The organism is Citrobacter sp. Cf118 (assembly GCF_030334095.1).
GTDB lineage: Bacteria > Pseudomonadota > Gammaproteobacteria > Enterobacterales > Enterobacteriaceae > Citrobacter > Citrobacter freundii.
This window is the reverse complement of the sequence record NZ_JAOWES010000086.1, coordinates 86,583-144,253: the sequence shown is the minus strand read 5'-3', so window position 1 is coordinate 144,253 and position 57,671 is coordinate 86,583. Positions and strand designations below refer to the sequence as shown.

The following is a 57,671-nucleotide window of genomic DNA, read 5'->3' as shown; positions in this document are numbered from 1 at the left end:
TAATGGCTTCAGGTTCGGGAAGTTGCTGTTATGCCATTCTCCCCATGATCCCACCATGCCAATATCAACAAACGCGAGATTCTCATTACCATCGTAGCGCTTACCAAATGCGTTCAACAGACGCTGGCTGTATTGAATAAACAGAGGATCGTCTAAATCCGGGGCAAATGTCTTTTTATCCGGCGTCCAGGTACCTTTCACGCCTTTTTTAATCAGCCAGTCAGGAATTTGAGAGCCGCTTTCCGGCTCTGCCAGTACCATAAATCGTAGCCCGACATTCATCGCTGGACGATGTGCCGCCGCGTATTTGAAGGCATCATCCACCAACGCAAAATTGTACTGGCCTTCGACTGGCTCCAGGTCCCGCCAGTAAAAACGCTCGTATTCAAATCCGGTATTGGGATAGTCCGCCAGCCCCAGCGTTTCACCGTATCCCTGATGAAAACTTGCCACGCCAATCCCCGGATTGGTTAGCGGGCCCGTCAATGCTTTGGGGGTAACGGTCGTCAATGCGGCCATGACCGTCAGCGGGAAAAACATGCTCAACAACGCACAAACCCATTTACGTTTCATCGCAATGACATCCTCCACCAATTTGTAAACGCTAGCGGTCTTTAAGGCTTAACCACCAGTCCCAGATACCTACGTGAAAATTTTGGAACACATCAATACCTAACGCGGATTTGATCATATACAGCGTCAGCAATATGCAGCAGGTGACGAATAGCACGGCAATCAACAGCAAAAATGTGAGCAGCATTCTCGACAGGGTTGATTCCTGGCGATGCTGACGGCGTAAATCTCTGCCAAACAAAAAAACCAGATAATAACGCTTACTGAAAAAGGGAAAGCTTCTGCGAATATCGATCTGATGCCGCGAAGCCAGCGTCGAGGCCAGGATCGCATTTTCCACCCCTTCTTTTTGTTCAGGGGTCAACCCCTGCGCAATCGTCTCATCAAGATGAGTATAAAATCGTTCGATTACGGGGGGACGATTTTGAGGACTGGTCAAAATTAACCTATATCTTTATCAATTGAGTGATAGACGTTAACCGTCTTTTTGGCGATTTCATGCCAATTGTAGTTTTGCAAATATACACGATAGTCCACGCTATTTGCTGTTACCCCTTGGCCTAATTTTTCGGCCAGACCGGTTACATCTCCCACCTTAAAATAGGTCTCGGCAGGCAGTTGAACTTCAAGGTTAGCAGGAATATCACTGACGACGGCCGGAAGAGAAAATGACATTGCCTCCAGCAGCGCAATGGGCAATCCTTCATGGTATGAAGGCATCACAAATAGCCTGGCCTGCGAAAACACCGCCTGCAGCTCATCACCACGTAAGAAACCGGTCATCACTACGCCTGGCGTGTCGGCGGCAAGCTTTTTGAGGCGAATGCTGTATTCGGTTGGATGATCCGCATCACCAATTAACACTAACGGCATGGTCAAACCGCTGTGTTGATAGGCGGCAATGGCATCATGCATCCCTTTTTCTTCCACAAACCGTCCAACCACAACGAGATAATTTTTCGGCTGCAGCCCAAAGCGGGAGAGCGTATTGTCGATGGTGAGCTCTGATAACAACCGCGGCTCGTTTACGCCATTGTGAATTAAATGCGCATCATAGCGACCATGTTTTTTCTGGATCAGTTGATTAATAACTTCAGAAATCACAATCACCTCGTTGGCATATCTCACCGCCCAACGTTCGCCCAGCAGCAATATTTTTTTTGCAACGAAACCCCATTTCTGACGATCGTAATCAGGTCCGTGGTGGGTGAAAACCACCTTCTTACCCATCACGCGTAAGAGTGGGATCACAAGGCCAGGGCCGATAGCATGGACATGCACAATATCCGAATGGTCGATACGTGTCCTAAACGCCGCTAAAACGGAATGGACAATAGCTTCCAGCGAGCGCTTTTTGGGTGCCCACAGCGCGTAGGTTTCGACTTTTTTATAGACCGAACGTTTGTAATTTACATATGGCGAGCGAGCAATCACGCAAATATCCACATCGAACTGCTGCTTAATAGCAGGATAAAGATTCTGACAGTGTGTCTCCACACCGCCCAATACATCGGGAATACCACGCGTTCCAAAAACCGTTATTTTTTTACTCATTCTATGGCCTGCTCAGCAGTTCTTTATACAGCGCCTGTAAGGTATCCATATGTTTACTCAGCGCATATTTTTCACTCAACCGCGCACGGCCATGTAAGCCCATATTCCGCGCCTTCTCTTGCGAGTCAGCCAGGACGTCCATCGCATTTGCCAATTCCTGCGCATTGCCTGGTTCGAATAAAATCCCTTCGATACCGTCACGAATTTGTTCCGGGATGCCGCCAATGCGCGACCCAATAACCGGCTTGCCTAAGGACATCGCTTCCAATATCGCCATAGAACAGTTTTCATAGCATTCAGAAGGAAGGATCACCGCTCGCGCATGCTTAATAAGCTTGTCGAGGGCTTCTCCTTGTTGCACATAACCTAAAAATTCAACATCAGGGTATTTGGCGGCTAATTCATCATGCAACGGACCGTGCCCCACAACTTTCAGCGGCGCGCTGTTCTGCATTTTTTTATGCGCTGCCAACAACGTTGCCACGCCCTTTTCACGGCTCAGACGGCCAAAGTACAGCATATAGCCCTCATCGCTTACTTCGGCCAGGGGACGACTGTCATCAACGCCATTGACGATGACATCAATGCGCGAATTTGGCAGCGTACGCAGCAGGATACCTCGTAAAAAAACACTCGGTGAAATAATCACATCCAGCGCCTGATAGTTTTGTGCAATGTACTGCCAGGTTGCCTCCAGGGAGAGCAGTAAGCTTTTTGAGGCTGAACCGTCCTGGCAACGATACCTGAAGGCATTGAAAACCGTCCCGGTAATACAGGAATCGCACACTTTGCCGTCGCGCAGCATGGAATACGAGGGGCACACAATCTTATAGTCATGCGCAGTCAGCACCGTTTTGCAGCCAAAATTACGCGCAACTTTAATCAACGCCGGTGTTAACTGATGGTAGATGTTGTGAAAGTGGACAATATCCGGGCGCTCTTTTTCTAATAGCGCCAGCATTTTTTTGCAGGCCTGCGAATTATGAATAAAGTTAACCGCCGTTTTGATACCGCCCAGCAGATTGCTCTCTTTGTGGTAGTCCACATTGCTGACGAAATAATCCGCATAGTCCGAGGGGAAATTATTATCATGATGCATAGAGAAATCAATAACCTGCACTCCGGCCTGTTTCAGCATATCGCGCTCTTGAAAATAAACCGTTTCCGCGCCGCCTTTAATGAAAAAAAACTTGTTAACTAATAATACTTTCATGGCGCCTGCCCCGGTTATTCATGAATGATTTTACTGTTAGGTGGAGTCAACGGATCGCGTACGGGATAAAAAATACCTTTGATCAGCCCCGCTGAGCGTACGATTAAGTTAATAACGCTTTGCAGTCCATCTGTTAACGAGCGGTTTTGCACAATCTTCAACAAGGTAAATGCCAGTAATGGTAGAAGCGCAACGGCAAACACGTTGATATTAAAGGTGAGCAGCGCCACAAATAAGAGAATAAGGTAGAGCGCAAATACCGCCTCATTCTTCACGATGTTGAATGTCTGGGAAAACCAGGGTTTCCCCCAACTACAACGCAAAAGCTCACCCGGAGCCTGGTAATAACCGCTGGTCCAGCGCCGCGCCAGCATCTGAAACGTCGGCAGCGTATGTGACGTATGGCTGAAGTAAGGAATATCCAGACGCCGCAGTTTATAGCCCGCTTCGATTAAACGCAGACCCAGCTCAGCCTCTTCATACGCGTGCAAATTACGGTTAGTCAGATAACCAATTTTCTCAATCGCAGAGCGACGATATAATCCACCACCGCCTAAATGGTCACTATCCCCGAGCGGATATATTTTATTAATGCGTTGCTTACGAGACTTAAATTCATAGTTAACGGCATCATCCATTTCAACGGTTCCCGCAACGCCTGCATATTCTGGTTCAGCCTGCAAAAAGGCGACGGCCTGATCCACAAATCCTTCTTCCAGCTCCATGTCGCCGTCCATCAACAACAGATATTCCCCTTCGCTATACAGATAACCTAACTGGTGCCCGACGCCACAGCAGCGATCGCCAGGGTCAGTTAAGGACACTACGGTCACCCCTTTATCGATCGCAAGCTGTTGGGTGTTATCCGTTGAGAGACTATCTGCCACAATAATTTTATGTGGATAGTCAATAAGCTGCTTACGGATGCTGTCAATCGTCTTCTCAATACATTTAGATTCATTGAGTGTTTTAATGCTCACTGAAATAAACGGTTTTTGGTCCATACAATTACCCTACGCAGCGAAGGACGGTTCGACGAATCACTAAACTTGCCCCTAGTGATAAATAGAACAGGAATTGTAACATCGGTGTAATCATCAGTATCTGGCTGTAAGGTAAGCTAATTAAGCAACTGATAGCAAAAGCGTTAAACGCCGGTGCAAAACTCAGCAACTGGAGATCCTGCTGGTCCAGTTGTTCAAGTCTCAGTAATGGCTTTGGTTGACAAACTTTCAGGATATAAATGAATAAGCTAACAAAGAGTAGTGTACCAATCGCCCCCACTTCCCACAGCAGCATACTCAGGGAGGTCGAGTCGAGAATTAAGTTGTAGATAATATTCAAAAATCCCGGCGACACCGTACTACCACTGTTAGTGGCGTTGAGTCCGTAGCCAAATAACGTTCCTGAAAGCCCCCACAGATCGTTATTTTTCAACCAGAACAGGAACGTCGTAAAGCGCCCTAATTCACCGGTAGACATAATGTAGTTCGGATCAAAGATATAGCTTAAGGAGTCGATAAAAATACTTAACGAGCTTTTCGATGGATCACCACCGAACGCCGTAGAATAATAGTACGCGAGGATCACAATCGACAGGCTAATGAGCAACAGCATTCCCGCCACAATAACCAATAACGTTTTCAGATTAACCTTACTAACGTCTTTGACGTAGCTCGGTGAGAGCCACACCCACGCCAGGAATATTGGCGATAGCAGGATGACAAACTTCACTTCACCAATTATGCATAAACCGATACCGAGAACAATATGCAGCGCCATGGATTTGAACGTGGTGAGCCCATGCTTATATTCGGAGACTTTTAACAACATAATTAACAGGCAAAACAGCCCCATTGCGGCAGTATTCCCGCCCCCCATGGGGTCACCGCCAAACGTGCCAACCACGGAGTCCCATTTCTCATCTTCGCCGCGCAACGCAACGCGCTGGGGAACGACTAGTAAAACCTGATAAATCATTACCGGGATCTGCGCGTAAAAAACCCAGTACAGATAGCGTGTTACACGATAAATCTGCGACTCCCGGCAAAACCCTAGCAGCAAACAGATCATCACCAGCGACAATGCAATTTCGTTTTTAAATGCCACAATCGCGACGGTGATCCCGCCCTGAATCAACGTCGATGTCCCAGCCAGTACCAGGAACGAGAAATACAACGCCAGAACAATCGTCTCCTGCGCATCCAGTTGCAGCGAGCCATCACGCGTCTGCATCACCAATAATCCCACCATCAATAAGGTGAGGAAAAAAGGTATCCACAGCACTGACTGCATACCGGTAAAGTATTGCACCAAGCCACACAGGATCAGCGTGACAAAAGTATAAACCTGTAAATAGTATCCGGTATTCAGTGTCATATTATCACCGGCTTGTCTTTCAGGAGATTGGCTCGCTTATTCATTTTCAGATAAATGAAGGCGTAGCGAATAAATGTCAGTGAAGAAAACAAGATGACCGACGTTGCATAATCTTTATAAAAATAGGGCGTCACGACAAAAGCGAATAGTACAATCGCCAGCTGTTCCAGTTGGATACGCAGAAAATAGCGATGGGAACCAAAAATAAGTTCTATCACCGTCAGAGGGCTTATCGCCAGCGCAGGGAATAAATAGGGCAACATGTAGCGCGACGTCTCAATGGAGTTAATCCAGTCTTCGCTAAAACCGAGGCGCATCACAATCGGATAGAAAATAAAAACCCCAAGGGTACAGATAACCCCTAGTACCAGCAATAGCATACGTACCTTGGTATATTCCTGATAGTTAAAGGTATTATTTCTGAAGTCGATAGACCACTTGGAAAAAATAGTATTGCGTACCGCGTTGCCGATGATCACCACCGGTGCCAGGCAAAAGCGGCTAACCACGGAAAAATAACCCGCCGTCAGCGCCGAGAACCAAAAGTTAATCAGCATAATCGGCAAATTGCTGCTGGCCATCGCCAGCACTTCCGCACTGCCCACTTTGGTAATGTGATGAATATTCTGTTTGAAAAAATGCCAATTACTGGCGGGTCGCAGATGTCTGGCTGCCACTGAACGAATATCAAACGAATGCAAAATACAGCTTATGGTCAGCGCCATCGTCGCGCAGGCCCACGACCAATAAAACAGCTGTACATAATGCGTAACCAGAACCGAAAGTAATACCACCACTGAAACAGAAATACGCTGGAAAATCAGAAAACGAAAGTTGGCCGTGCGTAGCGACAGGTTTTCCGAGATCAAAACCCACGCCGTTGCCAGCGTCAGCAAATAGAGAAACAGGATGTTCTGGTGAAACAGCCACGCGGTGAGCACGGCGTAAGGTAAGGCAATGATCGTGCTTTGGATCAGGCAAAACACAACATTCTGTACCAGTTCGTCATCCTGCTGTTTAGGAATTAACAGCTGTGATGCAAAGGTACATACCTGAGCGCCCACCACGGCGATACTGTAGTTGAGCGCATAAAGCCCCACCTCAGCCATATCGTACTTGTGTGAAATCAACCAAATAGACAGTGCACCAATCAGCTGCGAGATGACTGATGAACCGGCTATCGTGGAAGCGCTCTTCAGTAGACTCATACGCGGCCTGGCGTGGTCATCAGTTGATCGGTACTGAAGTTCAGTGAACGCAGACCTTCTTGCGTCTCAAGATCTTTTTCTTCAACCGCATTAAGTACCGCGCCAATTACCACGCCGTTATTTTCTTCCAGCTTATCCAGCGCGTTGGCGATTTGCCCGGCGGACCCCGTCCCGGCTTTCACAATGAAAATCACCCCATCAACGGCGCGTTTAATCAGTTGAACATCCTGACTCTGATTCACAGCAGCGACATCAATAATAATGCGCTGATAGTGCGATTTCAGTTCACGCATTAAGGGCTCAACGTGCCCCGACGACAGCATCAGTAAAGAAGAGATGGTTGTCTTGCCGTGCGGAATAAAATCGAGATGATCACTGAGCGTAATCCGCGCCTTTTCAAGCTGAACCTCCCCGCGCAACAGTTCCGCCAAACCTGCGGATGTTGCCGACGCCAGTTCAGAAGAGAGCCCGTCAGTGTTAAAGAAATCCGCATCAATAAGCAGTGTTTTCTGGTCGAAACTAAAAGAGTTAGCTAACAGATTCGCCAACAAAGAACGCCCATCACCGTGCTCTGTCGACGCCACGGCAAGCGTCTGTAAAGGTCGATTATCCAGCATAATCCGGGTACGGATACCGTGCACAATATCGGCATTCAGCGGGTTCTTCATGATCATGTCCCGCACCTGCGCGCGCCCTGAGGTTCCGCTAAAACGACGGATTTCACCCAGCGGAGCAACATTGAGCCGTTTTTTCATGCGACTGAGAGTACCGATTGAGTTATCCATTGCCGCTTTAACAATGAAATACATGATGCTGAACACCACCACCAGCATGACCACCATCAGCAACAGCAAAGATTTATTCGGTTTCGCCGGTTTTAACGCGGGTGCCGCAGGGTCGTATAACACCGCATCAGCATTCACACCGGACAGCGACAGCTCTTGAGTACGTTGATAAAGCGATTTATACAGGTCTTCCATTTTATCTAACGACAGCTTTTGACTGTTCCAGGCATCCCGTTTTGACGCCATTTTCTGGAAGATCTCTTTCTGCTCAGTCACCTGCTGTTGATAGTTTTTTTCGTCCGCCAGCGCCGCCAGATATTGCTGGCGTAAACCGACTTTCAGCTCACCCAATACTCGTCCAGTCTGGTTTTGGATCGACTGAACATCGGCCTCTGCTTTTAAAATGGCGGGATTTTTTGGCCCGTAGACTTTACGCTGTTCGGACAACGTTCGTTGCGCCTGAATCAACGCAATGCGCAAATCCTGGATCTGAGCATGATTAGAGACCGAAGGCAGCGAGATAACGCTCTCAATGGACTTACCTCCCCCGTTCACCTCGTTATAGACGGATTCAGCGGCAACCCGACGCTGAGTTGCATCGGCCAGGCGATTGGTTACGATACTTAGCTGCTCGGTTTCAAAACCATCGATTCCACGGAAGGTCAGCAGCCCGGCATTTTTCAGATAGTTGTCCATCTCGTCTTTTTGCTTAGCTATCGACGTCTGAATCTCTTCCATTTTTTCAAAATTCAGTTCACGAGCTTGCTCCACTTTCAGACGCTTCTGCTCCACCGTGTAGTTGATGAAAGCCTGCGCGACGCCATTCGCAATGTCAGCCGCAACCTGTGGGGACGTTGATTCATAGGTAATAGACGCCAGGTTCGTCGTACGAATACCAATGACATTCAGATTTTTCGCCAGCGTTTTCAGCGCTTGTTCCATTCTCAGTTGCCGACTTTCATTGCTATCAGCCCCCCGAGCACCGGCTTTTTCCCCGGTAAACTCCGGGTTTTCATCCAGCTTCATATCACGTATGGCTTTCTCCAGCACAATACGTGAATGCATCAACGCATATTGTGTTTCGTAGTAACCACTACGCGTTGAATCGAAACCATCAACCTGTGGAAACGGAGAAACGTTATCAGCTTGCGCCTTAATCAGCACCGTCGCCGTTGAAACATACTTTGAGGACATCATGCTGATTAATGGATACGCGACGACCCCAGCAACGATACCGGCCAGCGCGATTTTCCAGGCGTTCTTTTTCAGCTCTTTGGCAAAGCGGGAGAATTCGACACTGCTTTCTCGTTTTTTGCCGTTTTCCACTATAGATAGTTTCATCGTTAGAAGAACCCCATGCCAATAATCACGACATCCCCTGGATGAACAGAGTGCGTTAAATCGACATTCTCAAGCAGCTGATTGCTACCCGACAGACGAATGTTGATATCTTGACGGTCCGCACGGTCTGTAAACCCACCCGCCTGCGCAATAGACTTCTCGACGGTAAGCCCTGGCTCATAGGCGAAGCCATTTGGACTTTTCACCTCGCCTGAAACATAGTATTTGCGGAACTCGGCAATGCTCACCGTCACCATCGGAGTGGTAAAATAATCTCCGGTCAGGCGTTGAGTTAATTCTTTTGTCACTTGATCAACGGTTTTATCTTGTAATTTAAGAGCACCAACAAATGGGAAATTAATTTCCCCACTCTTATCCAAAATAAACCGCATCGTCATATCGGGTTGACCATGAACAGCGATATTGACCGTATCCCCCGCTCCAAGTCGGTAATCCTGCTGAACAGTAGCAGGATCGTCCATTAATCGCGGGCTGGACGTTGTGCATCCGACCAACAGGATACTGAAAAGCAAAACCGCGCACAGTTCTATTATTTTCATTTTAGATCTGAACCTTAGCTTTAAGCATAATCATAGAATTATCATAACCCAACGTTCTAATGACTTCCTGATTGTCGTTGGGACCGATATAAAACGAGTCAGTATCCCTATTCGAATTTAATGTATCTATCTGATATTTAATCTCAAAATTAACCGACGGCGTATAGTCATAGCTCATGGTTACGCTAAACACACCATCTTTATCAAGTCGATCCTTGTTCTGTTTTTTATAGTCTTCCGAAGTGAATGAGTAGTCCAATAAAGTAGAAAAACGAGTGCCTAACCAGAAATGCTGGTAAGAAAGGCCATACTGGGTCACTAAAATATATCCCCCAACTTCCGATGGGTCTTTAATGCTTTGCGCAGAGTGGGCCGTGAAAACAGATTGTTGTAATGGCTTCCACTCCGCTTTTATGTCCCAGTTTAGACCATTAAAATCATGCGAGTTTGCGTTGTTTTCAAATGTTTTATACAGCCATGAAATATTCATGTCGACATTGGTTTTCCCCGTCAACTGCGACTTCAGGCCATACAGCAAATAGTACTCATTAGTGTCTTTTTCTGAGTTGTTATCATAGCGACGCTGGTTAGTAATAAAACTATAGCGAAAGCGCGTTCTGGATGAGTATTGGTCAAAAACTTCCGCTATCAGGCTATTTTCATGCCATTCCTGTTCCTGAATATAATTGTAGAAGTCTTCACTGCTGTCCCGAACATCAGAAGTGTTACCGAAAGTCAGTTTTTTGTATAACAACGCCAGTTCCGCTTTGCCGCGACCATCAGGCGCACCATAGCTGTAGCGCAATTCACTATTGATAAAATTTGTCGTCAGCGGGGATTTAATCCCATATTGCTCAAATTGACTCGGTAGAAAACCCTCGGTGATGTCACGACCACGGGATTCATGCCCAAGCGAATCCTCCAGATTAAGGGTTAAACCATGCTTGAGCCCATAACGCCAGGCACCGTTAAAACGGAAAAAATGATCGTTGTAGTTATCAGCAGAATCGCTTGAGTAGTTACGGTAATCCCCGGAGTACATCAGCAAATACTTATCCTGACCACGCTCTCCACTCATACTCAGCACTGGCGCTGCACTCTGAAATGAGGAACCGATAGCATCATTGCTATGTGGCTGATAAGAGACGTTATCATTATAACCGTAGTCCACAGCAACCTTGCCCTGGAAGTCTATCCCCGCAAAGCCAATGTGTGATTTCGGTGTTAAATCAGCCCATGCGGACTGCGATATCACGATTCCGGTAATAACGAGTAATTTAGTATGCATTCTTACCGACAAATCCTTTGAAAATAGTTTTAATAATAATTTTTAAATCCAGCCATAACGACCAGTTTTGAATGTACTCAATATCGTACTGAACCCGTTTTTCCATCTTATAAAGCGCATCAATTTCCCCACGGAACCCGTTGATCTGCGCAAGCCCAGTGATCCCAGGCTTAACTTTATGGCGGATCATGTAATTTTCAACCTGTTTGCGGTACTGCTCATTATGCGTAACCGCATGAGGTCTGGGACCGACAATCGACATACTTCCCTGCAAAACGTTAATAAATTGCGGAAGTTCATCCAGCGAAGTGCGGCGTAAAAAGCTCCCGAATTTGGTTACCCGCGGATCGTTTTTCGTGGCCTGAATAACCGTATCGGAATTCTCCATGACGCGCATAGAACGAAACTTCCAGACCTTAATTTTTTGCCCGCTAAGACCATAGCGGTCCTGTTTGAAAAACACCGGCCCGCGGGACGTGAGTTTGATACCAATGGCAATAGCCAGCATCAGGGAGGAAATCATCACCATAATGATGCTGCCAAGAACCAGATCTTCCGCCCGCTTAATAAACGACCCCGCCCCTTCAAACGGTGAACTGAAGATACCGATAGTTTGCAGGTTGTGGATGGAGCGTAACTTGGACATGTTGTTACTATAAGTATAAAAGTCAGGGACAATATAGGTATCTACGGTGGTGTCAGACATCATCGCTAAAAAATGACGAATTCGGTGTAAAGCAACCATCGGTAAAGCGATGTAGATTTCGTCTATATTTCCCTGCCTGGCTTCCTCAACCAGATTGATCACCGGACCACGAAAGGGACTTTTAACTTTATCAACGATATCGCCACAGCGAGATAAGGCGCGCTCATCATAAAAAGCCAAATCTAATGTGATATTGGCGTATTCATTCATTAGCGCAGTTTCTGCAGCCAGACCATTGTCGGTCAGACCAATAATCGCCACGCGTATACTCTTTTTCGTTGAATACTTAAAAATAAAAAAGCGAATGTAGTAAAGAAAAGGTAATGGAATGAAGTACCAGTAAATAATGGCTGAATAAAACGGTGAAGGCAGTCTGTCTAAGTAGCCGAGTGATTCAGGCTCAGCCACCGTCATACTGACCAGTTCGTTAAAAAAAATCGCCAGCAGCGTACAAAAAACCAAGCGTTTTTGATTACGCAAACCGATCGTCTTAATCTTTTGCTGGTACATTTTAATGTATTCAGCAAACAGTAAGAAAAAGATCGAGAAGAGAAGACTCAAAATCGCAATGGTGTTAAAGGGCAGCAAACCCAACAGATGGGCGCTAAAAATTAACACCACATTGATAACAATGAAATCGACCAGTTTTAAAAAGACTGGATATCCTTGGCTGCTAATCTTTAGCGATTTTTTAAGCATATCTCAGCCCATTATTTATTGATCTTTAATTGTTTTTTTCTCATTTCATGTTGCTAATTATATCACAAGTCTAAAAAACGCAATGGTACATTGTCAGTAAATGTAAAAAATAATACTCATTACTGTGACAAACATCTCCAGAAAAATCGCATCTATATGATTTTAATACAAATAAAATCAATAACAGTTTTATCCACCTCAGCAAAAAAGATAATATTTAACAACATCATTGCTATTGACAGGTAACAATTCATGGTCTATGAAAAAGTGTTTTATGTATGATGAATTGCAAAAAATATTGTTTCATTGACGCTGAATCACCTTAGAGGTGCTGTTTAATACGGTAATTAAAATAAAAACAACTTCCTTAAGACAATATTTCAAATGACATTAATAATAAAGTTAATTACTTTTTATTATAATAAAATAACAAATATCATAATCACGAATATATCATACCGTAGCTCTTAAAAAGCGTACCCGAACCATCAGCCCACCCAATGTCTCACTACGTATTAACTGAGGATGCGTGCGATGTAGACGAGCAATATCATTAACCAGCGCCAGGCCGATCCCGGCGCCTGGGATATTGCCTACGTTATCAAGACGATGAAACGGTAGCAGAGCCTGATGAACCATCTGCTCGTCTATGCCCGGCCCACTATCTTCGACTACCAGCACCACGGCCTCTCCTTCTCGTTGCAGCCGGGCGGTCACTATCCCCTGCGTCGGCGTGTATTTCAGTGCGTTATCCAGCAGATTCCCACACAGTTCACCGAGCAGCACTTCATCTCCCTCGACCCACACCGCGTCCTGATCCCCTTCATAGCCCAGATCGATCCCTTTACTACGCGCCTGCGCCAGTCGGGTAAAACAGCTGGTTTGCACCACCTCATACAGATTAACCGGCGAGAAATGCCTTTCCCCTTGCTCTTTGCGCTTCACCGCAGACAACTGCAACAGCCTCTCTGTCAGTTGAATGGTGTTATCCAGCGTGCTACTCATAGCTTGTAAGCTCTCATACCATTGCCACGGCTCGGCGCTGGCGAGGGCCACCGATGCCTGAGTTTTCAGTACCGCCAGCGGCGTTTTAAGCTGATGGGAAGCATCCGCGCTGAAGCGCTCCTGGCGAGAGATCAGACCGCGAAGTCGGTCCAGATAACGGTTGAATGCAACAATCAGCAGACGGGTTTCCGACCACGGCAGCAACTCCGGCAGCGGCGTCAGCAGACCTGGCTCACGACGCACCATCAGCGATGACAGCTGGCGCATCGGGCGCAGCACCCGGCGCAGCAGCCAACCAACCAGCACCAGAGTCAGTAGTACCAACAGCCCTTGCGAAACCCACGAGGAAAACAACAGCTGTCGCGCCAGATAACGCCGCGATTGCAGCGTTTCGGCAACATAAATCTCCGCCATGCCAACAATGCCACCTTCGTTGACAGGCTGCAGTAGACGTGCCACACGGATTGCCTCACCGCGATATTCAGTGTGATAAAACCATGCCAGCGCCGGATAAAGCCGCGTGCGCGAGGTAGCAGGCGGCATCGCCGGTAAATCGTCATAACCAGAGATAACCTTCCCCGCCGGATCAACCACTTTGTAATACAGTCGGTCGTTCATATTCAATTCAAAGCTGTCCAGCACCACCCATGGCACATTCACTTCTAACTGTTTATTGCGCACCACCAGCCGCTCGGAGACGGTCCTGGCGGATGAAAGCAGCGTGCGGTCATACGCCTGGGTCGCCGCCTGTAGCGCACTGACATAGCTGTTAAATGCTGACAGGCCCCACAGCAACATTAGCGGCAGGCCCAAAAACATCAGCAGTTGCAGGTATAACGATTGGGGTTTAACCCACTTCATCACTACGCTCCAGCACATAGCCCAGACCCCGCAACGTGGCGATGCGCACATCACTTCCCTGTAGCTTTTTGCGCAAACGATGAATATACAGCTCAATGCTTTCAGGACTGACCTCATCACTCAGGCTGAAAACCTGCTCAAACAACTGCTGGCGTGAAACCGGTCGCAACCGACGGTACATCAGCACCGTCAACAGCGCCTGTTCGCGCGGCGTGAGCGCCAACGGCTGCCCCTGCAACAGAAAATATCCTTCATCGTGAAACGCCAGCTCCCCCAGTTGCTGGATGCCTTGCACCTGTCCCGCACTGCGACGCAGCAAGGCTCGCAACCGAGCATCCAACTCCTCGATCTCAAACGGTTTTGCCAGATAGTCATCGGCTCCGACGTTCAACCCTTTCACCCTATCGGCCACCGCGCTACGCGCCGTCAGCAGCAGGACAGGAAGCGTCTGCCCGCGTTTGCGCAGCCGCTTAACGACTTCCAGGCCATCCAGCCCCGGCATATTGATATCCAGCACCGCCAACGCGTATGTTTCACTATGTAAAAGGTGATCGGCCGCCAGTCCATCAAAAGCGCAGTCAACGGCAAAACCGTTTTGCACCAGCGCTTTCTCCAGCCAGTGAGCTAACTCACGGTTATCTTCCGCTAATAAGAGACGCATATCACATCCTGTAAAGTTTCTGCCGCATTGAAAGGGAATTGAAAGGTTAATGTTTTAACAATCACGCAACCGAACTGCTACACATCGGCTCACATAATCACAAAAATCTTCTTCCGTACCCGAAAATCCGGTTTTCCGGCGTGAGGATAAACAATGAAAAAACAGTTACTTCGTACCCTTACTGCAAGCATTTTACTGATGAGCACCTCTGTACTGGCCGAACAAGCGCCATCGCGCACTGAATGTATCGCCCCTGCTAAGCCCGGCGGCGGTTTCGATCTCACCTGTAAGTTGATTCAGGTGAGCATGATGGAAACCGGTGCTATCGAAAAACCGATGCGCGTGACCTATATGCCTGGCGGCGTTGGTGCCGTGGCCTATAACGCGATCGTCGCTCAACGCCCGGCTGAAGCGGGAACCGTGGTGGCCTTCTCCGGCGGCTCCCTGCTGAACCTGTCACAGGGTAAGTTTGGTCGCTACGGTGTGGATGATGTCCGCTGGCTGGCAAGTGTCGGCACCGACTACGGCATGATTGCCGTACGTCAGGATGCGCCATGGAAGACGCTGAAAGATCTGCTTACGGCAATGGAGAAAGACCCTAACAGCGTGGTCATTGGCGCAGGTGCTTCTATCGGTAGCCAGGACTGGATGAAGTCGGCGCTGCTGGCGCAAAAAGCCAATGTCGATCCGCATAAGATGCGCTATGTGGCTTTTGAAGGCGGTGGCGAACCGGTTACCGCATTGATGGGAAATCACGTACAGGTGGTTTCCGGCGATCTCAGTGAGATGGTGCCCTACCTCAGCGGCGACAAAATCCGCGTGCTCGCGGTATTCTCTGATGAACGCCTACCGGGCCAGTTAGCTAACGTGCCAACCGCCAAAGAGCAGGGTTATGACCTCGTGTGGCCTATCATTCGTGGCTTCTACGTTGGGCCAAAAGTCAGCGACGCTGAGTATCAGTGGTGGGTTGATGCCTTTAACAAACTCCAGCAGACCGATGAGTTTAAAAAACAACGCGATCTGCGCGGTCTGTTTGAGTTCAACATGAGCGGCAAACAGCTCGACGACTACGTGAAAAAACAGGTTACGGATTATCGTGAGCAGGCGAAAGCCTTCGGTCTGGCGAAGTAAACGCAGAGGCAAAGATGATGAGCGATCGTATTTTTGCAGGTATCTGGCTGTTGCTCTGCATAGCCGGGCTGTTCGTGGCCTGGCAAATCAGCAGCGAATACAGCTATGAACCCGTAGGGCCGCGTCCCTTCCCGCTGGGCATTATCAGTCTGATGTTGGTATGCGCCGTGGCGCTGCTGTTGCGCCATCCGGACACCATCAGTTGGCCCCGTCGCCACGTGCTGCAAAAGCTGCTGACGATGGTAATTGTTCTGTTGATGTACGCCTGGGGTTTTGAGTGGCTCGGTTTTCCCATCGCTACCGCCATTCTCACCGTGGTGATTGGCATGCTGTTCGGCGCAACCATCCCGGCTGCGGGTATTTCCGGCGCGGTGCTCGGCATTCTGCTGTGGTATGCCTTTGACCGACTGCTTGACGTCACCTTACCACTCGGCGCCTGGCTGGGTTAACGGAGAAACGATGGATACCTGGATTTATCTTTCTCAGGGTTTCGCGGTGGCAATGACGCCGGAAAACCTGGTCATCGCCTTGATAGGCTGTTTTGTAGGCACCATTGTGGGTTTGCTGCCTGGCCTTGGGCCAATCAACGGCGTGGCGATCTTGCTGCCGCTGGCCTTTGCTTTGCATCTGCCAGCAGAATCCGCGCTGATCCTGCTGGCTACGGTCTACATTGGCTGTGAATATGGCGGGCGCATCTCCTCCATCCTGCTGAATGTTCCCGGCGATGCGGCGGCGATTATGACCGCGCTGGATGGTTACCCGATGGCGCAGCAAGGACGCGGCGGCGTGGCGCTCTCTATCTCGGCGGTCAGCTCTTTCTTTGGTTCGCTTATCGCCATCGGCGGCATCATTCTGTTTGCCCCGGCGTTAGCCCAATGGTCGCTGGCCTTCGGTCCGGCAGAATACTTTGCCTTAATGGTTTTCGCCATTGCCTGTCTCGGCAGCATGATGGCGCAAAATCCGCTGAAATCATTTCTGGCAGCGCTTATCGGTCTCGGACTTGCGACCGTCGGCGTAGATGCCAACACCGGGGTTTATCGCTTTACTTTTGACAGTGTCCATCTCTCCGACGGTGTGCAGTTTATCGTAGTGGTGATTGGGCTGTTCTCTGTCTCTGAAATACTGTTAATGCTGGAACATACCAGCAGTGGCCAGACGCTGGTGCGTAAAACGGGCCGCATGTTGTTCAACGCCAAAGAAGGCGCACAGTGCGTAGGAGCCACCCTGCGTTCATCAGTGATTGGCTTTTTCGTCGGCGTTCTGCCTGGCGCTGGCGCCACCATTGCCAGTGCCATCACCTACATGACCGAGAAAAAGCTCAGCGGCAACAGCGACAGCTTTGGCAAGGGGGATATTCGTGGCGTAGCGGCACCAGAAGCCGCCAACAACGCCTCGGCCTGCGGCTCTTTCATCCCAATGCTGACGCTCGGCGTGCCGGGCTCCGGTACCACGGCGGTGATGATGGGCGCGCTGACGCTGTACAACATCACCCCGGGGCCGGCGATGTTCACTGAACAGCCGGATATCGTCTGGGGGCTGATTGCGGCGCTGCTGATCGCTAACGTAATGCTGCTGGTGATGAACATTCCACTGATCGGTCTGTTTACCCGCATGTTGACCATTCCGCTGTGGTTTTTGGTACCCGCTATTGCGGCAGTCTCCGCGGTAGGTGTGTACGCTGTCCACAGCACTACCTTCGATTTGGTGTTGATGGTCGCCCTCGGCGTGCTGGGCTACATTTTGCGTAAAATGCACTTCCCAATGTCGCCATTGATTCTGGGCTTCGTTCTCGGGGAAATGCTGGAGCAGAACCTGCGCCGGGCGTTGTCTATCAGTAACGGGAGTATGGATATTCTGTGGGCCAGCGGCGTGGCGAAAGTGCTGCTGGTGATGGCGGTACTGGTTATCGTGGTCCCGCCAGTGCTGCGCATGATCCGTAAACGCAACAGCAAACCGCAGGTGGATATCGGTTAGTAACGCGCCTTGTCCGGCCTACGATTAATCGCCACTGTAGGCCGGATAAGCGCAGCGCCATCCGGCATTTTCATCTTAATTCCTGAACTGCACTAAGAACGTGCTCAACAAACCGTGTCAGCTTGGGCAACGGACGCAAATCCTGTCGCCACAGCAAATGAATCGGCCGCGGCTGTGGCGTAAATCCTTCCAGAATACGAACCAACTTGCCAGTAGCCAGCTCTTCTGCCAACAGCACCTCCGGTTGCAATAACAGCCCAGCCCCCGCTACCGCCGCCATACGCAGTCCATGACCATCGTTACAGCGCAGAATCGCATCGCGTTTCCATCTGACTTCCCCCGTCACGCCAGGCAGTATCCACTCGTTGCGGGCCGTCCACACGGTATGGGACAGACACAGATGATCCACCAGATCCGCGGGCGTTCGGGGGGTGCCATGGCGGGCAAGATATTCTGGCGAAGCACAAATTGCCATACGGTAGGGACACAGGTATTTCGCCACCACGTCAGTCTGATGGATATCGCCAATGCGGATCGCCAGATCAACACCTTCATTAACCAGATCAACCATCCGGTTGGTTAGATCCAGTTCAATGCGCACCTCTGGCCAGATCTGTAAAAACGCAGCGGCCAGTGGCGAGATCACGCAAGCGCCAAAAGACGTGGGCGCGCTTATGCGCAGCGTCCCTGCTGGTGCCAACCGCAGACGCTCTACCGAACGTTCGGCTATCGATACCTGCTCCAGCACGCGACGGGCTTCTTCAAAATAGACGCGTCCGGCATCGGTCAGACTCTGGCGACGCGTATTGCGCTCCAGCAAACGCGTGCCGAGCTGCGCTTCCAGTTGGGCGATATATTTTCCCACCATCACCGCAGACATCTCGAGCCTCGTCGCCGCAGAAGTAAAGCTCCCGCTCTCCACCACGGCGACAAACGTTTCCATGCCGCGTAACTTATCCATATTGCAAACCCCTGGTTAGTAATCATCTAACTTTTAGCCAGTTTATCCGATTTCATTTTCATTAAAGAATAGCGGCTCACACTATTGCGGAGGTGGTTATGAAAATCGTCATTATTGGTGCCAGTGGTACAGTGGGTCGCGCAGTCACAGAAACGTTAAGCCGTAAACATGAGGTGATCCGCGTAGGTCGCACGCAGGGGGATTACCAGGTCGATATCACCTCGCAGGTGAGTGTCGAGGCATTGTTCGAAAAAGTCGGTCGGGTAGATGCGATCGTTTCCGCCACCGGCAATCTGTTCTTTGGACCGCTGTCGACAATGACCGACCAGGACTTTAATCAGGGGCTTCAGGATAAACTGTTAGGCCAGATACGTCTGGCCTTAACCGGGCAGCATTTCCTCAATGATGGCGGTTCGATAACGTTAATTAGCGGCATTATCGCCCACGAGCCCATCGCACAAGGCGCAAATGCGGCAACGATCAATGCCGGTCTGGAAGGATTTGTGCGCGCCGCTGCCTGTGAGCTAGAGCGTGGTCAGCGTATTAACCTGATAAGCCCGACCGTGCTGAGTGAATCCGCCGCAGCCTATGACGGGTTCTTCCCCGGCTTTGAAAGCGTCCCCGCCGTCACGGTCGCCAACGCCTATCGCCGCAGCGTCGAAGGCATCCAGAGCGGGCGCATTTATAAAGTGGGTTATTGTTAACCGCTTTTTCTCGCCTCTTACGTCATCAGTAAGAGGCGAGGAGTCGCATATTTCAGGCACCCGTTTCGTTTCTGATCCGCGCATTGATGTATTCCACGGCCTGCGTGACGTCCATAATGCCGTTAATCGCATTCGTCACGCCTTGCCCGATAATAATCTCTGCCTGTCGCAGGTTAAAAGGCTCACCTTTACTTCCCTGAGACTCCCGTATTCCCGTCATGCCTTTTTCATTCAGTAAATTAAACCACGGGTAGAGATTGAGAACATTTTGATCGTGACATATTCCAGACCAGGCGCTGTTGCCCCCCAATAGAACCAGATGGCGCGAAATTTCATCGGAATAAAGCCAATGAAAAAACTGCTCAACCTGTTTTTTCTTCTTACTGTAGCGAGACATTCCAATAGAACCACCGCCCAATTGTGGAAGCTGCCCCGGAACGGGAGCATAGCCAATCGTGGGGGCGATGGTCGTATGCGCAACATCGTTAAACAAATTGAGATACATAATCAGCATGGCGAGATTTCCACGCTCAAACTGTTTAACCGCATCACTCCACCACTCACCAGGGAGATTCACGGCGATAGAAAGCTGGTGCAGATATTCTTCGAGTGCAGCGGCAGCAAGCGAAGCATCAAGTTGTACCGGCTCGCCCTCACGCACCAATCGTCCACCTAACGCGTAGTAACGTAGCAAGTACTCAGTGGCGATAAGTCCTGAGCTGCCCAACGTCACCGCCGTTCCCATTGGGCGCTGTCTGTTTTCTGGCTGATGCAATTGACTAAAGAAAGCGGCAATCTCATCAAATTGTGCGAAATTCTCTGGTAGCGTTAACTCTTTGCCTGTTGATTCATAAAACATCCGTTTAATCGTCGCATCTTCAAACAGATCTCGTCGATAAAACAGAAGCTGCATACTGGCATCAAAGGGAATTGCCCATGCAGTCCCATTCACCTGGCTGAAGTGCTGCTGAATTTGCTCAGAGAAGTTATCCAGCAATAACGGGAGTTCGGGGGAGACCGACTCCAGCGGCAATAATGCTTTTTCTGCAAACCAGGGAAAACATGCCATATCGATTCGCAGTAAATCGTAATAAGGGTGCAGGTGAAGATGAGAGAGAATTTCAAAAACCTCATCATACGGATAAACCGCAAGATTAACCTTAATACCGGTCTGGCGATAAAAGTGAGGTAACAGTTTCTTCAGCGCATCGGTCGAAGGGCTGGGCAAAATTAACATATTCAGCGTCGCCTCCGTCTCATGAGGCGGAGCGTATTGCCCATTCCAGGAAAAACCGCAATTCGTCAGAATACGGTGCTTCTCTTTACTTTTGGGTTGGCGAATACATGAAGCAATAGTTGTCCCCAGGCGGGCATAATCCATCTGATAGCTGGTGATTCCATCAAAAGATGCAGGAAGATTATCACTCAGTTGTACTATCGGCGGGCAGGACTGAGAACTCCCAAACCAGGACGCTTGCGTCAACGCACGCGTCTTCTCACTGTCCTGAACAATAAACAGATCGGGTATCGCCCCCCGGAAAAAGTCAAACGCGACGGTGTTAACTTCACTGGCATGCGCAGGTATAACCATAAGCTTTGTGTGCGGACTTAACTCCCGGCATACCTTCTGTATCGCTTGAGTAAAGCGTGCGCTGTGGGCAAATTCCAGCGGCTCGCAGAAAACACCAATATGACCCGGCAGCTGCGCCAGTGCCCTTCTTGCGGTTTCTTCCCCTGCGGTCACATAGTCAAGGCTAAAATAACAAACTGCACCGGCTGGCTGGCGATACGCAAAAAGCACATTCTCCGGGGAGAGCCTGAGCATATCGTAATAGGGCTGGCTGTTGTCCAGGCAACTCACGGTGACAACAGCCTGGTAAGACTTTGCCGCCAGTGTTTGCAAAATATCCAGTTCCAGATTGGGCAAATCATTAGTCAGGTAAAGATCAACCGGTTCGCTGAGTGAAGGTTGCCAGGCCTGGTGTAATCCCCGATAAAGTTGATAGTAACGTTCCGCATTGATGTCCGGCAGAATCAAGGCCACTCCCTGACTTTTGCTGGCTCTCAATGATTGCGCCTGCGCATTCAACTGATAGCCAACTTCTCGGGCCGCACGTTGAACCGCTTCAATCTTCTCAACGCTTACATTTCCTCTGCCATTGAGCACATTCGAGACAGTCCCATGCGACACACCGGCAATTCTTGCTATGTCTTTGATAGTTGGCATTTTTACACCCTTCCCCTGATGTTTTGATGCTAGCACGGCGCTCATCAGGAAACTATCTCCAGCAAGATAATTTGAACGTTACAATATTAAAAAGTGCATTTTATCAACACATTCTTATAACCACCTTTCAACCCCACATAGCACGAAGAAATGAACTAAAAATTTCAAAGCTATGAAATATAAAAATAAATTATTAAATTCTTGAAGAGGATCACTTATGCAACAAAAGATCGTTGTTGCCTTGAAGCTGCAGGATAATAATTGACACGTTCCAATTACGTTTCATTACATTTTCGTTCAAAAAACAACACTCTGTTTTGATCAAGAGGGAAACATGAATATTCATTTTCTGGGAACCGCAGCATCCGAAGGGATACCCAATCCTTTTTGCCGTTGTGAGCACTGTCAGCAAGCCCGTATTCGCAAAGGCAAAGATATACGCACGCACTCCTCAGCGATCATCGACGATGAACTGTTGATTGATGTCGCGCCTGAATTCAGCCAGCAACTGCTGCGAGATGGCCTGGACGCAACAGAGATCAAATCGCTGCTGTTCACGCATACACATCCCGATCATTTCAACGTCGGCGATCTTTTTAGCCGAATGGAAGGGTACGGATTTGAGATTACTCATCCGTTGCACATTTTTGGTAATGACCGTGCGATTAACGGCGCGGCACAAGTATTACCAGGCTACAGCGCAGAAAGATTTGCTTTTCATTGCCTGGTTCCCTTCGTAACCGTTGAAACCCGCGGATACCGAATCACTCCACTGCTGGCGAACCATGCCAAATGGGAGCTTTGTTATACCTGGTTTATCGAAAAAGATGGTCAGTCAATTTTCTATGGACATGATTCGGGCTGGTTCCCTGAACTCACCTGGCAATGGTTGAAAGGGAAAAAGATCGATTTAACGGTGCTGGAATGTACCTACGGTTTTAATGGTGATAACCGTACAAATAACCACATGAGTCTGGAAACCGTTTTCGCCGCCAGAGACAGGCTTGCAGAACTGGGCTGCCTTGAGAAAAATAGCCAACTCATCGTCTCGCATGTCTCACACAGCGGCGGTCTACTGCACGACGATCTCGTGGCGGCGTGCGACAAAGAGAACATTCTTGTCGCCTGGGATGGGCTTAACCTGAGCATCAACCAATAAGGATATGCAATATGGACCTTAATAAAACACCACGCCTGCTGGTTATGATGTTCATACAATATTTCATGCAGGGCGCCTGGAATATGACCATGGGACTGGTATTAAGTACCTATGGTATGGCGACCATTATTGGCTCATCTTATGCTTTGCTTGGTCTGGCGACCATTCTTTCGCCACTCTTTATTGGCATGGTAGCCGACCGTTTCTTTTCGTCACAAAAAGTCATGGCGATCCTGCATTTAATTAATGCTGGCGTACTGTTGTTTGTTCCACAATTTATTGAGGCACAAAACACGGGCATGACGTTGACCATGATCTTCCTGGTCGGTCTGCTGTTTTATCCAACAACTGCGCTGGCGAACAGCATCAGTTTCAGCCACATTAACGGGGTGAAATACTTCCCCTTTATTCGTGTGTTCGGCACATTTGGCTTTATGGTCATCGGTTTTATTATTGGTGAAATGGGCTATTCTGGAAATACCATCACCTGGTATATTGCGTCAGCCTCCGGTGTCGTGCTCGGCCTTTACTGCTTTACGTTGCCAAACACCCCACCGAAAGCAAAAGGAAGCGTATTTACACTCCGCGATCTGTTATGTCTGGACGCTCTGGCACTCTTCAAGGACCGCAGTTTCTCGGTTTTGATGCTCAGTATTTTTGTCCTGATGATCCCCAAAACAGCTTATTCCGCCTATATCCCGGTCTTTTTAAAAGCGCTTGGATTCGATAACGCCGCGTCAATGATGCAGGTCGGCATCGCCTGTGAAGTCATTTTTATGTTCCTGCTCTCGTTTTTCTTACTGAAAGCCGGCTTCAAAATTACTCTCATGTTGGGCGCCGTTTGCTGGATCATCCGCACACTGTTGTTTGCTCATGCATCACTGGATGCCAACATGATGTTTGTGCTGATCGGCCTGATGTTGCAGGGATTCTGCTGGGACTTTTTCTTTACCGTGGGCGACATTTATGTTGACCGTAAAGCCGCGCCAGAGATCAAAGCACAAGCCCAAAGCTTGCGATTTATCGTCTCCAACGGCGTCGGTTTGCTGTTTGCCTCTACCGTATGCGGTCAAATCTTCAACAGCACCGTGACGGAACAAGGCCCACAGGCGTTACCGCAATGGGAAACATTCTGGCTAGTTTCAGCAGGCGTTGCCGCAGTGGTCAGCGTATTCTTCCTGATATTCTTCCGGGACGATATTTCAAAACGCAAAGCAGACCTCCCATTGAAAAAAGCAAACTCTTGATCGTTAAAGACTCTTTCATTAAGGTAATTGCATGAATAATCTGGCCGCCATCATCAATGAGCAAGGATTGTTGCCTTTAACTACGATCATCAAAATCAGCATTGCATTTATTCTGGGTGGCATTATAGGCCTGGAAAGAGAATCGAAAGGGAAGCCGGTTGGCTTCAAAACTTGCGTTATTTTATCCGTAGCCAGCTGTGTGTTAACTGTCGTATCAATACAATCTGCAGAATACTATGCTGAAATTTCGATGAACATCCGTAGCGATCCTATGCGTCTGGCGGCTCAGATTATTAGTGGCGTTGGTTTTCTCGGTGCGGGAGTCATTCTGCACCGACACGACGATGCTATTTCTGGTCTCACTACTGCGGCAATTGTCTGGGCATCTGCTGGAGTGGGAATCACCTGTGGGGCCGGTTTTTATTTTCATGCTTTTTTTGCCACGGCTTTATTTTTATTGGCAATTAAATTAAGCCCGTTCATTATTTTCTTACAGACTAAAAACCAGTTCCCCGGAAAAGTAAAAGTCAGGGTTATTCTTGATGAACGCGATGCGCTCGAAAATCTGATAACCCGCATCCATCAACAGAAAAACATTATTGAAAACATAACGATCAGGGATATTAAGAAGGGTAAAATCGAGGTTAATCTCAAAATCGTAATTCGTAAGAAGATGACCTTGCCTGACTTGTACCACGATCTCACTCATATTGAACACGTCTGCGCTATTGCTCTTGAACATTAAGATGCTTTATTTCCCTCTTTAAAATCAGGTGGTTACCACCTGATATAACCGCTCTATCCTTGTCTTCGCTTTAAATCCCTATTGTTTGCAATGTTAAATATTTGTTGCTTTTGATCACAAATAATAAACAAACAAGCTCATTATGTGCGCGTTTTTCAAAAATGTAGATATTTTTAATTTATGGCTACGAAACGAGCTGCGCCATATCTCCCTGACAATCTACTGAGAGGAACGATTTGATGAACGCACTGACTGCCGTAAAACCAAACGCTGAAGATCCAGCCCAGCACTACAGCGGTTTCACGCTGAAACCGTCAGCCCAATCCCCACGCCTGCTGGAGCTGACTTTTTCTGCTGAGACCACTGAGCAATTTCTGCAGGCCGTCGCGCAGTGGCCGGTGCAGGCGCTGGAATACAAATCCTTCTTGCGCTTCAAAGTGGGCAAGATCCTCGACGACCTGTGCGGCAATCAGTTGCAGCCTCTGCTGCTGAAAACGTTGCTCGATCGTGCCGAAGGCGCACTGCTGATCAATGCCGTTGGCGTGGATGATGTGGCGCAGGCAGAAGAGATGGTCAAGCTGGCGACGGCGGTAGCACATCTAATCGGACGCTCGAATTTTGATGCGATGAGCGGTCAATATTACGCACGTTTTGTGGTGAAAAACGTCGATAACTCAGACAGCTATCTGCGCCAGCCTCACCGAGTGATGGAATTGCACAACGACGGAACCTATCTCGAAGAAATCACCGATTACGTGCTGATGATGAAGATTGACGAGCAGAACATGACCGGCGGTAACTCGCTGCTGCTGCACCTCGACGACTGGGAACATCTGGATCAGTACTTTACCCATCCGCTGGCGCGTCGCCCTATGCGCTTTGCCGCGCCGCCAAGCAAAAACGTGAGCCAGGAAGTGTTCCATCCGGTATTTGACGTTGACCAGCAGGGTCGTCCGGTGATGCGCTACATCGACCAGTTCGTCCAGCCAAAAGACTATGAAGAAGGCGTCTGGCTGAGTGACCTGTCCGACGCGCTGGAAACCAGCAAAAGTATTATTTCCGTACCGGTTTCAGTGGGTAAATTCCTGCTGATCAACAACCTGTTCTGGCTACACGGTCGCGATCGTTTCACCTCGCATCCTGACCTGCGCCGCGAACTGATGCGCCAACGTGGTTATTTCGCTTACGCGACAAACCACTACCAGACTCATCAGTAAGCGCGAAGGAAAAAAGCGGATGTATGATTTTGTGATTATTGGCGGCGGCATTATCGGCATGTCGACCGCCATGCAGCTGATTGATGTCTATCCGGACGCCAGAATTGCGCTGTTGGAAAAAGAGTCCGGCCCGGCCTGTCACCAGACGGGCCACAACAGCGGCGTCATTCATGCCGGGGTCTATTACACTCCCGGCAGCCTGAAGGCGCAGTTTTGCCTGGCCGGAAATCGCGCCACAAAAGCCTTTTGCGACCAAAACGGCATCCGCTACGACGTCTGCGGAAAAATGCTGGTTGCCACCTCCCCTCTGGAAATGGAGCGCATGCGCGCGCTATGGGATCGCACCGCCGCTAACGGTTTGGAGCGCGAATGGCTGAATGCGCAGGAGCTTCGCGAGCGTGAACCGAATATCACCGGTCTGGGCGGCATTTTTGTTCCGTCGAGCGGGATCGTCAGCTACCGTGAAGTCACCGCCGCGATGGCGAATATTTTCCAGGCCAAAGGCGGTGAGATTATTTACAACGCCGAGGTCAGCGCGCTGAAAGAGCACGCTACGGGCGTGATTGTCCATACCCGTCAGGGTCAGGAATATGAAGGCGCGACGCTGATTAGTTGTTCTGGCCTGATGGCGGACCGACTGGTGAAAATGCTCGGCGTTGAACCTGGCTTTATCATCTGCCCGTTCCGTGGCGAATATTTCCGCCTGGCGCCAGAACATAATCAGATAGTTAACCATCTGATCTACCCCATCCCCGACCCGGCAATGCCGTTTCTCGGTGTTCATCTGACCCGGATGATTGACGGCAGCGTCACGGTCGGCCCCAACGCGGTGCTGGCATTTAAACGTGAAGGCTACCGTAAGCGTGACTTCTCGCTCAGCGATACGCTGGAGATCCTCGGCTCTTCTGGTATTCGCCGCGTGCTGCAAAACAACCTGCGCTCAGGGCTTGGCGAAATGAAGAATTCGCTGTGCAAAAGCGGTTATCTGCGGCTGGTACAAAAGTACTGTCCGAGCCTGATGCTTAAGGATCTGCAACCGTGGCCTGCGGGCGTGCGGGCACAGGCGGTATCACCTGATGGCAAGCTTATCGACGATTTTCTGTTTGTCACCACGCCACGTTCAATTCACACCTGTAACGCGCCTTCTCCGGCGGCAACATCGGCAATCCCTATCGGTGCACATATTGTCAGCAAAGTTCATGCGCTGCTGGAGAACCAGAGTAATCCCGGACGCACGCTGCGTGCGGCACGTAGCGTGGAGACATTACACGCCGCATTTACCCGTTAAACCGATTAAGACAGGAAGCAATCATGCAACTTAACGATCCAACCTTATTTCGCCAGCAGGCACTGATCGACGGCAACTGGCGTGACGCTAACAGCGGCGAGACCATCGCGGTGACCAATCCCGCCAACGGTCAGCAATTGGGTAGCGTACCTAAAATGGGGGCAGATGAAACCCGCGAAGCGATTAACGCCGCAAACCGCGCTCTGCCGGCCTGGCGTGCGCTGACTGCCAAAGAGCGGGCCAACATTCTGCGCCGCTGGTTCAACCTGATGATTGAGCATCAAGACGATCTCGCCCGTCTGATGACCCTGGAACAGGGAAAACCACTGGCGGAAGCCAAAGGCGAAATTACCTACGCCGCCTCCTTTATTGAGTGGTTTGCCGAAGAGGGCAAACGCATTTATGGCGATACGATCCCTGGCCATCAGGCTGACAAACGCCTGATCGTCATCAAGCAGCCGATCGGCGTTACCGCCGCGATTACGCCGTGGAACTTTCCCTCAGCGATGATCACCCGTAAAGCCGGTCCGGCGCTGGCAGCAGGCTGTACGATGGTGCTTAAACCCGCCAGCCAAACCCCCTACTCCGCACTGGCGCTGGCAGAGCTTGCTAATCGCGCCGGGATCCCGGCAGGCGTTTTCAGCGTGGTGACAGGTTCTGCGAGCGCGGTCGGTAACGAGCTGACCGGCAACCCGCTAGTGCGCAAACTGTCATTTACCGGCTCAACCGAAATTGGCCGTCAGTTAATGCAGCAGTGCGCCAAAGACATCAAAAAAGTATCGCTGGAACTGGGCGGCAATGCACCGTTTATCGTCTTTGACGATGCCGATCTCGACAAAGCCGTGGAAGGCGCGCTGGCCTCGAAATTCCGTAACGCCGGGCAGACCTGCGTCTGCGCCAACCGTCTGTACGTGCAGGACGGTGTGTATGAGCGTTTTGCCGAAAAACTTCAGCAGGCTGTGAGCAAACTGCACCTCGGCGATGGTCTGCAACCTGACGTCACCACCGGACCGTTGATCGACGAAAAAGCGGTCGCCAAGGTGCAGGAGCACATCGCCGATGCTCTGGATAAAGGCGCGCGCATTATCGCGGGCGGTAAACCTCATGCGCTCGGCGGTAACTTCTTCCAGCCCACCATTCTGGTGGATGTGCCTGACAACGCGAAGGTCGCCAAAGAAGAGACGTTCGGACCGCTGGCTCCGCTGTTTCGTTTTAAAGACGAAGCCGACGTCATCGCTCAGGCCAACGACACCGAATTTGGTCTGGCCGCCTATTTCTACGCCCGTGATTTAAGTCGCGTCTTCCGCGTTGGCGAAGCGCTGGAGTACGGCATCGTCGGGATTAACACCGGCATTATCTCCAACGAAGTCGCCCCGTTTGGGGGAATCAAAGCCTCCGGTCTTGGCCGTGAAGGATCAAAATACGGCATCGAAGACTACTTAGAAATCAAATATATGTGCATCGGCCTTTAATAAAATAAATACTGGAGAACACCTGATGAGCACCAACAAAGAACTTATGCAACGTCGCAGCAACGCCGTTCCCCGTGGCGTAGGCCAGATCCACCCTATTTTTGCCGAGCGTGCAGAAAACTGTCGGGTCTGGGACGTTGAAGGCCGTGAATTCCTTGACTTTGCTGGCGGTATTGCAGTGTTGAACACCGGTCACCTGCACCCGCAGATCGTCTCTGCGGTAGAAGCGCAGTTGAAAAAGCTGTCCCATACCTGTTTCCAGGTACTGGCCTATGAGCCATACCTGGAGCTGTGCGAAATCATGAATAAGAAAGTGCCGGGTGATTTCGCCAAGAAAACCCTGCTGGTGACCACCGGTTCTGAAGCGGTAGAAAATGCGGTGAAAATCGCCCGCGCCGCCACCAAACGCACCGGCACAATCGCCTTCAGCGGTGCTTACCACGGCCGTACCCACTACACCTTGTCACTGACCGGGAAAGTGAACCCATACTCTGCCGGAATGGGGCTGATGCCGGGCCACGTGTATCGCGCGCTTTATCCTTGCCCACTGCACGGCATCAGTGACGACGATGCTATCGCCAGTATTCACCGCATTTTCAAAAACGATGCCGCGCCAGAAGACGTCGCCGCCATCGTAATTGAACCCGTCCAGGGCGAAGGTGGTTTTTACGCCGCTTCTCCTGCTTTTATGCAACGTCTGCGCGCTATTTGTGACGAACACGGGATCATGCTGATTGCTGATGAAGTACAGAGCGGTGCGGGCCGCACCGGTACGCTGTTTGCCATGGAGCAGATGGGCGTTGCGCCCGATCTCACCACCTTCGCTAAATCCATCGCCGGAGGCTTCCCGCTGGCAGGCGTGACCGGACGCGCCGACGTCATGGACGCTATTCCACCGGGCGGTCTGGGCGGTACCTATGCCGGTAACCCAATTGCCTGTGCCGCTGCGCTGGCGGTACTAAACATTTTCGAGCAGGAAAATCTGCTGCAAAAAGCCAACGAGCTGGGGCAAACCCTGCGTGAAGGCCTGTTGGCTATCGCGGAAACCCACCGCGAGATTGGCGACGTACGCGGGCTGGGCGCGATGATTGCTATCGAACTGTTCGAAAACGGCGACCACACGAAACCAGACGCCAAACTGACAGCTGAAATTGTCGCTCGTGCCCGCGATAAAGGGCTAATCCTGCTCTCCTGCGGACCTTACTACAACGTGCTGCGCATTCTTGTCCCGCTGACTATTGAAGACGCGCAAATCCGCCAGGGGCTGGACATTATCGCCCAGTGTTTTGCCGAGGCAAAGCAGGGTTAAACCCGTATCAAAACGGGGAGTTTTAAGCCGGATAAGGCGGAGCCGCCATCCGGCAAACAGGGTCAATAACAATAATACGCGTGCCCCGGCGCGGGAATGCCGGGGTGCTCTCCCAAGTGAAATACTTTCGAGAGGTTTAAAGATGGGGCAACTGTCACAATCACATGATTTAGGGGGCGGGCTGAAATCACGCCACGTCACCATGCTGTCTATTGCCGGGGTAATCGGCGCAAGTTTGTTCGTCGGTTCAAGTGTGGCGATTGCAGAAGCCGGTCCCGCAGTATTATTAGCCTATCTGTTCGCCGGATTGCTGGTGGTGATGATTATGCGCATGCTGGCCGAAATGGCCGTTGCCACCCCGGATACCGGTTCTTTTTCCACTTACGCCGATAAGGCCATTGGCCCGTGGGCGGGTTACACCATCGGCTGGTTATACTGGTGGTTCTGGGTGTTAGTTATCCCGCTGGAGGCGAATATCGCCGCCATCATTCTTCACTCCTGGGTGCCTGGTATTCCTATCTGGCTGTTTTCTCTGGTTATCACGCTGGCATTAACCGGCAGTAATTTGCTGAGCGTCAAAAATTATGGTGAGTTCGAGTTCTGGCTGGCGCTGTGCAAAGTGATTGCCATTCTGGCGTTTATAACCCTCGGCGCGGTGGCGATTAGCGGTTTCTACCCTTATGCCGATGTCAGCGGGGTTTCGCGCCTGTGGGATCAGGGCGGCTTTATGCCCAACGGTTTTGGCGCCGTGATCAGCGCAATGTTAATCACCATGTTCTCCTTTATGGGCGCAGAGATAGTTACCATCGCCGCCGCCGAATCCGATACCCCGGATAAACATATCGTTCGCGCCACCAACTCGGTTATCTGGCGTATCTCCATCTTCTATCTGTGCTCTATTTTTGTGGTGGTGGCGCTGATCCCGTGGAACATGCCGGGACTGAAAGAAGTCGGTTCTTACCGCTCGGTACTGGAGCTACTGCATATCCCGCACGCGAAATTGATCATGGATTGCGTCATTTTGCTGTCGGTGACTAGCTGTCTCAACTCCGCGCTGTATACGTCCTCGCGTATGCTCTACTCCCTGAGCCGCCGTGGCGATGCCCCCGCCTTTATGGGTAAAACGAACCGCAGTAAAACGCCTTATGTGGCGGTGTTGCTGTCTACCGGTGCCGCATTCCTCACCGTCATCGTCAACTATTACGCCCCGGCCAAGGTGTTTAAATTCCTGATCGACAGTTCCGGTGCCATCGCACTGCTGGTCTATCTGGTCATTGCCGTTTCTCAACTGCGGATGCGCAAAATCCTGCTGGCGCGAGGCGGTGAAATTAAACTGAAAATGTGGCTCTATCCGTGGCTTACCTGGCTGGTCATCGCATTTATTATCTTTGTGCTGGTGGTCATGCTGTTTCGTCCGGCACAACAGCTGGAAGTTATCTCTACCGGATTGTTAGCCATAGGAATTATTTGCACCGTGCCCATTATGTCACGCTGGAAAAAACTGCTATCTTGGCAAAAAGCACCATTGCAAAATACGCATTAAACCTGTTCCCGGCGCAGGCCGGGAAATCCTTTCAGGAGTATGACCATGACCGCCATTCCCCAACCGACGGCCATTGATGGATACCGCTGGCTGAAGAACGACATCATCCGCGGTGTGTATCAGCCTGATGAAAAACTGCGTATGAGCCTGCTGACCTCACGCTATGAGCTTGGCGTGGGACCGCTACGCGAAGCGCTTTCGCAGTTAGTTGCCGAGCGGTTGGTGACGGTAGTAAATCAGAAAGGGTATCGTGTTGCCCCGATGTCAGAGCAGGAGTTGCTCGATATTTTCGATGCCCGCGCCAATATGGAAGCCATGCTGGTCGCGCTGGCCATTGAACGCGGCGACGACGCCTGGGAAGCTGAAATTCTGGCGCGCGCGCATATGCTTAGTAAGCTTGAAGCCATTGATGCCAGCGAACAGATGCTCGACGAGTGGGATCAGCGCCATCAGGCGTTTCACTCGGCGATTGTCGCTGGCTGTGGTTCACAATATCTGCTGCAAATGCGCGAACGACTGTTCGATTTGGCGGCGCGCTACCGGTTTATCTGGCTGCGAAAAACGGTGCTGTCGGTGGAGATGCTGGAAGACAAACACGATCAGCACCAAACGTTAACCGAAGCAATTCTGGCACGCGATGCCGCGCGCGCCAGCGAATTAATGCGCCAGCACCTGCTGACGCCGATTCCGATTATTCAACAGGCGATGTCCGGTAAATTGCTGACGGAATAAGCCTGAATAATATTACTGCTCCGGAATACGTAACACCTGCCCAGGATAGATTTTATCCGGACTTTTCAGCATGGGTTTATTCGCTTCAAATATCTGGTTATACAGGTTGGCATTACCGTAAACCTGTTTAGCAATAGCGCTCAGGGTATCCCCTGATTTAACGGTATAAAACTGGCTTTCGCTCGCGGGCGCAGAGGTTTTAACCTGATCATCTACGCTGGCAATACCGGAGATATTACCAATCGCGATCAGAATTTTTTCTTTCGCCTCCTGACTTAATCCATCACCAGAAACAGTGGCTTTGCCTTCGTTAATTTGCACGTCCACTTTATCCGCATCAGGGATGCCAGTTTTGTTCAGGTGTTCCTGCACTTTTTTTGCCAGATCGGCTGTGTCATGGTTTCCAGTGACCGCATCCCACAGTTTTTCACCCGCATCTTTTACAAAATTGAAGAGTCCCATATCCACCTCGGTAATTAACAATTAACACCCAAAAGTGTAGCAGAGGAGAAAGGGGGCCAAAGAAAACGGCGCCAAAGCGCCGTAGTTGAAAGGAATTAATTACGCGTCTGTATCCAGAAGGCATGGATCAAACCAGGGATGTAGCCCAGTAGCGTCAGAACGATATTGAGGATAAATGCCCAGCCGAACCCCTTCCCCAGCAGCACGCCAAGCGGGGGCAGAATAATAGTAAAAACGATTCTCCAGAAACCCATACACACTCCCTACAAGCAAAAAATTAATCATTGTTTAAAAAGAGATTTTATCTCTAAGAGTAGCCATTCTACCCAACTCTGCCAGCATTCCGCGGCTGTTTTACCCTCCTTTACGCTCTTTACGCTGGCGTACGTTGGTTGTTTATTTTAGAATGTGCTTAATTTAGATTGTGCTTAAATACATATGACTGAACTTGAACAACTCCAGGCCAGCGCAGAACAAGCTGCCGCCCTGCTAAAAGCGATGAGTAACCCGAAACGGTTGCTGATTTTGTGCATGCTCTGCGGTTCACCCGGTACCAGCGCAGGCGAGTTAGCCCGTGTTACCGGCCTTAGCCCTTCCGCCACTTCCCAGCATCTGGCGCGTATGCGTGAAGAAGGTCTGATAGAAAGCCAGCGCGATGCCCAGCGCATCCTCTACTCCATTAAAAATGCGGCCGTGAATTCGCTGATCGCCACATTAAAAACACTGTATTGCCCATAAGGAGCCATCATGACTATTGGGACGATTTCCCCGCGCGAGGCGCAGACACTGGTCGCGCAAGGTGCAAAACTGATTGATATCCGCGACGCTGACGAGTATCTGCACGAGCATATTCCTGAGGCTCATCTGGCACCGTTGCCCGCGCTTGAACAGGGATCGCTGCCTGCGAATTTACGCGCCGAGCAGGTGATTTTTCACTGCCAGTCAGGCAAACGTACACAAAATGCGGCAACAAAACTGAGCGCCATTGCTGCGCCCGCGCAGGTCTGGCTGCTGGAAGGTGGAATTGACGGCTGGAAAGCCGCAGGGTTGCCGGTGACGAAAGACAGTTCACAACCGTTACCGCTGATGCGTCAGGTGCAGATAGCCGCGGGTAGCCTTGCCTTACTCGGTGTTATTCTGGGTTACGCCGTCAGCAGTGCTTTCTTCCTGCTGAGCGGTTTTGTCGGGGCCGGGCTGATTCTCGCTGGCGTGACTGGCTTTTGCGGCATGGCGCGTCTGCTGGACAAAATGCCCTGGAACCGACGTACTCATTAAGCGGTAATCATTGAAACAGCACTGTACCCGCCGGTTGACGTGATCTATGGTGAGTTCTGCAATAAATGATAAATAAAGGAGCGCAACAATATGTTTAAACCTGGCGATCTGGTTCAACCGCGTATGGGCGGTCCAAAACTGAAGGTTGTTGAAGTCAATGACGATCAAATTGTGGCGGTACAAGCCAGTAATGAAAACGGTGATAAATTCACGCTGAAAGCAGCTGATGTCACGCGATATACCGAAGAGGGTGATTTCGGCGTTTGCTGAAAATAAGCGGTGAGGATCTCCTCACCGCCTTCGTAATTAGATCAAAAAGTCATCAAGAGATTTACCGGTAGCCATCGCCTGGGCAATTGGCTTCGGTGTGCGACCTTGCCCAGTCCATGTTTTCGTTTCACCATTGAGATCGATAAAACGATATTTCGCCGGGCGCGGTTGGCGTTTTTTAACTGAACGTGTCGTAGCCGGTGTTATGCTCAGCAGCTCCTCCGGGCTAATCCCGTCTGCCTGCATCTGCGCCAGCAAGGCATTAATTTTTGCCTGCTGTTCTGCGCGTTGGCGCTGTAGCTGTTCTTCTTCATCGCGCCGTTCTTTGGTCACTACCCTGAATTTTTCAAGCATATCTTCCAGTACATCAACGGAAAATTCACGAGCCATTGCACGCAGCGAGCGGATATTATTTAAGTTTTTTAACATTGAACTCATATTAACAAAACCTCTTTAACGTAAAACATAAAAACGGTATTACGCTAAATATTGTATGCAACTGATTATTATATTTCCAGTCTAATTTATTCGCAGATCATTAAACAAATAGCCAACTCTGATATTTATAGCATCCATTCTGCTATCGCTCAGACAATATATTCTATTACCCTGATTGCAGCTTTGAATATACCTGCAAGGTATCTCAGTGCGTCACTTAAGAAACAGGCCACGGCATCGCGTGGAACCAACGAGTATACATATTGCACATCAGTCAACATTCAGAAAAGGAGCGCAAAAAACCCAGAAAAACAAGCAAAAATAACTCTTTGATCTAAAAGAATTTTAATTAACACAGCAACGAAAACACCAAAACGAACAAAAAACAAACCATTACAGAGCATTTTATCGACAAAAAGGCAATAAATAAAAATTTTAAGCTAGTTGCTAGTTATTATCCAGGCAGATATCCTATTAAAACGCGAAAGCAGCAAGACAAATCACTAGCAGTTAAGGTATTCAAAACCTTTTTCCCCCTTTTTACAAGGAGCATTAACATGTTCTCTCCGCAGTCACGCTTGCGTCATGCAGTAGCAGACACGTTCGCGATGGTTGTTTATTGTTCTGTCGTGAACATGTTGATCGAAATATTCCTTTCTGGAATGAGCTTCGAACAGTCGCTGTATTCCAGATTAGTCGCTATCCCTGTCAACATACTGATCGCGTGGCCATACGGCATGTACCGTGATTTGTTCATGCGCGCGGCGCGTAAAGCCACGCAGGCAGGATGGGCAAAAAATCTGGCGGATGTGCTGGCTTATGTCACCTTCCAGTCGCCGGTGTATGTGATTATTCTGCTGACGGTTGGCGCGGACTGGCACCAGATTACGGCTGCAGTAAGTTCGAACATCGTGGTATCAATGCTGATGGGCGCTGTCTATGGCTACTTTCTTGATTATTGCCGCCGCTTGTTTAAGGTCAGCAGCTATCATCAGGCTAAAGCCTGACACGCTTCTTTGCGACTGGCACTGCCAGTCGCGTTATTAGTTAGAATTAACGTCGCCAAACAACCCACTCAGATAACGCTCCAGCGCAATTCGCGAGCTAAAGCCGTGCGGAATACCATAATGTTCGTGTGTCTCACCGGCTAAATACAGTGGGAATTGCTGATAATGATCGCAGGTTTTAATATCCGTCGCTGGTTCTGCCAGCGAAGAGCTGCGCTCTTTTAGCGTGGGATGGATAATTAATGCGGTACGTCCCATGCGTGCTTCACGGTTAACGTACACATAATTTTCGCCACGACGATAGCCGTACGTTTTCTGCGTCACTACATCAACGGTAAAGCCCACTTTTTCAAGTACGCGCGCCACCTCATCAGGTCGTAAATACATATTATTTTCCTCGTTATCTTTTACTGCGGGCTTACCTTACCTGATTCAGCATTAGCAACGCTTTCAGAAAAGTCCATAAACGGGTGGCGATGGTGGGACGCATATCGTAAGAACCTTATATACCCTAAATAATTCGAGTTGCAGGAAGGCGGCAAGGGAGCGAATCCCCAGGAGCTTACTAAAGTAAGTGACTGGGGTGAACGAACGCAGCCAACGCACATGCAACTTGAAGTATGACGGGTATAGATTTATGTCAGCGCCATCCGCAGTTGGTACGCCGCCTGTTGCGCCATTTCCGCCGAGCTGATATTGGTAAATGACAGCAATATTCCCCCCTTTCCTTCTGACGTTATTCGCCAGCGGCTTAACGCCTGAACAGCTAACCCGGCCTGATTCGCTTTGCGCACCAGCGCAATATCATCTCCGTCCACACTCATCACCAGTTGAATCCCACCTTCCTGAGGAATGACGCTAAATCCTTGTTCGGTCAGGGCGTTTTCCATCCATTGTCGTCGTTCGGCATAATGTTGTCGCATACGTTTTAAGTGTCGCCAGAAGTGGCCGTCTCGCATAAAATCCGCCAGCGTTTGCTGCCATAGAACCGGAACGCTACAGGCCGTTAGCGCCGCTTGTTGGCGAAAGTGTTCAACCTGGGTCAGGGGCACCACCAGCCATGCCGTACGCAAAGCCGGAAACATCGATTTGCTGAACGTTCCGGCATAAATCACCCGCTGGGGCGCATCCAGACTTTTTAGCGGCGGCAACGGCTTACCGTGGTAACGAAATTCACTGTCATAATCATCTTCGATTACCCACGCCTGCGCACGAGTCGCCCACTCCAGCAACTGGTGGCGACGGTCTAAAGACAGTGCTACCCCCAGTGGGCTTTGATGTGCGGGAGTGAGCAGTACAAAACGCGCCTGCGGGTAGTCGCGGATCCCGGCGCTGACATCCAGACCATCGGCATCCACCGCTACCGGCTTCAACTCAATGCGTTCTTGAGCCACCACAGGCCGAATCAGCGGAAAGCCGGGATCTTCGACCCACATTCCCTCTCCGGGATGCGCCAGAGCGCGCAGGATTAACGTCATTGATGCCGCATAGCCTGAAGTGATAAAAATCTGCTCTGGCTGGCATTCAATGCTGCGTGAGACCCGCAGGTAATCCACAATCGCCTGACGTAACGCCCGCTCGCCACACACATCGCCCACCGCCAGATCAAAACGCGTTTGGGTGCGTAAACGCCGTCCCATCACCCGCGCCCAGACTTCGCGCGGAAAAAGATCGAGTGCGGGTAATCCCATCTGAAAAGTTTGCGGTCTGGGATTTTCTCCGGCAAAAATGGCAGGAGAAGCAGGTGCCCTTTCTGGTCGCAGTTGCTCACTGACAAACGTTCCTGCCTGTCCACGCCGCGCGAGCCAGCCCTGCGCCACCAGCTCTGCATAGGCATTTTCTACCGTCGAGCGTGATACTCCCAGCTCCTGGGCCCAGGTCCGACTGGAGGGCAATCTGGTACCGGGCTTGAGTTCACCTTTCTCAATTGCGTTTTTTAACTGACGGGCGATTTGCTGATAGCGCGGCATTTATGGTCTGCTTTTTTGGCAACAATATGGCTCTCTGTAGCAGTCCATTATAGTGCTACATTGCGGGTCATCCAAACGAGGAGAAATACCATGACCATGTTACGCCAGCCCTATTATGAACTCAGCCCTGAAATCTATAACGCTCTGGTTCAGGCAAGCAAAGCGCTGGAGAACTGCGCGCTGGAACCTACGCTGACGGAACTGATTTACCTGCGGGTCTCGCAAATCAACGGCTGCGCCTTTTGTCTGGAAATGCACAGTAAAGCACTGCGCAAATCCGGAGTTGCGCAGGCCAAACTGGATGCGCTGGCAGGCTGGCGGGTGAGTCACCACTTCAGCGAGCAGGAACGTGCGGCGCTGGCGTGGGCCGAATCGGTCACTCAAATTGCCACTAGTCACGCCGAAGATGACGTTTATCTGCCGCTGCTCGACCATTTCAGCGCGAAAGAGATTAGCGACCTGACATTTGCCATTAGCCTGATGAACTGCTTTAACCGCCTGGCGGTGGGGATGCGCATGTGATTCTGCGCTTCCGGATGGCGGCATAAACGCCTTATCCGGCCTGGGAAGTGCTTTCCTGTAGGCCGGATTTGACGCGACGCGCGCCATCCGGCAACCTGCGATGGTACATATCACTTCCCCTGCCATGCCCATAACCCAGCCCATCATCAATCTAAAATTCCCATATCTTGTATGGTTGAATCTTTTTAAAACTACATCTAGTATTTTTCCTATCAGGACACACACAACCCGACGCCCTCTATCGCGCCGATCTTTTATTTTTAAATGGAAATACGAATCATGCGTATTATTATTTATACTCGCAATAACTGTGTTCAGTGCCATGCCACCAAACGGGCAATGGAAAGTCGTGGTTTTGACTTTGAGATGGTAAACGTCGATTTACAGCCCGATTTGGCTGATAACCTGCGCGATCAAGGGTTTCGCCAGTTACCGGTCGTAGTCGCGGGTGAAACCAGTTGGTCAGGGTTTCGCCCGGACATGATCAACCGTCTGCATCCGGAACACCGTGTGGTCAGCGCATGAGTCAGCTCGTCTACTTCTCCAGCAGCTCCGAAAATACGCACCGCTTTATGCAGCGTCTGGGGCTGCCTGCCATCCGCATTCCGCTTAACGAACGCGAGCCGATCCGGGTAGACGAACCTTACATATTAATCGTGCCGTCCTACGGCGGCGGCGGCACTGCTGGCGCGGTCCCAAGACAGGTGATCCGCTTATTAAACGATACACACAACCGGGCGTTAATCCGTGGAGTGATCGCCTCCGGCAATCGTAATTTCGGTGACGCCTACGGTCGCGCGGGTGATGTCATCTCACAAAAATGCGGCGTGCCGTGGCTCTATCGCTTTGAGCTGATGGGCACCCAAAGCGATATCGACAACGTTCGAAAAGGAGTGAGCGAATTTTGGCAACGACAACCGCAGAACGTGTAATGCAGCCAACGCTGGATTATCACGCCCTGAACGCCATGCTGAATCTGTATGATAAAGCCGGGCGCATTCAGTTCGACAAAGACCATCAGGCGGTGGAGGCTTTCTTTGCCGCACACGTCCGCCCCAACTCGGTGGCGTTTGCCAGCCAGCAGGAGCGCCTGGAAACGTTGGTGGATGAAGGCTATTACGATGCCAGTGTGTTAGCCCGCTACGATCGCGCGTTCATGCTGAAGCTATTCGCCCACGCCCACGCCAGCGGATTCCGTTTCCAGACGTTCCTCGGCGCATGGAAGTTCTACACCAGCTATACGTTGAAAACGTTCGACGGTAAGCGCTATCTCGAAGACTTTGAGGATCGGGTAACGATGGTGGCACTCACGCTGGCGCAGGGCGATGAAGCACTCGCGACGCAACTGACCGATGAAATGCTCTCCGGGCGCTTTCAGCCCGCCACGCCAACCTTTTTAAACTGCGGTAAACAGCAACGCGGCGAGCTGGTCTCCTGCTTCCTGTTGCGTATTGAAGACAACATGGAGTCTATTGGTCGGGCGGTCAACTCCGCACTTCAGCTCTCCAAACGCGGCGGCGGCGTGGCATTTTTGCTCTCCAACCTGCGCGAGTCAGGTGCGCCCATTAAACGCATTGAGAACCAGTCCTCTGGGGTGATCCCGGTAATGAAAATGCTGGAAGATGCGTTTTCTTATGCGAATCAACTCGGGGCACGTCAGGGCGCAGGCGCGGTGTATCTGCACGCACACCATCCGGATATTTTACGTTTTCTCGATACCAAGCGCGAAAACGCCGACGAGAAAATCCGCATCAAAACGCTCTCGCTTGGCGTGGTGATCCCCGACGTCACCTTCCGGCTAGCGAAAGAAAATGCCCGGATGGCACTGTTCTCACCGTATGACGTGGAACGGATTTACGGCAAACCGTTCGGTGATATCGCCGTGAGTGAGCGGTATGACGAACTGGTGGCCGACGAACGCGTGCGCAAAAAATACATTAACGCCCGCGAATTCTTCCAGCGGTTGGCCGAGATCCAGTTTGAGTCTGGTTATCCTTACATCATGTTTGAAGATACGGTGAATCGCGCCAATCCGATTGCCGGTCGGATCAATATGAGCAACCTGTGCTCGGAGATTTTGCAGGTTAACAGTGCCTCCACCTACGATGAAAATCTCAATTACGAGCAGATCGGGCACGATATCTCCTGCAATCTCGGCTCGTTGAACATTGCCCATACCATGGATTCACCCGATTTTGGTCGTACCGTGGAAACGGCGGTTCGCGGCTTAACCGCCGTTTCGGACATGAGCCACATCCGCAGCGTGCCTTCGATCGACGCCGGGAACAGCGCGTCGCACGCGATTGGTCTTGGGCAGATGAATCTGCACGGGTATCTGGCGCGGGAAGGGATCGCCTACGGCTCGCCGGAAGGGCTGGATTTCACCAATCTCTATTTCTACACCATCACATGGCATGCGCTGAATACGTCAATGAAGATCGCTCGCGAGCGGGGTCAAACCTTTGCCGGATTCAAACAGTCACGCTACGCCAGCGGCGAGTATTTTAACCAGTATCTGCAGGGCGACTGGCAGCCAAAAACCGACAAGGTCCGCACACTGTTTGCCGCCAGCGGCATTACGCTACCGACGCGCGAGATGTGGGCACAACTGCGTGAAGATGTGATGCGCTACGGTATTTATAACCAGAATTTACAGGCGGTTCCGCCCACCGGTTCTATCTCCTACATCAACCATGCCACGTCAAGCATTCACCCGATCGTGTCGAAAGTGGAGATTCGCAAAGAGGGCAAAACCGGGCGCGTTTACTACCCTGCCCCGTTTATGACCAATGAGAATCTGGCCTTGTATCAGGATGCCTACGAGATCGGTCCACAAAAAATCATTGATACCTACGCTGAAGCAACGCGACATGTCGATCAGGGGCTTTCACTGACGCTCTTTTTCCCCGATACCGCCACCACGCGCGATATCAACAAAGCGCAGATTTACGCCTGGCGTAAGGGCATCAAATCCTTGTACTACATCCGACTACGCCAACTGGCGCTGGAAGGCACCGAAATCGAAGGCTGCGTGTCATGCGCGCTGTAAGGAGGAGAAAATGACATTATCCCGCGTGAGCGCCATCAACTGGAACAAGATTGAAGATGATAAAGATCTTGAGGTATGGAACCGTCTGACCAGTAACTTCTGGCTCCCGGAAAAGGTTCCGCTCTCCAATGACATTCCGGCCTGGCAAACGTTGAACGCAGCCGAACAGCAGCTAACAATCCGCGTTTTTACCGGGCTGACGCTGCTCGACACCATTCAGAATGTTGCCGGAGCACCAGCGTTAATGACTGATTCGTTAACGCCGCATGAAGAGGCGGTGCTGTCGAATATCAGCTTTATGGAGGCGGTGCACGCCCGTTCCTATAGCTCTATTTTCTCCACCCTTTGCCAGACCAAAGATGTGGATGCAGCTTACGCCTGGAGTGAAGAAAATACCCCACTCCAGCGCAAGGCGCAGATCGTTTTGGCACATTACGCCAGCGACGAACCGTTGAAGAAAAAAATAGCCAGCGTGTTTCTGGAATCCTTCCTGTTCTATTCTGGCTTCTGGTTACCGATGTATTTCTCCAGCCGCGGTAAACTGACCAATACCGCCGATCTCATTCGTCTGATCATTCGTGATGAAGCGGTTCATGGGTATTACATTGGTTATAAATATCAAAAAGGTCTGGAGCATATTTCCGAATCATCACGCGACGAGTTAAAGCATTTTGCCTTTGACCTGTTGATGGAATTGTATGATAACGAAGCGCGTTATACGGAAGAATTGTATGCACAGACCGGCTGGGTGGATGACGTCAAAGCCTTCCTTTGTTACAACGCCAATAAGGCATTAATGAATTTGGGATATGAAGCGCTATTTCCGCCTGAAATGGCGGAGGTTAACCCGGCAATCCTTGCCGCGCTGTCGCCCAACGCTGACGAAAACCACGATTTCTTCTCGGGTTCCGGTTCATCCTATGTGATGGGAAAAGCGGTCGAAACCGAAGATGACGACTGGAATTTCTAGCACTCATTTTCACGGGAAATACCGTACATTTTTCGCGGAAATATTTTAACAGGATCACACTTTTGTCGTGCAAATATAATTGTGTGATCTACACTCAATATCAGACGCATTATTCGCCTGCATTCCAGCAATTCAGGCGACTTTTCATTGCCATTTACAAAAAATATTAAGCCGCTCACATTCGCGCTCAGCCCTTATATCACGGGAAGTCCCGCCACCTGGCCTTTGGCAATATTCATGCCACAACCAAATTCAGGGTTGTCTCAGATTCTCAGTATGTTAGGGTAGAAAAAGGTCACTATTTCCATCAGGTAATATATCGATATAAACAAATAACAGGAATCATTCTATTGCATGGCAATTAAATTAGAAGTTAAAAATCTCTATAAGATATTTGGAGAGCATCCCCAGAGAGCCTTCAAATATATTGAAAAAGGACTTTCAAAAGAGCAGATTCTGGATAAAACGGGGCTATCGCTTGGCGTTAAGAACGCCAGTCTGGCCATTGAAGAAGGCGAGATATTTGTCATCATGGGATTATCCGGTTCGGGTAAATCCACAATGGTACGCCTTCTCAATCGCCTGATTGAACCCACCCGCGGGCAGGTATTGATTGACGGCGTAGACATCGCCCGGATATCCGATGCTGAGCTTCGCGAGGTGCGCAGAAAAAAGATTGCGATGGTGTTCCAGTCCTTTGCCCTGATGCCGCACATGACGGTGCTGGACAATACGGCATTCGGCATGGAATTAGCCGGTGTTGGTGCGGATGAACGTCGTGAAAAAGCGTTAGATGCGCTACGTCAGGTTGGTCTGGAGAATTATGCTCACGGATACCCGGATGAACTTTCCGGGGGTATGCGCCAGCGTGTAGGCCTCGCCCGCGCATTAGCCATTAATCCTGACATCTTATTAATGGATGAGGCCTTCTCAGCCCTCGATCCATTAATTCGTACTGAGATGCAGGATGAACTGGTAAAACTACAGGCGAAGCATCAACGCACCGTGGTCTTTATATCGCATGATCTCGACGAAGCTATGCGTATTGGCGACAGAATTGCCATTATGCAAAACGGTGAAGTGGTCCAGGTCGGCACGCCGGATGAAATCCTGAATAATCCAGCCAATGATTATGTACGCACCTTCTTCCGCGGCGTTGATATTAGCCAGGTCTTCAGTGCGAAAGATATTTCACGCCGTAGCCCCGAAGGTTTAATTCGTAAAACGCCCGGGGTGGGTCCACGTTCGGCGCTGCAATTATTGCAGGACAAAGATCGCGAATATGGTTACGTGATCGAACGCGGCAATAAATTCGTTGGCGTTGTTTCAATCGACTCCTTAAAAACAGCGTTAAGTCAGGCGCAAGGTATTGAAGCGGCATTGATCGATGAGCCGTTAGCCGTAGATGCACAAACTCCTCTCAGCGAGTTGCTTTCTCATGTCGGCCAGGCCCCGTGCGCGGTGCCGGTTGTTGATGAGGAACAGCAGTATGTGGGCGTCATTTCAAAACGCATGCTGTTACAGGCTTTAGATCGTGAGGGGGTAAACAATGGCTGATCAAACTAATCCGTGGGATACCACACCAGCGGCCGACAGCGCCGCACAAACTGCCGATGCCTGGAGCACGCCATCCGGTGCGCCCACTGATGGCAGTGGCGCGGACTGGCTGACCAGCGCCCCCGCGCCGGCACCAGAGCATTTCAATATTATGGATCCGTTCCATAAAACGCTGATCCCACTGGACAGCTGGGTCACAGAGGGGATCGACTGGGTCGTTACCCATTTCCGTCCGGTCTTCCAGGGCATTCGTGTCCCGGTGGATTACATTCTCAACGGTTTTCAACAGCTGCTGTTAGGTATGCCAGCCCCGGTGGCGATTATCCTGTTCGCGCTGATTGCCTGGCAAATTTCCGGCGTTGGGATGGGCGTTGCTACGCTGATTTCCTTGATTGCCATCGGTGCCATCGGCGCGTGGTCGCAGGCCATGATAACCCTGGCGCTGGTGTTGACCGCGTTGCTGTTCTGCGTGGTGATCGGTCTGCCGATGGGGATCTGGTTGGCGCGCAGTCCACGGGCCGCAAAAATTGTTCGCCCGCTGCTGGACGCCATGCAAACCACACCCGCGTTTGTCTATCTGGTGCCGATTGTCATGTTGTTCGGTATTGGTAACGTCCCGGGCGTAGTGGTGACGATTATCTTCGCCCTGCCGCCAATCGTACGTCTGACTATTCTGGGGATTAACCAGGTTCCAGCCGATCTGATTGAAGCCTCGCGCTCGTTTGGTGCCAGCCCACGTCAGATGCTGTTTAAAGTGCAGCTCCCGCTGGCAATGCCCACCATTATGGCCGGGGTTAACCAGACGCTGATGCTGGCGCTCTCAATGGTCGTCATCGCGTCGATGATTGCCGTGGGCGGGCTGGGTCAGATGGTTCTGCGCGGAATTGGTCGTCTGGATATGGGGCTTGCCACCGTCGGCGGAGTTGGGATTGTGATCCTCGCCATCATTCTGGATCGCCTGACGCAGGCCGTTGGTCGCGATTCGCGTAGCCGTGGCAACCGTCGCTGGTACACCACTGGTCCCGTTGGGCTTATCACTCGCCCTTTCACGAAGTAATTCACCCGTTGCCCGGTGGCGCATTGCTTACCGGGCCTACAATTCATTAACTTGCACAAAATCATTCAAGTTGCATCGCGGCGGCAAAGGAATGTATCCCCAGGAGCGTACAAGTAGTACGTGACTGGGGTGCATGAGTGCAGCCAACAAAGAGGCGGCTTGAAGGATGAAGTGCAATAAGGAACAACGATGCGACAGAAAATTATTATTGCCACAGCGTTTGCCACCCTTGTCTCCACCAGCACTTTCGCTGCCGACCTGCCGGGCAAAGGCATCACCGTACAGCCAATCCAGAGCACTATCTCTGAAGAATCCTTCCAGACGCAGTTAGTCGCTCGTGCGCTGGAGAAACTGGGTTACACCGTTAACAAAACCAGCGAAGTTGACTACAACGTCGGCTATACCTCCATTGCCTCTGGCGATGCAACTTTTACCGCCGTGAACTGGCAGCCGCTGCATGATGATATGTACGCCGCGGCGGGCGGAGACAAAAAGTTTTATCGCGAGGGGGTATTCGTTACGGGTGCCGCACAAGGTTATCTGATCGACAAAAAAACCGCTGAGCAGTACAAAATCACCAATATCGCCCAGTTAAAAGATCCGAAGATCGCCAAAATCTTTGACACCAACGGTGACGGAAAAGCCGATATGATGGGCTGTTCACCGGGCTGGGGTTGTGAAGCAGTAATCAACCACCAGAACAAAGCCTTTGATCTGGAAAAAACCGTCGAGGTCAGCCACGGTAACTATGCAGCAATGATGGCTGACACCATTACCCGCTTCAAAGAAGGTAAACCCATTCTTTACTACACCTGGACACCGTACTGGGTCAGCGACGTAATGAAGCCGGGTAAAGATGTGGTCTGGCTGCAGGTGCCGTTCTCTTCCCTGCCAGGCGAGCAGAAAGATATTGATACCAAGCTGCCAAACGGCGCCAACTACGGCTTCCCGGTGAACACGATGCATATTGTCGCCAATAAAGCCTGGGCAGAGAAAAACCCGGCTGCGGCGAAACTGTTTGCCATCATGAAGCTGCCGCTGGCGGATATCAACGCGCAGAACGCAATGATGCACGACGGGAAAGCGTCTGAAGCCGACGTGCAGGGTCACGTTGACGGCTGGATCAAAGCCCACCAGCAGCAGTTTGACGGCTGGGTGAACGAAGCGCTGGCCGCGCAGAAATAACCCACTCGTAGGCCTGATGAGCGTAGCGTCATCAGGCACAATAACCATACCAATGCCGGATAGTGGCGCGATGCGCCTTATCCGGCCTATCCACCCTCCTCCAATCGCACAATCCATCACTCAACAAATCAGCAACATTTAATCACTTCCGTTATGATTGTTTTCTGCAATCCATTATTCAGTTGAAAACCATGACGAAAACAACTCAGGGACTTAGCCCTTCGCTAATCCTGTTAATGTCTATCGCCACCGGCCTCGCCGTCGCCAGTAACTATTATGCGCAGCCGCTGCTCGACACCATCGCGCGCAACTTTTCGCTCTCTGCCAGTACCGCAGGGTTTATCGTCACCGCGGCCCAGCTCGGCTACGCCGCCGGCCTGCTGTTCTTAGTGCCGCTCGGCGATATGTTTGAACGCCGGATGCTGATTGTCTCCATGACGCTGTTAGCGGCTGGTGGCATGCTGATCACCGCCAGCAGCCAGTCGCTGGGTATGCTGATCCTCGGTACTGCCCTGACCGGGCTGTTCTCGGTAGTGGCACAGATTTTGGTTCCGCTGGCGGCAACGCTTGCCACACCGGACAAGCGCGGTAAAGTTGTTGGGACGATTATGAGCGGCCTGCTGCTAGGTATTCTACTGGCGCGCACCGTGGCGGGATTACTGGCGAATCTTGGCGGCTGGCGCACCGTATTTTGGGTCGCATCAGTATTAATGGCGCTGATGGCGGTTGCACTGTGGCGCGGCCTGCCGAAGATGAAATCCGATACCCATCTCAACTATCCGCAGCTGTTAGGCTCCGTATTCAGCCTGTTTATTCACGATAAATTGCTGCGTACCCGCGCGATGCTGGGCTGCCTGACTTTTGCCAATTTCAGTATTCTGTGGACCTCGATGGCGTTTTTGCTCGCCGCGCCGCCATTTAACTATTCGGAAGGAATGATTGGTCTGTTCGGTCTGGCGGGTGCCGCAGGGGCGTTAGGCGCACGTCCGGCGGGCGGTTTTGCCGATAAAGGTAAATCCCACCTGACCACAACTATGGGGCTGCTATTACTACTGCTCTCCTGGCTTGCTATTTGGTTTGGGCACGCTTCAGTCCCCATGCTGATTATCGGTATTCTGGTGTTGGACCTCACCGTTCAGGGAGTGCACATCACCAACCAGACGGTTATCTATCGTATTCATCCTGACGCGCGTAATCGCCTGACAGCCGGATACATGACCAGCTATTTTATTGGCGGAGCGGCAGGTTCGCTGATTTCAGCCTCTGCCTGGCAGCATGCCGGGTGGGCTGGCGTTTGTCTGGCAGGTACGACCGTTGCCATACTCAACCTGTTGGTCTGGTGGCGAGGTTTTCACCGTCAGGAAGCCGTAAATTAAGCGTATAACGCATGTTTACCGCTGATTGGGCTCCACAGGGTGTTAAGGAGCCCATCAGTCTGCTAAGGTTATAACTCATTGAACCAAGTTATATTAATTTCGGTAATGAAACCTATAACCCTATGGAAAGCCCTGTACCCCAGTCTGAATCCAGTTCGGCAACGTTAACGGAAGGATTCAAAGACAGCCTGCCAATTGTTATCAGCTATATTCCGGTCGCTTTTGCATTTGGTCTCAATGCCACTCGCCTTGGCTTTACACCGGTTGAAAGCGTCTTTTTCTCCTGCATTATCTATGCGGGAGCCAGCCAGTTTGTTATTACCACCATGCTCGCCGCAGGCAGTTCGCTGTGGGTCGCCGCGCTGACCGTCATGGCCATGGATGTCCGTCATGTTTTGTACGGCCCTTCCCTGCGTAGTCGGATCGCCCAGCGACTGAGTAAACCCAAAAGCGCGCTGTGGGCTTTTGGCCTTACCGATGAAGTCTTTGCCGCTGCAACGGCAAAACTGGTACGGGATAACCGGCGCTGGAGTGAAAACTGGATGATCGGAATTGCGCTATGCTCCTGGGCCTCCTGGGTGTTTGGTACGGTGCTCGGCGCGTTTTCCGGCAGTGGTTTACTCAAAGATTACCCGGCGGTTGAAGCGGCACTGGGCTTCATGCTCCCGGCGCTGTTTATGAGCTTCCTGCTCGCGTCATTCCAACGAAAACAGGCGCTCTGCGTGACTGCGGCCCTCGCCGGGGCGCTGGCTGGCGTCATGCTGTTTTCCATCCCTGCCGCTATCCTTGCAGGTATTGTCTGTGGATGCCTGACGGCGCTCATCCAGTCATTTTGGCAAGGAGGTCCTGATGAGCTATGAAGTTCTGCTACTTGGCCTGTTGGTCGGCTGCGTAAATTACTGTTTTCGCTATTTGCCGCTCCGTCTTGGGGTCGGCAATGTTCGCCCGACGAAGCGCGGCGCGACGGGCATATTACTTGACACTATTGGCATTACTTCAATTTGCGCCCTGCTGGTGGTGTCTACCGCGCCAGAAGTGATGCACGACGCTCGTCGGTTCGTGCCTACTCTGGTGGGGTTTGTCATACTGGGTGCAAGCTTCTATAAGACCCGCAGCATCATCATTCCAACGTTACTGAGTGCTCTGGGCTATGGATTAGCCTGGAAAATGTTGGTTGTCTTATAGATAAAAACAATCATTTTAAATTAATAATACATTTACTTTATTTGTCACCGTCGTTACTATATCGGCTGAAATTAATGAGGTTATACCCAAATGGATAGTTCGTTTACGCCCATTGAACAAATGCTAAAATTTCGCGCCAGCCGCTACGAAGAGTTCCCTTATCAGGAAGTGCTTCTGACTCGTCTATGCATGCACATGCAGGGCAAGCTGCTGGAAAATCGCAATAAGATGCTGAAAGCTCAAGGGATTAACGAGACGTTGTTTATGGCGTTGATTACGCTGGAGTCTCAGGAAAACCACAGTATTCAGCCTTCTGAACTGAGTTGTGCGCTTGGCTCGTCACGTACTAACGCTACCCGCATCGCGGATGAGTTAGAAAAACGTGGCTGGATCGAACGTCGCGAAAGCGATAACGATCGCCGCTGTCTGCATCTGCAATTGACCGAGAAAGGCCATGCATTTTTGCAAGAGGTGTTACCGCCTCAGCATAATTGCCTGCATCAGCTCTGGTCGTCTCTTAGCACTACCGAAAAAGATCAGCTTGAGCAAATTACCCGTAAACTTCTGACCCGTCTTGATCAGATGGAGCAGGATGGCGCGGTGTTAGAAGCGCTGCGCTAAGGCGTCGACTCGCTCAGAAATCCAGATTTATAAATGAAAAAACCGACAGGCCAGCACGCATACTGCTGGCCTGTCTGATAAACAGGTCGGCTCAGCCGATGTGAATAAAAAGAAGATCGTGGAGAACAACATGAGCGCAAATGCGGAGACTCAAACCCCGCAGCAACCGGTCAAGAAGAATGGCAAACGTAAAAGTCTGCTTCTCCTTCTGACCTTGCTCTTTATTATCATTGCCGTGGCATATGGGATTTATTGGTTTTTAGTACTGCGTCATTACGAAGATACAGACGATGCGTACGTGGCAGGGAACCAGGTTCAAATCATGGCGCAGGTATCAGGCAGCGTGACGAAAGTCTGGGCTGATAACACTGACTTTGTAAAACAAGGCGATGTGCTAGTCACCCTCGACCAGACAGATGCCAAACAGGCATTTGAAAAAGCCAAAACTGCGCTGGCTTCCAGCGTGCGTCAGACGCACCAGTTGATGATCAACAGCAAGCAGTTACAGGCCAACATTGAAGTGCAGAAAACAGCTCTGGCGCAGGCACAAAGCGATTTTAATCGCCGAGTCCCGCTGGGCAACGCCAACCTGATTGGCCGCGAAGAACTGCAACATGCGCGTGATGCCGTCGCCAGCGCTCAGGCTCAGCTTGATGTCGCAATCCAACAATATAATGCTAACCAGGCAATGATTCTCGGCAGCAAGCTGGAAGATCAACCCGCCGTACAACAGGCCGCCACCGAAGTGCGCGATGCCTGGCTGGCGCTGGAACGTACCAGAATTGTCAGCCCAATGACCGGTTATGTATCCCGTCGCGCCGTACAGCCTGGTGCGCAGATTAGCCCAACCACGCCGCTGATGGCGGTTGTTCCGGCCACTAACCTGTGGGTAGATGCCAACTTCAAAGAAACACAGCTCGCCCACATTCGTATTGGTCAACCCGCGACGGTTATCAGCGATATTTACGGCGATGACGTAAAATATACCGGTAAAGTTGTCGGCCTCGATATGGGAACGGGCAGCGCCTTCTCCTTGCTGCCAGCACAAAACGCGACCGGTAACTGGATCAAAGTCGTCCAGCGTCTGCCGGTGCGTATCGAACTGGATGCGCAGCAACTGGCACAGCATCCTCTGCGGATCGGTTTGTCTACGCTGGTTACAGTCGATACCTCCAATCGTGACGGACAAATTCTGGCAAGCCAGGTCCGCACCACGCCGGTATCAGAAAGTAATGCACGTGAAATCGACCTTGCTCCGGTCAATAAGATGATCGAAGAGATCGTGCGGGCCAACGCGGGCTAATTCAAAGGTGCGTGTGATGCAACAGCAAAAACCGCTGGAAGGCGCGCAGCTCGTCATAATGACGATCGCGCTGTCCCTGGCGACATTCATGCAGGTGCTGGACTCCACCATTGCTAACGTGGCGATCCCCACTATCGCCGGGAACCTCGGCTCTTCACTGAGCCAGGGAACCTGGGTGATCACCTCATTCGGGGTGGCGAACGCTATCTCTATTCCGATCACCGGCTGGCTGGCAAAACGCTTTGGCGAAGTAAGACTCTTTATGTGGTCAACTATCGCCTTCGTCATTGCGTCATGGGCATGCGGGATGTCCACCAGCCTGAACATGCTGATTTTCTTCCGCGTAATCCAGGGTATTGTCGCCGGTCCATTAATTCCGCTGTCACAGAGCCTGTTGCTGAATAACTATCCACCCGCCAAGCGTTCCATCGCCCTCGCGCTATGGTCGATGACGGTGATTGTTGCCCCGATATGTGGTCCTATTCTGGGGGGCTATATCAGCGACAACTATCACTGGGGCTGGATATTTTTTATCAACGTGCCAATCGGGGCTGCGGTGGTATTGATGACCCTGCAAACCCTGCGCGGTCGGGAAACCAAAACCGAGCAGCGGCGCATTGACGCCATTGGTCTGGCACTGCTGGTCATCGGTATCGGCAGTTTGCAGATTATGCTCGACCGCGGCAAAGAGCTGGACTGGTTCGCCTCGCAGGAGATTATCATCCTGACGGTGGTCGCCGTGGTTGCTATCAGCTTCCTGATCGTCTGGGAGCTTACCGACGAGCACCCTATTGTCGATCTCTCGCTGTTTAAGTCGCGCAACTTTACCATCGGCTGCCTGTGTATTAGCCTGGCCTATATGCTCTACTTCGGCGCCATCGTCCTGCTGCCGCAGCTATTGCAGGAGGTTTACGGCTATACGGCAACCTGGGCTGGTCTGGCGTCAGCGCCGGTTGGGGTTATTCCGGTGATCCTGTCGCCGATTATCGGCCGCTTCGCGCACAAGCTGGATATGCGTCGGCTGGTGACGTTCAGTTTTATTATGTACGCCGTCTGTTTCTACTGGCGTGCGTGGACGTTCGAGCCGGGTATGGACTTTGGCGCATCGGCCTGGCCGCAGTTTATTCAGGGGTTCGCAGTAGCCTGCTTCTTTATGCCGCTGACGACCATTACGCTGTCCGGTTTACCGCCTGAGCGTCTGGCGGCTGCATCGAGCTTGTCTAACTTTACGCGAACGCTGGCCGGCTCTATTGGTACATCGATTACAACAACGATGTGGACTAACCGTGAGTCGCTGCACCATGCTCAGCTAACGGAATCTGTTAACCCCTACAATCCAAATGCACAGGCTATGTACGATAAGCTGCAGGATTTAGGGATGACGCACCAGCAGGCGTCAGGATGGATAGCTCAGCAGATCACTAATCAGGGTCTGATTATTTCCGCCAACGAAATCTTCTGGATGTCGGCGGGGATCTTCCTGGTTTTGCTTGGTCTGGTGTGGTTCGCTAAACCGCCCTTCGGCGCGGGCGGCGGCGGCGGTGGAGCGCATTAACTATCTGATAAAAGGGATCTGCGGATCCCTTTTTTATTGTGGCCAGCATCAGAAATAATATTTGAATCTCAGGCGTCCGCCGTAACGTGCATCTTCGCTGTTGTCGCCATTGTTCGGATCGGCCTCAACCCATGAGGCATAAGCACCGAGATAGATATTAAAGTTTTTCATATCCATCACATTGGGGAATAAATATGAGGCATGAATAGTGTGAATGTCATAATTGCCGGGATCGGTGATCCAGCAATCGTTCTCACAAACGGCATCGATATTGGTAGCATTGAAGGCTTCGATTTTGTTATGCGCATAGATATAGCCCAGTTCGAATCGATGCCACAACGCGTTCACCCCAGCGGTAAAATCGGTCTCATCGGTCGCGTCCATATAAGCAGTATTCAGGTTAATCACCGCGCCGTCTTCCGCATCGGTTTTTTGTCCGTCCCAGGTCATGGTAAAACCATACCCCGTACGATCGGACTGATCGATCCACTTCCCGTTCTCATAATAGCCGTAGGCGTTGTTAACGACGTTACTTTCCATCGCCACTGCCGTCGAGAAACGCCCATTTTGCCAGGCGATCACCGGGCGCACGTAAGCCACGTTTTTATCATTGGTTAAGTCCATCCCGTGGTACTGCTTCTCGGTATAGAGCGTACTGCCACTTTCCATCAATGTATTCACTTCAAAATACCAGTTATCGATGGTTTTACTGATCAGGAAATTACCGCCGCTGTCGCTACGTCCACGCCCCTCTTTCATCATATAAATATAGCCATAGCCATCACTGTAAAGATCATTCGCCGTATTACCTGAATATTCAATAAACGTATCCTGATTCAGCGGGAACATATCGTACGCTTCAAAACGTCCGACCTTAATTTGCCAGTCTTTTTCCTGACCAAAAAAGAACACTGCATCATCGAGATTCATTTTTCCGGTCAGGTCTGCCAGCGGCTGAACTGAGAATCCGGCGAAATTACCGTTGTTCAGTCGTTGGTAGCCATCAAACCCTAATAGCAGACGCCCGTTGATATCCCAACGTTCATTCGTTCCCGGCGCCCAATCTTTATTTGCCGAAGTTCTGGTTGATGTCAGACTACCAGAGCGGCTTGCCGCATCCATATTAAACTCAACGTCGCCATAGAACTTGATATCGCTAAAACCGGATAGCGTTAACTTGGGTGGATTTTCCGTAGAGGCGGAGGGTTCAGCAGACTGTACTTGCACCGTCGGCGCTGCAGCTACCTGCTGCTGCCTCAGCGAGCGAATTTGCGATTCAGCATCTGCGGCTCGCTGTTCGGCATTAATCACACGCTGCTCCAGTTCGACAAGACGCTGTTCAATAGCGGTATTTGCTGCCCAAAGGTTATGCGAAAAGCAAGCGCCGACCACAAGCGCTAAATATTTCACCTTCATTTTTTATCCCTAAAGTTTAATGTATACCAGATAAGATTTGATAAAAACCCCATCCACAAGCGATGAAAAGAGTCTTTTTATTACCTGGATACCTGGCGTATTCCATTATGTTTTTCTATTAATTATTTATGTTTTTTGATTTATGTGATCGGTGTGGGCTGGCATCGTTAATTATCCATTATTTTCTGTTTGCCAGATCACGTTTTATTATTTAACAGGTCACCCATTAATTAACTGAAATTATATTCCTGTCGTAAATATAATAGATATAGATTATATTACGAAATAAAAAACCCCGGACATAAACCGGGGTTAATTTAAATACTGGAACAGCTAATCAATAAGACTAAATATGCAGTTCCTGCAATTTCTCTTTCGGCAGCGCCAGCTCTTCATTGCTGTTCACGCGTACATCCCGCTCCAGAATATGACGCGCGATATCCTGTGCTTCGCTAAGAGAGTGCATCTGATACGTACCGCACTGGTAAACGTTCAGCTCCGGGATCTGGTTCTGATCCTGTACTTTCAGCACGTCCGCCATTGCCGCTTTCCACGCATCGGCAACACGCTGCTCGTCCGGCGTACCAATCAGGCTCATGTAGAAGCCGGTACGGCATCCCATCGGAGAGATATCAATAATCTCAACGCCATTACCGTTCAGGTGGTTACGCATAAAACCTGCAAACAGGTGCTCCAGCGTATGGATACCTTTCTCAGGCATGACTTCTTTGTTCGGAATGCAGAAACGCAGATCAAACACGGTGATTGCGTCGCCATGCGGGGTATTCATCGTTTTTGCAACCCGGACCGCGGGAGCTTCCATCCGGGTGTGATCGACAGTAAAACTATCTAACAACGGCATTTAGCCACCTCCGATAAATTTTTTAAAAATAATCTGAACTCTTTGTTCCGGGGCGAGTCTGAGTATATGAAAGACGCGCATTTGTTATCATCATCCCTGTTTTCAGAGATGAAATTTTGGCCACTCCCGAGTGGCCTTTTTCTTTTGTATCAAGCGTGCTTTTCCAGCCACACGCTAAACGGCTCAGTATCAGCCGCTTCTATCTCCTGCTGACGACGCTTCGAAGCCTCGGTTTCAGCAATAAATTCAGCTTCCTGCAATATTTCTAATGGCTCTTCACGCAGCAGATTTCGGTAAGCCTCACCCAGCGCTTTGCCCGTGCCGCCAATGCCTTCATCAATCATAGACCGTAGGATCCGGGCAGAGAAAGTCAGTTCAGGATTGTCAAAACAGACAACCAGTTCATCACAGACCTTCTGATACTCCTCTCCCCCATCGATGCTGTCCAGCGTTTGTGCCACACGTTTAAGATCGCGGAACAAATCTTTCCCAACCTTAGGCAGCGGGAACTGGGCTGTTTCACAGCCAATACCTAACGTCAGTCCAGGCTTACGCCCTTCGAGAATCACACGATTCCAGTTTTTACGCGTACACAGCAATTCATCGCTGCTCATTTCCGGGGCATCGGCCAGCGCACACCAGACCATAAACAGATCGAGGAAGCGCACCTGCTGCTCGTCCACGCCGATCGGTGAGAACGGGTTGATATCCAGCGAGCGTACTTCGATGTACTCGATACCGCCACGCAGAAGCGCATCAGATGGTGTTTCACCACGACGAGTAACGCGTTTCGGACGAATAGGCGCATACAGCTCATTTTCAATCTGCAGAACGTTGCTGTTGATTTGCAGACGCTTACCGTCTTTCTCCAGACCGATCGCCGCGTACTCCTCGGAAGGAGTCTTAATCGCGCGCTTTAATCCTGCCACATACTCATGCAAATCGTTAAACGTAATTCCAAGATTGCTTTGCGACTTATTGGTATAGCCCAAATCACTCAGACGCAACGAGGTCGCGTACGGCAGGTAGTACATCCCGCAGTCGGTTTTTTCAAACGGCAGGGTTGTTGGTTTTCCTTGCAGGAATGAGGAACAAATGGCCGGAGAGGCGCCAAACAGATACGGGATCACCCAACCAAAACGGTAGTAGTTGCGGATCAGACGGAAGTAGCCCGCGGAGATCTTCTCTTTAGCATCTTCGCCTTCGGTTACGCCGCACTTCGCCTGCCAGAAAGCCATTGGCAGCGAGAAGTTGTAGTGTACGCCTGAGATTGTCTGCATCAACGCACCGTAACGGTTTTTAAGGCCTTCACGGTACAGCGTCTTCAGGCGACCGGTGTTCGACGTGCCGTACTGCGCCAGTTCGATATCCTGGCCTTCGGCAATATAGCAAGGCATGCTCAACGGCCACATACGCTCGTCGCCCAGGTTTCTGGCGGTATAACGATGCAGGTCGCGCATGAATGTGAGCATTTTCTCAATGTCATCGCCTGGCGGAGTGATAAATTCCAGCAGCGCTTCGGCAAAGTCAGTAGTTATCCATTTATGCGTTAGCGCTGAGCCTAACACCTCAGGATGGCCTGTCGTTGCTAATGACCCATCTGCATTAACACGCAGCGTTTCACGCTCCAGACCACGTTGAATCCCCTTTAACGCCTGAGGATGGTTTTCCAGCCAGGCCAGCGCCTGTGATACGTCCGGGATCAAATTGACCTCCCGCCTGTCAAAATCGTTTTAATTAGCATAATGGTATTGGTTACCCTGAAGGCTATCTCACAACACAATTAGTGCCACCACATAATGCCTTGCGTCGTAACCGCTGCGACAACAACATAGCGCAGCGCCTTGCCAAGGCATAAGAAAAAGAGAACTGGACCCCACGAGATGCGCATCCACCCGGCTAACAGGCACAATAAATCACCTACAACCGGCATCCAGCTTAATAATAGTGTGACAGCGCCATAGCGCTGCAGCCAGCCAGTGGCTTTTTCTTGCCAGCGCGATGTTTTACGCAAAGGAAAGAAACGCCCAAGGATAACGTTAGTTAACCCTCCAAGGCTATTACCCATTGTTGCTGTTAAGACTAAGACCCAGGGATGACTTATCCCGGAGACCAGCAAAGCAACTAAAACGACTTCAGAATTACCGGGTAATAGCGTGGCGCTGAGAAAACTGCTGGCAAACAGTGACAGGAGCGACAGTCCATCACTCACAATAACCGGACATCCACGGCGTCCATTCCCGCAGCGTGCGCCGCCTGTATTCCAAAATCGGCATCTTCAAACACGACGCAACGAGCCGGAATAACCCCCATACGTTCGGCACAAAGCAAAAACGTATCAGGAGCAGGTTTGTGGCGTTGTACGTGATCGGCTGCGACGACAGCATCAAAATAGCGACGCAGTCCAAGGTGAGCGAGCAGCGCTTCTGCAATTGCGCTTTCACTCCCCGTTCCTACCGCCATAGGCCGACGCCCATGCCAGGCTTTCACGACGTCAACCAACGGCAGAGGCTGGACGCTATCCAGCAACATGCTTTTCACCTTGTCAGTTTTCTCGCGCGCTAAGGCATGGGGGTCAAGATCGGCATGATTCAATTCAATTACCGACTGGGCAATACGCCACGTTGGGGAGCCGTTGAGGGCGACCATGGCTTGTTCATCAAAACGCAGCCCATAATGCCCCAATACCTCATGCCACGCCTTACGGTGCGTTGGCTCAGTATCCAGGATGGTGCCATCCATATCAAAAATCAAACCCGCATAACGTTCGTACATCGTCTTCTCACAAGCCGAATGACCAGACGTTATTTTATCGTAATTGATTGATTTTGTCGCTGACAGCGAATTGAGGGGTGTTCAGAGAGTATGTGGAAATAATTTAAAGGGGGAGATGGTGCATCCGGGAGGATGACTCACTAGCGTTCGCCCTGCGGGCCGTTGCTGGAGCAACGTTATCCTTCCTGGTGCTCGCGATTATCTCGCAGACCATGAAACAACAGTTTTGCTGCTATCTCGGAGAAGATGGTGCATCCGGGAGGATTCGAACCTC

General features: G+C 50.7%; 56 protein-coding genes and 1 tRNA gene (2 of these 57 cut by a window edge). 31 read left to right on the top strand and 26 right to left on the bottom strand.

Annotated features, from left to right (window positions below):
- The 13 genes from OGX67_RS14805 to tctD form a co-directional block, all read right to left on the bottom strand.
- Window positions 1–573 carry the 5' end (the start) of a DUF4832 domain-containing protein gene (locus OGX67_RS14805; protein ID WP_086504457.1) on the bottom strand. Its footprint begins 819 nt before the window's first position, so 573 of the gene's 1,392 nt are visible here — the first part of the coding sequence; its start codon is at window positions 571–573; its stop codon lies off the left edge, out of view.
- Window positions 574–604: 31 nt separating this feature from the next.
- The gene (locus tag OGX67_RS14800; RefSeq protein WP_016150846.1) at window positions 605–1,012 is read right to left on the bottom strand and encodes a hypothetical protein; all 408 of its coding nucleotides are present in this window, start codon (window positions 1,010–1,012) and stop codon (window positions 605–607) included.
- A gap of 2 nt (window positions 1,013–1,014) precedes the next feature.
- Complete coding sequence (locus tag OGX67_RS14795) at window positions 1,015–2,127, bottom strand: glycosyltransferase family 4 protein (RefSeq protein ID WP_003037168.1); 1,113 nt, start codon at window positions 2,125–2,127, stop codon at window positions 1,015–1,017.
- A 1-nt stretch (window position 2,128) separates the two neighbouring features.
- The gene (locus tag OGX67_RS14790) at window positions 2,129–3,340 is read right to left on the bottom strand and encodes a glycosyltransferase family 4 protein (protein ID WP_257651589.1); all 1,212 of its coding nucleotides are present in this window, start codon (window positions 3,338–3,340) and stop codon (window positions 2,129–2,131) included.
- 14 nt (window positions 3,341–3,354) lie between these two features.
- Window positions 3,355–4,344, bottom strand: a complete 990-nt coding sequence (locus tag OGX67_RS14785) for a glycosyltransferase family 2 protein (RefSeq protein WP_257651590.1) — start codon at window positions 4,342–4,344, stop codon at window positions 3,355–3,357.
- Window positions 4,345–4,348: 4 nt separating this feature from the next.
- Window positions 4,349–5,719, bottom strand: coding sequence for a capsular biosynthesis protein (locus tag OGX67_RS14780; protein WP_257651591.1), 1,371 nt, complete (start codon window positions 5,717–5,719; stop codon window positions 4,349–4,351).
- Complete coding sequence (locus OGX67_RS14775) at window positions 5,716–6,927, bottom strand: lipopolysaccharide biosynthesis protein (protein ID WP_003037176.1); 1,212 nt, start codon at window positions 6,925–6,927, stop codon at window positions 5,716–5,718. The genes OGX67_RS14780 and OGX67_RS14775 overlap by 4 nt, the downstream gene beginning before the upstream one ends.
- On the bottom strand, window positions 6,924–9,053 hold the full coding sequence (locus OGX67_RS14770; RefSeq protein WP_204583335.1) for a GumC family protein: 2,130 nt from the start codon (window positions 9,051–9,053) through the stop codon (window positions 6,924–6,926). The genes OGX67_RS14775 and OGX67_RS14770 overlap by 4 nt, the downstream gene beginning before the upstream one ends.
- Before the next feature lie 2 nt (window positions 9,054–9,055).
- Window positions 9,056–9,613 (bottom strand): polysaccharide biosynthesis/export family protein, encoded by a 558-nt coding sequence (locus OGX67_RS14765; protein ID WP_003037180.1) that lies wholly within the window; start codon window positions 9,611–9,613, stop codon window positions 9,056–9,058.
- Window position 9,614: 1 nt separating this feature from the next.
- The gene (locus OGX67_RS14760; protein WP_257651592.1) at window positions 9,615–10,901 is read right to left on the bottom strand and encodes an outer membrane beta-barrel protein; all 1,287 of its coding nucleotides are present in this window, start codon (window positions 10,899–10,901) and stop codon (window positions 9,615–9,617) included.
- A complete protein-coding gene (locus OGX67_RS14755; protein WP_071696788.1) occupies window positions 10,891–12,306 on the bottom strand; it encodes an undecaprenyl-phosphate glucose phosphotransferase in 1,416 nt (471 codons plus the stop codon). The genes OGX67_RS14760 and OGX67_RS14755 overlap by 11 nt, the downstream gene beginning before the upstream one ends.
- 453 nt (window positions 12,307–12,759) lie before the next feature.
- Complete coding sequence (locus OGX67_RS14750; RefSeq protein WP_257651593.1) at window positions 12,760–14,172, bottom strand: sensor histidine kinase; 1,413 nt, start codon at window positions 14,170–14,172, stop codon at window positions 12,760–12,762.
- Window positions 14,159–14,833: a transcriptional regulator TctD gene (gene tctD / locus OGX67_RS14745; protein ID WP_054528715.1), complete on the bottom strand. Its 675-nt coding sequence runs from the start codon at window positions 14,831–14,833 to the stop codon at window positions 14,159–14,161. The genes OGX67_RS14750 and tctD overlap by 14 nt, the downstream gene beginning before the upstream one ends.
- A 153-nt stretch (window positions 14,834–14,986) precedes the next feature.
- On the opposite strand from tctD, the gene OGX67_RS14740 reads away from it, so the two are divergent.
- From OGX67_RS14740 to OGX67_RS14730, 3 genes are read left to right on the top strand one after another with little or no spacing between them, the layout of a single operon-like run.
- On the top strand, window positions 14,987–15,964 hold the full coding sequence (locus tag OGX67_RS14740; RefSeq protein WP_003839716.1) for a Bug family tripartite tricarboxylate transporter substrate binding protein: 978 nt from the start codon (window positions 14,987–14,989) through the stop codon (window positions 15,962–15,964).
- A 14-nt stretch (window positions 15,965–15,978) separates the two neighbouring features.
- Entirely contained in the window at window positions 15,979–16,413 is a 435-nt protein-coding gene (locus OGX67_RS14735) for a tripartite tricarboxylate transporter TctB family protein (RefSeq protein WP_008321484.1), read from the top strand.
- A gap of 10 nt (window positions 16,414–16,423) precedes the next feature.
- Entirely contained in the window at window positions 16,424–17,938 is a 1,515-nt protein-coding gene (locus OGX67_RS14730; RefSeq protein ID WP_003826025.1) for a tripartite tricarboxylate transporter permease, read from the top strand.
- A 70-nt stretch (window positions 17,939–18,008) separates the two neighbouring features.
- On the opposite strand, the gene OGX67_RS14725 is transcribed toward OGX67_RS14730, so the two are convergent.
- Complete coding sequence (locus OGX67_RS14725) at window positions 18,009–18,899, bottom strand: LysR substrate-binding domain-containing protein (protein ID WP_257651595.1); 891 nt, start codon at window positions 18,897–18,899, stop codon at window positions 18,009–18,011.
- Between the two features lie 98 nt (window positions 18,900–18,997).
- Here OGX67_RS14725 and OGX67_RS14720 point away from each other — a divergent pair, with 98 nt between their 5' ends.
- Window positions 18,998–19,603, top strand: coding sequence for a short chain dehydrogenase (locus OGX67_RS14720; RefSeq protein ID WP_257651596.1), 606 nt, complete (start codon window positions 18,998–19,000; stop codon window positions 19,601–19,603).
- Window positions 19,604–19,655: 52 nt separating this feature from the next.
- Here the strand turns inward: OGX67_RS14720 and OGX67_RS14715 are convergent, their stop codons facing one another.
- Window positions 19,656–21,830 carry an extracellular solute-binding protein gene (locus tag OGX67_RS14715; protein ID WP_257651597.1) on the bottom strand — a complete coding sequence of 725 codons (2,175 nt, stop codon included), beginning with the start codon at window positions 21,828–21,830 and terminating at the stop codon, window positions 19,656–19,658.
- 334 nt (window positions 21,831–22,164) lie between these two features.
- Here OGX67_RS14715 and OGX67_RS14710 point away from each other — a divergent pair, with 334 nt between their 5' ends.
- The 9 genes from OGX67_RS14710 (at window position 22,165) to csiR (ending at window position 32,542) form a co-directional block, all read left to right on the top strand.
- Complete coding sequence (locus OGX67_RS14710; protein WP_003037212.1) at window positions 22,165–22,989, top strand: MBL fold metallo-hydrolase; 825 nt, start codon at window positions 22,165–22,167, stop codon at window positions 22,987–22,989.
- 11 nt (window positions 22,990–23,000) lie between these two features.
- The gene (locus OGX67_RS14705; RefSeq protein ID WP_003037215.1) at window positions 23,001–24,236 is read left to right on the top strand and encodes an MFS transporter; all 1,236 of its coding nucleotides are present in this window, start codon (window positions 23,001–23,003) and stop codon (window positions 24,234–24,236) included.
- Between the two features lie 31 nt (window positions 24,237–24,267).
- A complete protein-coding gene (locus tag OGX67_RS14700) occupies window positions 24,268–24,981 on the top strand; it encodes an MgtC/SapB family protein (RefSeq protein WP_257651598.1) in 714 nt (237 codons plus the stop codon).
- A gap of 239 nt (window positions 24,982–25,220) precedes the next feature.
- Window positions 25,221–26,198, top strand: coding sequence for a glutarate dioxygenase GlaH (gene glaH / locus OGX67_RS14695; protein ID WP_003839704.1), 978 nt, complete (start codon window positions 25,221–25,223; stop codon window positions 26,196–26,198).
- Between the two features lie 19 nt (window positions 26,199–26,217).
- Window positions 26,218–27,486: an L-2-hydroxyglutarate dehydrogenase gene (lhgD, locus tag OGX67_RS14690; protein WP_048232655.1), complete on the top strand. Its 1,269-nt coding sequence runs from the start codon at window positions 26,218–26,220 to the stop codon at window positions 27,484–27,486.
- 23 nt (window positions 27,487–27,509) lie between these two features.
- Entirely contained in the window at window positions 27,510–28,958 is a 1,449-nt protein-coding gene (gabD, locus tag OGX67_RS14685; RefSeq protein WP_032944689.1) for an NADP-dependent succinate-semialdehyde dehydrogenase, read from the top strand.
- 25 nt (window positions 28,959–28,983) lie between these two features.
- Entirely contained in the window at window positions 28,984–30,267 is a 1,284-nt protein-coding gene (gene gabT / locus OGX67_RS14680) for a 4-aminobutyrate--2-oxoglutarate transaminase (RefSeq protein ID WP_071696792.1), read from the top strand.
- A gap of 142 nt (window positions 30,268–30,409) precedes the next feature.
- Window positions 30,410–31,810: a GABA permease gene (gabP, locus tag OGX67_RS14675; RefSeq protein WP_204583332.1), complete on the top strand. Its 1,401-nt coding sequence runs from the start codon at window positions 30,410–30,412 to the stop codon at window positions 31,808–31,810.
- Window positions 31,811–31,855: 45 nt separating this feature from the next.
- Window positions 31,856–32,542: a DNA-binding transcriptional regulator CsiR gene (gene csiR, locus OGX67_RS14670; protein ID WP_003037236.1), complete on the top strand. Its 687-nt coding sequence runs from the start codon at window positions 31,856–31,858 to the stop codon at window positions 32,540–32,542.
- 12 nt (window positions 32,543–32,554) lie between these two features.
- On the opposite strand, the gene lysM is transcribed toward csiR, so the two are convergent.
- A complete protein-coding gene (lysM, locus tag OGX67_RS14665) occupies window positions 32,555–33,004 on the bottom strand; it encodes a peptidoglycan-binding protein LysM (RefSeq protein ID WP_003037241.1) in 450 nt (149 codons plus the stop codon).
- Between the two features lie 95 nt (window positions 33,005–33,099).
- Window positions 33,100–33,258: a YqaE/Pmp3 family membrane protein gene (locus tag OGX67_RS14660; RefSeq protein ID WP_003037242.1), complete on the bottom strand. Its 159-nt coding sequence runs from the start codon at window positions 33,256–33,258 to the stop codon at window positions 33,100–33,102.
- A gap of 184 nt (window positions 33,259–33,442) precedes the next feature.
- On the opposite strand from OGX67_RS14660, the gene OGX67_RS14655 reads away from it, so the two are divergent.
- From OGX67_RS14655 to OGX67_RS14645, 3 genes are all read left to right on the top strand, one after another.
- Complete coding sequence (locus tag OGX67_RS14655) at window positions 33,443–33,742, top strand: ArsR/SmtB family transcription factor (protein ID WP_003037247.1); 300 nt, start codon at window positions 33,443–33,445, stop codon at window positions 33,740–33,742.
- 9 nt (window positions 33,743–33,751) lie between these two features.
- Window positions 33,752–34,279 (top strand): rhodanese family protein, encoded by a 528-nt coding sequence (locus OGX67_RS14650; RefSeq protein ID WP_032949883.1) that lies wholly within the window; start codon window positions 33,752–33,754, stop codon window positions 34,277–34,279.
- A 90-nt stretch (window positions 34,280–34,369) separates the two neighbouring features.
- Window positions 34,370–34,549, top strand: coding sequence for a GDFGVC terminal motif YodC-like protein (locus OGX67_RS14645; RefSeq protein WP_003037253.1), 180 nt, complete (start codon window positions 34,370–34,372; stop codon window positions 34,547–34,549).
- Window positions 34,550–34,585: 36 nt separating this feature from the next.
- Here OGX67_RS14645 and stpA read toward each other — a convergent pair whose 3' ends face one another.
- Window positions 34,586–34,987: a DNA-binding protein StpA gene (gene stpA, locus OGX67_RS14640; RefSeq protein ID WP_171858786.1), complete on the bottom strand. Its 402-nt coding sequence runs from the start codon at window positions 34,985–34,987 to the stop codon at window positions 34,586–34,588.
- 557 nt (window positions 34,988–35,544) lie between these two features.
- Between stpA and alaE the strand changes: the two genes are divergently transcribed.
- The gene (alaE, locus tag OGX67_RS14635) at window positions 35,545–35,994 is read left to right on the top strand and encodes an L-alanine exporter AlaE (protein ID WP_003037259.1); all 450 of its coding nucleotides are present in this window, start codon (window positions 35,545–35,547) and stop codon (window positions 35,992–35,994) included.
- Window positions 35,995–36,030: 36 nt separating this feature from the next.
- Here alaE and OGX67_RS14630 read toward each other — a convergent pair whose 3' ends face one another.
- Both OGX67_RS14630 and pdxR read right to left on the bottom strand, forming a co-directional pair.
- Window positions 36,031–36,381, bottom strand: coding sequence for a DUF2002 family protein (locus OGX67_RS14630; protein WP_003037262.1), 351 nt, complete (start codon window positions 36,379–36,381; stop codon window positions 36,031–36,033).
- A 248-nt stretch (window positions 36,382–36,629) separates the two neighbouring features.
- The gene (pdxR, locus tag OGX67_RS14625; RefSeq protein ID WP_003037264.1) at window positions 36,630–37,964 is read right to left on the bottom strand and encodes a MocR-like pyridoxine biosynthesis transcription factor PdxR; all 1,335 of its coding nucleotides are present in this window, start codon (window positions 37,962–37,964) and stop codon (window positions 36,630–36,632) included.
- A 90-nt stretch (window positions 37,965–38,054) separates the two neighbouring features.
- On the opposite strand from pdxR, the gene OGX67_RS14620 reads away from it, so the two are divergent.
- The 14 genes from OGX67_RS14620 (at window position 38,055) to emrB (ending at window position 52,344) form a co-directional block, all read left to right on the top strand.
- Window positions 38,055–38,486, top strand: a complete 432-nt coding sequence (locus OGX67_RS14620; RefSeq protein WP_003037267.1) for a carboxymuconolactone decarboxylase family protein — start codon at window positions 38,055–38,057, stop codon at window positions 38,484–38,486.
- Window positions 38,487–38,765: 279 nt separating this feature from the next.
- Entirely contained in the window at window positions 38,766–39,011 is a 246-nt protein-coding gene (nrdH, locus tag OGX67_RS14615) for a glutaredoxin-like protein NrdH (protein ID WP_003846033.1), read from the top strand.
- Complete coding sequence (gene nrdI / locus OGX67_RS14610; protein ID WP_257651599.1) at window positions 39,008–39,418, top strand: class Ib ribonucleoside-diphosphate reductase assembly flavoprotein NrdI; 411 nt, start codon at window positions 39,008–39,010, stop codon at window positions 39,416–39,418. Before nrdH ends, nrdI begins: the two co-directional genes overlap by 4 nt.
- On the top strand, window positions 39,391–41,535 hold the full coding sequence (gene nrdE, locus OGX67_RS14605; protein ID WP_204583331.1) for a class 1b ribonucleoside-diphosphate reductase subunit alpha: 2,145 nt from the start codon (window positions 39,391–39,393) through the stop codon (window positions 41,533–41,535). Before nrdI ends, nrdE begins: the two co-directional genes overlap by 28 nt.
- A 10-nt stretch (window positions 41,536–41,545) precedes the next feature.
- The gene (nrdF, locus tag OGX67_RS14600) at window positions 41,546–42,505 is read left to right on the top strand and encodes a class 1b ribonucleoside-diphosphate reductase subunit beta (protein ID WP_257651600.1); all 960 of its coding nucleotides are present in this window, start codon (window positions 41,546–41,548) and stop codon (window positions 42,503–42,505) included.
- Between the two features lie 354 nt (window positions 42,506–42,859).
- Window positions 42,860–44,062 carry a glycine betaine/L-proline ABC transporter ATP-binding protein ProV gene (proV, locus tag OGX67_RS14595; RefSeq protein ID WP_003037282.1) on the top strand — a complete coding sequence of 401 codons (1,203 nt, stop codon included), beginning with the start codon at window positions 42,860–42,862 and terminating at the stop codon, window positions 44,060–44,062.
- Window positions 44,055–45,119, top strand: coding sequence for a glycine betaine/L-proline ABC transporter permease ProW (gene proW / locus OGX67_RS14590; protein WP_071696799.1), 1,065 nt, complete (start codon window positions 44,055–44,057; stop codon window positions 45,117–45,119). The genes proV and proW overlap by 8 nt, the downstream gene beginning before the upstream one ends.
- Window positions 45,120–45,308: 189 nt before the next feature.
- Complete coding sequence (gene proX / locus OGX67_RS14585; RefSeq protein ID WP_043017315.1) at window positions 45,309–46,304, top strand: glycine betaine/L-proline ABC transporter substrate-binding protein ProX; 996 nt, start codon at window positions 45,309–45,311, stop codon at window positions 46,302–46,304.
- Between the two features lie 191 nt (window positions 46,305–46,495).
- Window positions 46,496–47,680 (top strand): MFS transporter, encoded by a 1,185-nt coding sequence (locus tag OGX67_RS14580; protein ID WP_003839673.1) that lies wholly within the window; start codon window positions 46,496–46,498, stop codon window positions 47,678–47,680.
- A gap of 122 nt (window positions 47,681–47,802) precedes the next feature.
- On the top strand, window positions 47,803–48,540 hold the full coding sequence (locus tag OGX67_RS14575) for an AzlC family ABC transporter permease (RefSeq protein ID WP_003839672.1): 738 nt from the start codon (window positions 47,803–47,805) through the stop codon (window positions 48,538–48,540).
- Complete coding sequence (gene ygaH, locus OGX67_RS14570) at window positions 48,530–48,865, top strand: L-valine transporter subunit YgaH (RefSeq protein WP_003037297.1); 336 nt, start codon at window positions 48,530–48,532, stop codon at window positions 48,863–48,865. Before OGX67_RS14575 ends, ygaH begins: the two co-directional genes overlap by 11 nt.
- A 90-nt stretch (window positions 48,866–48,955) precedes the next feature.
- Window positions 48,956–49,486: a multidrug efflux transporter EmrAB transcriptional repressor EmrR gene (emrR, locus tag OGX67_RS14565; protein WP_003037300.1), complete on the top strand. Its 531-nt coding sequence runs from the start codon at window positions 48,956–48,958 to the stop codon at window positions 49,484–49,486.
- 130 nt (window positions 49,487–49,616) lie between these two features.
- A complete protein-coding gene (emrA, locus tag OGX67_RS14560) occupies window positions 49,617–50,789 on the top strand; it encodes a multidrug efflux MFS transporter periplasmic adaptor subunit EmrA (protein ID WP_071696802.1) in 1,173 nt (390 codons plus the stop codon).
- A 16-nt stretch (window positions 50,790–50,805) separates the two neighbouring features.
- Complete coding sequence (emrB, locus tag OGX67_RS14555; RefSeq protein WP_016154159.1) at window positions 50,806–52,344, top strand: multidrug efflux MFS transporter permease subunit EmrB; 1,539 nt, start codon at window positions 50,806–50,808, stop codon at window positions 52,342–52,344.
- 48 nt (window positions 52,345–52,392) lie between these two features.
- Here the strand turns inward: emrB and OGX67_RS14550 are convergent, their stop codons facing one another.
- From OGX67_RS14550 to OGX67_RS14525, 6 genes are all read right to left on the bottom strand, one after another.
- Window positions 52,393–53,760, bottom strand: coding sequence for a carbohydrate porin (locus tag OGX67_RS14550; RefSeq protein ID WP_257651601.1), 1,368 nt, complete (start codon window positions 53,758–53,760; stop codon window positions 52,393–52,395).
- Window positions 53,761–54,106: 346 nt separating this feature from the next.
- Window positions 54,107–54,622, bottom strand: coding sequence for an S-ribosylhomocysteine lyase (luxS, locus tag OGX67_RS14545; RefSeq protein ID WP_003037312.1), 516 nt, complete (start codon window positions 54,620–54,622; stop codon window positions 54,107–54,109).
- Between the two features lie 149 nt (window positions 54,623–54,771).
- Window positions 54,772–56,328 (bottom strand): glutamate--cysteine ligase, encoded by a 1,557-nt coding sequence (gene gshA / locus OGX67_RS14540; RefSeq protein ID WP_003037314.1) that lies wholly within the window; start codon window positions 56,326–56,328, stop codon window positions 54,772–54,774.
- Between the two features lie 77 nt (window positions 56,329–56,405).
- Window positions 56,406–56,834, bottom strand: coding sequence for a YqaA family protein (locus OGX67_RS14535; RefSeq protein WP_003037317.1), 429 nt, complete (start codon window positions 56,832–56,834; stop codon window positions 56,406–56,408).
- Complete coding sequence (gene yqaB, locus OGX67_RS14530; protein ID WP_044699675.1) at window positions 56,831–57,397, bottom strand: fructose-1-phosphate/6-phosphogluconate phosphatase; 567 nt, start codon at window positions 57,395–57,397, stop codon at window positions 56,831–56,833. The genes OGX67_RS14535 and yqaB overlap by 4 nt, the downstream gene beginning before the upstream one ends.
- A gap of 247 nt (window positions 57,398–57,644) precedes the next feature.
- Window positions 57,645–57,671: transfer RNA gene (locus OGX67_RS14525), tRNA-Arg, on the bottom strand (it continues 116 nt past the right edge of the window).

Bases quoted from the DNA above. Each gene is read 5' to 3' on its own strand.
- ygaH (WP_003037297.1), top strand. From the start codon at position 48,530: ATGAGCTATGAAGTTCTGCTACTTGGCCTGTTGGTCGGCTGCGTAAAT.
- emrB (WP_016154159.1), top strand. From the start codon at position 50,806: ATGCAACAGCAAAAACCGCTGGAAGGCGCGCAGCTCGTCATAATGACG.
- OGX67_RS14770 (WP_204583335.1), bottom strand. From the start codon at position 9,053: ATGAAACTATCTATAGTGGAAAACGGCAAAAAACGAGAAAGCAGTGTC.
- OGX67_RS14645 (WP_003037253.1), top strand. From the start codon at position 34,370: ATGTTTAAACCTGGCGATCTGGTTCAACCGCGTATGGGCGGTCCAAAA.
- pdxR (WP_003037264.1), bottom strand. From the start codon at position 37,964: ATGCCGCGCTATCAGCAAATCGCCCGTCAGTTAAAAAACGCAATTGAG.
- OGX67_RS14785 (WP_257651590.1), bottom strand. From the start codon at position 4,344: ATGGACCAAAAACCGTTTATTTCAGTGAGCATTAAAACACTCAATGAA.
- yqaB (WP_044699675.1), bottom strand. From the start codon at position 57,397: ATGTACGAACGTTATGCGGGTTTGATTTTTGATATGGATGGCACCATC.
- OGX67_RS14750 (WP_257651593.1), bottom strand. From the start codon at position 14,172: ATGAAGTGGGTTAAACCCCAATCGTTATACCTGCAACTGCTGATGTTT.
- OGX67_RS14705 (WP_003037215.1), top strand. From the start codon at position 23,001: ATGGACCTTAATAAAACACCACGCCTGCTGGTTATGATGTTCATACAA.
- proV (WP_003037282.1), top strand. From the start codon at position 42,860: ATGGCAATTAAATTAGAAGTTAAAAATCTCTATAAGATATTTGGAGAG.
- OGX67_RS14550 (WP_257651601.1), bottom strand. From the start codon at position 53,760: ATGAAGGTGAAATATTTAGCGCTTGTGGTCGGCGCTTGCTTTTCGCAT.
- glaH (WP_003839704.1), top strand. From the start codon at position 25,221: ATGAACGCACTGACTGCCGTAAAACCAAACGCTGAAGATCCAGCCCAG.
- lysM (WP_003037241.1), bottom strand. From the start codon at position 33,004: ATGGGACTCTTCAATTTTGTAAAAGATGCGGGTGAAAAACTGTGGGAT.
- OGX67_RS14620 (WP_003037267.1), top strand. From the start codon at position 38,055: ATGACCATGTTACGCCAGCCCTATTATGAACTCAGCCCTGAAATCTAT.
- tctD (WP_054528715.1), bottom strand. From the start codon at position 14,833: ATGCGTCTCTTATTAGCGGAAGATAACCGTGAGTTAGCTCACTGGCTG.
- OGX67_RS14730 (WP_003826025.1), top strand. From the start codon at position 16,424: ATGGATACCTGGATTTATCTTTCTCAGGGTTTCGCGGTGGCAATGACG.
- nrdH (WP_003846033.1), top strand. From the start codon at position 38,766: ATGCGTATTATTATTTATACTCGCAATAACTGTGTTCAGTGCCATGCC.
- OGX67_RS14725 (WP_257651595.1), bottom strand. From the start codon at position 18,899: ATGGATAAGTTACGCGGCATGGAAACGTTTGTCGCCGTGGTGGAGAGC.
- OGX67_RS14775 (WP_003037176.1), bottom strand. From the start codon at position 6,927: ATGAGTCTACTGAAGAGCGCTTCCACGATAGCCGGTTCATCAGTCATC.
- lhgD (WP_048232655.1), top strand. From the start codon at position 26,218: ATGTATGATTTTGTGATTATTGGCGGCGGCATTATCGGCATGTCGACC.
- OGX67_RS14760 (WP_257651592.1), bottom strand. From the start codon at position 10,901: ATGCATACTAAATTACTCGTTATTACCGGAATCGTGATATCGCAGTCC.
- OGX67_RS14735 (WP_008321484.1), top strand. From the start codon at position 15,979: ATGATGAGCGATCGTATTTTTGCAGGTATCTGGCTGTTGCTCTGCATA.
- OGX67_RS14660 (WP_003037242.1), bottom strand. From the start codon at position 33,258: ATGGGTTTCTGGAGAATCGTTTTTACTATTATTCTGCCCCCGCTTGGC.
- OGX67_RS14755 (WP_071696788.1), bottom strand. From the start codon at position 12,306: ATGCTTAAAAAATCGCTAAAGATTAGCAGCCAAGGATATCCAGTCTTT.
- proX (WP_043017315.1), top strand. From the start codon at position 45,309: ATGCGACAGAAAATTATTATTGCCACAGCGTTTGCCACCCTTGTCTCC.
- gabD (WP_032944689.1), top strand. From the start codon at position 27,510: ATGCAACTTAACGATCCAACCTTATTTCGCCAGCAGGCACTGATCGAC.
- emrA (WP_071696802.1), top strand. From the start codon at position 49,617: ATGAGCGCAAATGCGGAGACTCAAACCCCGCAGCAACCGGTCAAGAAG.
- OGX67_RS14780 (WP_257651591.1), bottom strand. From the start codon at position 5,719: ATGACACTGAATACCGGATACTATTTACAGGTTTATACTTTTGTCACG.
- OGX67_RS14715 (WP_257651597.1), bottom strand. From the start codon at position 21,830: ATGCCAACTATCAAAGACATAGCAAGAATTGCCGGTGTGTCGCATGGG.
- proW (WP_071696799.1), top strand. From the start codon at position 44,055: ATGGCTGATCAAACTAATCCGTGGGATACCACACCAGCGGCCGACAGC.
- alaE (WP_003037259.1), top strand. From the start codon at position 35,545: ATGTTCTCTCCGCAGTCACGCTTGCGTCATGCAGTAGCAGACACGTTC.
- csiR (WP_003037236.1), top strand. From the start codon at position 31,856: ATGACCGCCATTCCCCAACCGACGGCCATTGATGGATACCGCTGGCTG.
- OGX67_RS14650 (WP_032949883.1), top strand. From the start codon at position 33,752: ATGACTATTGGGACGATTTCCCCGCGCGAGGCGCAGACACTGGTCGCG.
- luxS (WP_003037312.1), bottom strand. From the start codon at position 54,622: ATGCCGTTGTTAGATAGTTTTACTGTCGATCACACCCGGATGGAAGCT.
- OGX67_RS14765 (WP_003037180.1), bottom strand. From the start codon at position 9,613: ATGAAAATAATAGAACTGTGCGCGGTTTTGCTTTTCAGTATCCTGTTG.
- OGX67_RS14740 (WP_003839716.1), top strand. From the start codon at position 14,987: ATGAAAAAACAGTTACTTCGTACCCTTACTGCAAGCATTTTACTGATG.
- gabT (WP_071696792.1), top strand. From the start codon at position 28,984: ATGAGCACCAACAAAGAACTTATGCAACGTCGCAGCAACGCCGTTCCC.
- OGX67_RS14630 (WP_003037262.1), bottom strand. From the start codon at position 36,381: ATGTATTTACGACCTGATGAGGTGGCGCGCGTACTTGAAAAAGTGGGC.
- OGX67_RS14655 (WP_003037247.1), top strand. From the start codon at position 33,443: ATGACTGAACTTGAACAACTCCAGGCCAGCGCAGAACAAGCTGCCGCC.
- stpA (WP_171858786.1), bottom strand. From the start codon at position 34,987: ATGAGTTCAATGTTAAAAAACTTAAATAATATCCGCTCGCTGCGTGCA.
- nrdF (WP_257651600.1), top strand. From the start codon at position 41,546: ATGACATTATCCCGCGTGAGCGCCATCAACTGGAACAAGATTGAAGAT.
- OGX67_RS14580 (WP_003839673.1), top strand. From the start codon at position 46,496: ATGACGAAAACAACTCAGGGACTTAGCCCTTCGCTAATCCTGTTAATG.
- OGX67_RS14700 (WP_257651598.1), top strand. From the start codon at position 24,268: ATGAATAATCTGGCCGCCATCATCAATGAGCAAGGATTGTTGCCTTTA.
- OGX67_RS14575 (WP_003839672.1), top strand. From the start codon at position 47,803: ATGGAAAGCCCTGTACCCCAGTCTGAATCCAGTTCGGCAACGTTAACG.
- OGX67_RS14790 (WP_257651589.1), bottom strand. From the start codon at position 3,340: ATGAAAGTATTATTAGTTAACAAGTTTTTTTTCATTAAAGGCGGCGCG.
- emrR (WP_003037300.1), top strand. From the start codon at position 48,956: ATGGATAGTTCGTTTACGCCCATTGAACAAATGCTAAAATTTCGCGCC.
- gabP (WP_204583332.1), top strand. From the start codon at position 30,410: ATGGGGCAACTGTCACAATCACATGATTTAGGGGGCGGGCTGAAATCA.
- nrdI (WP_257651599.1), top strand. From the start codon at position 39,008: ATGAGTCAGCTCGTCTACTTCTCCAGCAGCTCCGAAAATACGCACCGC.
- OGX67_RS14710 (WP_003037212.1), top strand. From the start codon at position 22,165: ATGAATATTCATTTTCTGGGAACCGCAGCATCCGAAGGGATACCCAAT.
- OGX67_RS14795 (WP_003037168.1), bottom strand. From the start codon at position 2,127: ATGAGTAAAAAAATAACGGTTTTTGGAACGCGTGGTATTCCCGATGTA.
- OGX67_RS14720 (WP_257651596.1), top strand. From the start codon at position 18,998: ATGAAAATCGTCATTATTGGTGCCAGTGGTACAGTGGGTCGCGCAGTC.